This is a genomic window from Vibrio sp. 10N.222.51.C5, assembly GCF_041474575.1.
Taxonomy (GTDB): Bacteria; Pseudomonadota; Gammaproteobacteria; order Enterobacterales; family Vibrionaceae; genus Vibrio; species Vibrio crassostreae_C.
Genome location: NZ_JBFRUJ010000021.1, coordinates 1 through 57671 on the forward strand (window position 1 = coordinate 1; position 57671 = coordinate 57671).

Annotated in this window: 37 protein-coding genes (1 of these 37 running past the window's edge); 20 read left to right on the forward strand and 17 right to left on the reverse strand. The window is 43.8% G+C overall.

What is annotated here, in order from left to right; all coding sequences use genetic code 11:
• Nucleotides 1-20 precede the first annotated feature (20 nt).
• Nucleotides 21-10592 carry a tandem-95 repeat protein gene (locus AB4558_RS07740; protein WP_372158485.1) on the forward strand — a complete coding sequence of 3524 codons (10572 nt, stop codon included), beginning with the start codon at nucleotides 21-23 and terminating at the stop codon, nucleotides 10590-10592.
• A gap of 87 nt (nucleotides 10593-10679) precedes the next feature.
• Here AB4558_RS07740 and AB4558_RS07745 read toward each other — a convergent pair whose 3' ends face one another.
• Both AB4558_RS07745 and AB4558_RS07750 read right to left on the reverse strand, forming a co-directional pair.
• On the reverse strand, nucleotides 10680-11873 hold the full coding sequence (locus AB4558_RS07745; RefSeq protein WP_017059708.1) for a class I SAM-dependent methyltransferase: 1194 nt from the start codon (nucleotides 11871-11873) through the stop codon (nucleotides 10680-10682).
• A 128-nt stretch (nucleotides 11874-12001) separates the two neighbouring features.
• Nucleotides 12002-13405 (reverse strand): methyl-accepting chemotaxis protein, encoded by a 1404-nt coding sequence (locus tag AB4558_RS07750; RefSeq protein ID WP_102319806.1) that lies wholly within the window; start codon nucleotides 13403-13405, stop codon nucleotides 12002-12004.
• Nucleotides 13406-13493: 88 nt separating this feature from the next.
• Here AB4558_RS07750 and yccX point away from each other — a divergent pair, with 88 nt between their 5' ends.
• Nucleotides 13494-13781 carry an acylphosphatase gene (gene yccX, locus AB4558_RS07755; protein ID WP_017059706.1) on the forward strand — a complete coding sequence of 96 codons (288 nt, stop codon included), beginning with the start codon at nucleotides 13494-13496 and terminating at the stop codon, nucleotides 13779-13781.
• 59 nt (nucleotides 13782-13840) lie between these two features.
• Here yccX and AB4558_RS07760 read toward each other — a convergent pair whose 3' ends face one another.
• The 6 genes from AB4558_RS07760 to AB4558_RS07785 all read right to left on the reverse strand — a co-directional run bounded on the left by AB4558_RS07760 (nucleotide 13841) and on the right by AB4558_RS07785 (nucleotide 19470).
• Nucleotides 13841-14170, reverse strand: coding sequence for a TusE/DsrC/DsvC family sulfur relay protein (locus AB4558_RS07760; protein ID WP_017057205.1), 330 nt, complete (start codon nucleotides 14168-14170; stop codon nucleotides 13841-13843).
• A gap of 160 nt (nucleotides 14171-14330) precedes the next feature.
• The gene (locus AB4558_RS07765) at nucleotides 14331-14996 is read right to left on the reverse strand and encodes a Bax inhibitor-1/YccA family protein (protein ID WP_017057206.1); all 666 of its coding nucleotides are present in this window, start codon (nucleotides 14994-14996) and stop codon (nucleotides 14331-14333) included.
• Between the two features lie 282 nt (nucleotides 14997-15278).
• Nucleotides 15279-16043, reverse strand: a complete 765-nt coding sequence (locus AB4558_RS07770) for an amino acid ABC transporter ATP-binding protein (RefSeq protein ID WP_017059704.1) — start codon at nucleotides 16041-16043, stop codon at nucleotides 15279-15281.
• A gap of 22 nt (nucleotides 16044-16065) precedes the next feature.
• Complete coding sequence (locus AB4558_RS07775; RefSeq protein ID WP_017059703.1) at nucleotides 16066-17163, reverse strand: amino acid ABC transporter permease; 1098 nt, start codon at nucleotides 17161-17163, stop codon at nucleotides 16066-16068.
• Nucleotide 17164: 1 nt separating this feature from the next.
• Complete coding sequence (locus tag AB4558_RS07780; RefSeq protein WP_017066316.1) at nucleotides 17165-18370, reverse strand: amino acid ABC transporter permease; 1206 nt, start codon at nucleotides 18368-18370, stop codon at nucleotides 17165-17167.
• Nucleotides 18371-18441: 71 nt separating this feature from the next.
• Nucleotides 18442-19470 (reverse strand): amino acid ABC transporter substrate-binding protein, encoded by a 1029-nt coding sequence (locus AB4558_RS07785; RefSeq protein WP_017059701.1) that lies wholly within the window; start codon nucleotides 19468-19470, stop codon nucleotides 18442-18444.
• A 480-nt stretch (nucleotides 19471-19950) separates the two neighbouring features.
• Here AB4558_RS07785 and AB4558_RS07790 point away from each other — a divergent pair, with 480 nt between their 5' ends.
• On the forward strand, nucleotides 19951-20892 hold the full coding sequence (locus tag AB4558_RS07790; protein ID WP_017059700.1) for a bifunctional precorrin-2 dehydrogenase/sirohydrochlorin ferrochelatase: 942 nt from the start codon (nucleotides 19951-19953) through the stop codon (nucleotides 20890-20892).
• A gap of 185 nt (nucleotides 20893-21077) precedes the next feature.
• On the opposite strand, the gene AB4558_RS07795 is transcribed toward AB4558_RS07790, so the two are convergent.
• Entirely contained in the window at nucleotides 21078-21560 is a 483-nt protein-coding gene (locus AB4558_RS07795; RefSeq protein WP_017063832.1) for a YajQ family cyclic di-GMP-binding protein, read from the reverse strand.
• 12 nt (nucleotides 21561-21572) lie between these two features.
• Nucleotides 21573-22631 carry a 3-deoxy-7-phosphoheptulonate synthase gene (locus AB4558_RS07800; RefSeq protein ID WP_017059698.1) on the reverse strand — a complete coding sequence of 353 codons (1059 nt, stop codon included), beginning with the start codon at nucleotides 22629-22631 and terminating at the stop codon, nucleotides 21573-21575.
• A 207-nt stretch (nucleotides 22632-22838) separates the two neighbouring features.
• Here AB4558_RS07800 and AB4558_RS07805 point away from each other — a divergent pair, with 207 nt between their 5' ends.
• Together AB4558_RS07805 and AB4558_RS07810 are read left to right on the forward strand one after the other, a co-directional pair.
• Nucleotides 22839-23726: a putative PEP-binding protein gene (locus tag AB4558_RS07805; RefSeq protein WP_372158490.1), complete on the forward strand. Its 888-nt coding sequence runs from the start codon at nucleotides 22839-22841 to the stop codon at nucleotides 23724-23726.
• Nucleotides 23727-23902: 176 nt separating this feature from the next.
• On the forward strand, nucleotides 23903-24388 hold the full coding sequence (locus AB4558_RS07810) for a PaaI family thioesterase (RefSeq protein WP_017059696.1): 486 nt from the start codon (nucleotides 23903-23905) through the stop codon (nucleotides 24386-24388).
• A 108-nt stretch (nucleotides 24389-24496) separates the two neighbouring features.
• Here the strand turns inward: AB4558_RS07810 and AB4558_RS07815 are convergent, their stop codons facing one another.
• Nucleotides 24497-25852 (reverse strand): hypothetical protein, encoded by a 1356-nt coding sequence (locus AB4558_RS07815; protein WP_017063834.1) that lies wholly within the window; start codon nucleotides 25850-25852, stop codon nucleotides 24497-24499.
• Nucleotides 25853-25880: 28 nt separating this feature from the next.
• On the opposite strand from AB4558_RS07815, the gene AB4558_RS07820 reads away from it, so the two are divergent.
• The gene (locus AB4558_RS07820) at nucleotides 25881-26789 is read left to right on the forward strand and encodes a S1 RNA-binding domain-containing protein (protein ID WP_017059694.1); all 909 of its coding nucleotides are present in this window, start codon (nucleotides 25881-25883) and stop codon (nucleotides 26787-26789) included.
• 299 nt (nucleotides 26790-27088) lie between these two features.
• On the opposite strand, the gene rsmF is transcribed toward AB4558_RS07820, so the two are convergent.
• The 4 genes from rsmF to AB4558_RS07840 form a co-directional block, all read right to left on the reverse strand.
• On the reverse strand, nucleotides 27089-28510 hold the full coding sequence (gene rsmF, locus AB4558_RS07825; protein WP_372102810.1) for a 16S rRNA (cytosine(1407)-C(5))-methyltransferase RsmF: 1422 nt from the start codon (nucleotides 28508-28510) through the stop codon (nucleotides 27089-27091).
• Nucleotides 28511-28679: 169 nt separating this feature from the next.
• Complete coding sequence (locus tag AB4558_RS07830) at nucleotides 28680-31337, reverse strand: MlaD family protein (RefSeq protein ID WP_108123720.1); 2658 nt, start codon at nucleotides 31335-31337, stop codon at nucleotides 28680-28682.
• Nucleotides 31324-32607, reverse strand: coding sequence for a PqiA/YebS family transporter subunit (locus AB4558_RS07835; protein WP_372158494.1), 1284 nt, complete (start codon nucleotides 32605-32607; stop codon nucleotides 31324-31326). The genes AB4558_RS07830 and AB4558_RS07835 overlap by 14 nt, the downstream gene beginning before the upstream one ends.
• A 54-nt stretch (nucleotides 32608-32661) precedes the next feature.
• The gene (locus tag AB4558_RS07840) at nucleotides 32662-34458 is read right to left on the reverse strand and encodes an ABC transporter ATP-binding protein (protein WP_372158497.1); all 1797 of its coding nucleotides are present in this window, start codon (nucleotides 34456-34458) and stop codon (nucleotides 32662-32664) included.
• An 89-nt stretch (nucleotides 34459-34547) separates the two neighbouring features.
• On the opposite strand from AB4558_RS07840, the gene AB4558_RS07845 reads away from it, so the two are divergent.
• The 14 genes from AB4558_RS07845 (at nucleotide 34548) to rmf (ending at nucleotide 56024) form a co-directional block, all read left to right on the forward strand.
• Nucleotides 34548-35039, forward strand: a complete 492-nt coding sequence (locus tag AB4558_RS07845) for a GAF domain-containing protein (protein WP_017059689.1) — start codon at nucleotides 34548-34550, stop codon at nucleotides 35037-35039.
• A gap of 97 nt (nucleotides 35040-35136) precedes the next feature.
• The gene (proQ, locus tag AB4558_RS07850; RefSeq protein ID WP_017057223.1) at nucleotides 35137-35760 is read left to right on the forward strand and encodes an RNA chaperone ProQ; all 624 of its coding nucleotides are present in this window, start codon (nucleotides 35137-35139) and stop codon (nucleotides 35758-35760) included.
• Between the two features lie 17 nt (nucleotides 35761-35777).
• The gene (gene prc / locus AB4558_RS07855; protein ID WP_017068919.1) at nucleotides 35778-37772 is read left to right on the forward strand and encodes a carboxy terminal-processing peptidase; all 1995 of its coding nucleotides are present in this window, start codon (nucleotides 35778-35780) and stop codon (nucleotides 37770-37772) included.
• Between the two features lie 280 nt (nucleotides 37773-38052).
• Nucleotides 38053-38736, forward strand: a complete 684-nt coding sequence (locus AB4558_RS07860) for a hypothetical protein (protein ID WP_017068918.1) — start codon at nucleotides 38053-38055, stop codon at nucleotides 38734-38736.
• Nucleotides 38737-38954: 218 nt separating this feature from the next.
• Nucleotides 38955-41561 carry an aminopeptidase N gene (pepN, locus tag AB4558_RS07865; protein WP_017071899.1) on the forward strand — a complete coding sequence of 869 codons (2607 nt, stop codon included), beginning with the start codon at nucleotides 38955-38957 and terminating at the stop codon, nucleotides 41559-41561.
• A gap of 189 nt (nucleotides 41562-41750) precedes the next feature.
• Nucleotides 41751-41969, forward strand: coding sequence for a DUF2835 domain-containing protein (locus tag AB4558_RS07870; RefSeq protein ID WP_372158500.1), 219 nt, complete (start codon nucleotides 41751-41753; stop codon nucleotides 41967-41969).
• A gap of 228 nt (nucleotides 41970-42197) precedes the next feature.
• Entirely contained in the window at nucleotides 42198-47039 is a 4842-nt protein-coding gene (locus AB4558_RS07875) for an NAD-glutamate dehydrogenase (protein WP_017063846.1), read from the forward strand.
• Nucleotides 47040-47369: 330 nt separating this feature from the next.
• Complete coding sequence (gene pyrD / locus AB4558_RS07880; RefSeq protein WP_017063847.1) at nucleotides 47370-48380, forward strand: quinone-dependent dihydroorotate dehydrogenase; 1011 nt, start codon at nucleotides 47370-47372, stop codon at nucleotides 48378-48380.
• A 206-nt stretch (nucleotides 48381-48586) separates the two neighbouring features.
• Nucleotides 48587-49135, forward strand: coding sequence for a cell division protein ZapC (locus tag AB4558_RS07885; RefSeq protein WP_017063848.1), 549 nt, complete (start codon nucleotides 48587-48589; stop codon nucleotides 49133-49135).
• 507 nt (nucleotides 49136-49642) lie between these two features.
• Complete coding sequence (gene rlmKL, locus AB4558_RS07890; protein ID WP_372122137.1) at nucleotides 49643-51763, forward strand: bifunctional 23S rRNA (guanine(2069)-N(7))-methyltransferase RlmK/23S rRNA (guanine(2445)-N(2))-methyltransferase RlmL; 2121 nt, start codon at nucleotides 49643-49645, stop codon at nucleotides 51761-51763.
• 25 nt (nucleotides 51764-51788) lie between these two features.
• The gene (locus AB4558_RS07895) at nucleotides 51789-52049 is read left to right on the forward strand and encodes a glutaredoxin family protein (protein ID WP_019823251.1); all 261 of its coding nucleotides are present in this window, start codon (nucleotides 51789-51791) and stop codon (nucleotides 52047-52049) included.
• Nucleotides 52027-53943, forward strand: a complete 1917-nt coding sequence (locus AB4558_RS07900; protein WP_017063849.1) for an ABC transporter ATP-binding protein — start codon at nucleotides 52027-52029, stop codon at nucleotides 53941-53943. The genes AB4558_RS07895 and AB4558_RS07900 overlap by 23 nt, the downstream gene beginning before the upstream one ends.
• Nucleotides 53944-53952: 9 nt before the next feature.
• Complete coding sequence (locus AB4558_RS07905; RefSeq protein WP_372074869.1) at nucleotides 53953-55689, forward strand: DUF3466 family protein; 1737 nt, start codon at nucleotides 53953-53955, stop codon at nucleotides 55687-55689.
• Between the two features lie 161 nt (nucleotides 55690-55850).
• Entirely contained in the window at nucleotides 55851-56024 is a 174-nt protein-coding gene (gene rmf / locus AB4558_RS07910; RefSeq protein ID WP_017059676.1) for a ribosome modulation factor, read from the forward strand.
• A gap of 252 nt (nucleotides 56025-56276) precedes the next feature.
• On the opposite strand, the gene fabA is transcribed toward rmf, so the two are convergent.
• Together fabA and AB4558_RS07920 are read right to left on the reverse strand one after the other, a co-directional pair.
• Nucleotides 56277-56792 carry a bifunctional 3-hydroxydecanoyl-ACP dehydratase/trans-2-decenoyl-ACP isomerase gene (gene fabA, locus AB4558_RS07915; protein ID WP_017059675.1) on the reverse strand — a complete coding sequence of 172 codons (516 nt, stop codon included), beginning with the start codon at nucleotides 56790-56792 and terminating at the stop codon, nucleotides 56277-56279.
• Nucleotides 56793-56862: 70 nt separating this feature from the next.
• Nucleotides 56863-57671, reverse strand: partial view of a Lon protease family protein gene (locus tag AB4558_RS07920; protein WP_017066880.1) — the final stretch only. It continues 844 nt past the right edge of the window; only the last 809 of its 1653 coding nucleotides appear in the window; its start codon lies off the right edge, out of view; the stop codon is at nucleotides 56863-56865.

Genomic DNA, 57671 nt, shown 5'->3' on the forward strand with positions numbered 1-57671 from the left:
CAGCGGGCGTTTCGGCGGAGGTGAACGACTTCGAGCAAGGCACGAACAGTGGCGATTACCAGATGGTGATGACCGACGGTTACGGCTCGACAGCGGAAGCGACGGTGACCCTGAAAGAGAGCAACGTGAACGAGGGCCCAGTAGCGATTGATGACACATATGAAACTCATAGTGAGACGCTGCTCTTCTCTGAGTCCTTTGAAAACATGACAAACACAGGTCGTTGGACAGTAGTAACTGGCGACGAACTGGGTGATTGGGAAGCAACAAATGGTCTAGAGATTCAGCGTGACGGTCTCATAGCTGAAGCGACAGACGGTGACTACCTCGCTGAGCTTGATGCTCATCAAAACACCGCGATCACAACAAGTATTAATACGTCAGACCAAGATAGCGTTCGTGTTGAATTTGATTACAACCCTCGACGAGACGGTAATTCATCTTCTGACATGACGTTTAAAGTCGGTGACACGTTAGTTACTGTTCACGCCGATAGAACTCTATCGGGTGCCGACGGACTTAATGTCCAAATAGGGCAACCTGACGCAAATGGTTGGTATAAGATCACGGCTGAGTTCGAAGTCCAAGGGGACGTTACGGACCTTACATTTGCAGGCGCTGGTGCTTCAGATAGCTACGGTGCGTTGTTAGATAACATTACAGTGACAGGTATTAATCAATCTAAACTTGTTACTGCTGAAGACACGTCTATCACGATTTCTTTTGATGAATTGTTGGCGAATGATACTGACATTGATGGTGATGAGCTCTCAATTGTTGTGGGTTCAATTACCTCCGCGACTAATGGTGAGCTGTTTGTCGACTACACAAACAATACAATTACATTCACACCGGATACCGACTATAACGGTGAGGCAACTTTTAAATATAAAGTGACCGATGGGAACGGTGGGGAAGATGAAGCAGAAGTTACGCTTAATATCACTCCTGTGAACGATGCACCAGTGCTGACAGGCGATCTGTTGGGTGAAGTGGATGAAGAAGGCAGCTATACCATTACGGCTGAGGATCTGGGCTACACGGACGTTGATGATACTGTCACAGGTGTGAACTTCACTGTCGGCAACGCGAGCAACGGCACAATTTTAGTCGGCGGTGTTCCGTCGAACCATTTCACTGTGGCGCAGTTGGCGGCGGGTGAAGTGACGTTCAAACATGACGGCAGCGAAACCAAGTCGGCGTCGTTCGATGTGAATGTTGAAGACGGCAACGAAGATGGTAGCACACCGGTAGACAGCACTTTCAACTTGACGGTGACGCCAGTGAATGATGCGCCGGAGCTGACAGGCGATCTGGCGGCGGAAGTGGACGAGGCAGGCAGCTACACGATCTCGGCAGCTGACTTGGGTTATACAGACGTTGACGATACAGACACAGGCGTGACCTTCACGGTCGGCAACGCGAGCAACGGCACAATCTTAGTGAACGGCGTCGCGTCAAGCAGCTTCACGGTGGCGCAGTTGGCGGCGGGTAAAGTGACGTTTAAACATGACGGCAGCGAAACCACGTCGGCGTCTTTCGATATTAATGTTGAAGACGGCAACGAAGATGGCAGCACACCGGTAGACAGCACGTTCAACTTGACGGTTACGCCAGTGAATGATGCGCCGGAGCTGACAGGCGATCTGTTGGGTGAAATGGATGAAGCAGGCAGCTACACCATCACGGCGGCAGATCTTGGCTACACGGACGTTGACGATACGGACACAGGCGTGAGCTTCACGGTCAGCAACGTGAGTAACGGCACAATCTTAGTGAACGGCGTCGCGTCGAGCAGCTTTACGGTGGCGCAGTTGGCGGCGGGTAAAGTGACGTTTAAACATGACGGCAGCGAAACCACGTCGGCGTCTTTCGATATTAACGTTGAAGACGGCAACGAAGATGGCAGCACACCGGTAGACAGCACGTTCAACTTGACGGTGACGCCAGTCAACGATGCGCCTGTAGCCATCAGTGATTCTTACAAAAACGTTCAAGAAACCATATTGCTCACTGAGTCATTCGAAAATATGGCAAACCCAGCGGGTTGGACGGTTGTTTCTAAAGACCCATCAGAGGTATGGGACTTTACTAATGGTATAGAGATTGAGCGAGACGGCTTAATTGTTGATGCTACCGACGGTGATTTTTACGCAGAGCTAGACCCACATAAAAATACGGTGATGACGACATCAATTGATACGTCGGATCAAGACTCTTTGAGGGTAGAGTTCGATTATAACCCTCGCCAAGACGGCAACTCGTCGTCTGATATGACTTTTACTGTTGGGAATACAACTATTACGCTGCATGCGGATGGAACAGTGACTGCTCCAGAAGGCATTTCTGTAACACTAGATGGTCCGGATAACAAAGGTTGGTATCAAGTAAATGCTGAGTTTGATGTTAGTAGTGATGCTACTTTAATCGCTTTTGCTGGTGCGGGTGAATCTGATTCGCTTGGTGCGTTTATCGATAACATTACAGTTACCGGAATAGATGCACCCAAACTCATAACGGAAGAAGATCAGGCTCTTACTATTAGTGGTAGTGAGCTGTTAGCCAATGATTTCGATGTTGATGGGGATGACATAACCATTTTTTCTGTCAACGCAACCGATGCTACAAACGGTTCTGTTCTGCTGATAGATGGCAATGTCGTGTTTGAACCTAACCAAGACTTCAATGGTGAAGCGACTTTCGAATACACCATTGTTGATACTCATGGTGAAAAAAGCACTACGACAGTGACCGTTAATGTCACACCAGTAAATGATGACCCTATCGCGAACGATGATTCAAGAGCGTTAGGTGATAACCTGATCGTCAATGGTAGCTTTGAAGACTATGAATCGGTATCAAATGCCGGCTGGGGTTCTCGAATCGACCAACTAGATGGTTGGTCCTACGATGCAAGAACTGGTGCTTTAGATTCAGTTCAAGAAGGCTATGCTGTTGATGAAACAGACGGCGATCGTATGATTGATATGGAAGGTAACGGTGACAATGTAACCCTTACCCAACAAATTCAAGGTGTGGAAAGCGGTACCCTATACCAACTGTCTTTTGATACGGCAATGTACGAACGACTGCCGAGTGCTGAGCTTGAGGTTATTTGGAACGGTGAAGTTGTTGCTACGATCACCCCTGAAAGCAACATAATGCAAACTCAGTCATTGGAATTATTAGGTGGTAGTGGCGATGGTTCAAATACCCTTTCATTTAGAGAAGTTGGCACTGAAGGCGACAAGAGTGGGACTTATCTAGATAATATCAAATTTCAAGAAGTGATTAAAAACCTTCAGACACAAGAAGATATAACTCTCGATATTCCTAGTAGCGAGTTACTTTCGAATGATTCTGACGTTGATGGTGATACGTTAATTATTTTAGATAGTTTAGTGATTGATCCAACATACGGTCAGGTTGAGTTAGTTGAACTACAAGATGGTTCTCAAACCGTTCGTTACACTCCTGCGGATGACTTCAATGGTATCGCTACGTTTACTTACACAGTTTCTGACGGTAAAGGTGGTACTGATACCGCAGTGGTTACGATTAATGTCACTCCAGAAAATGATGCTCCAATATTTGTCAAAGATGGAGTGCCGATTGGCGATACTGATCAAATAAGTGTATCGACTAAAGAGGATAACTCTGTATCTGGTAAGGTTACTGCAACCGATATTGACGACACTGACCTGACTTACACGGTGAGCCAACCTACAAACGGTAGTGTTGAGATCGACCCTGAAACCGGCGAGTGGAAGTACACTCCGAACAACGAGTTTGATGGAGATGATTCATTTGTTGTTACCGTGTCAGACGGCAACGGTGGTACAGATACCGTTACAGTTAATGTCGATGTATTACCTGTAGCAGAACTGACTGTGACAGCTGGTCTACCAGTAACTGAAGGTGATGAGGCTTATCTATCATTTGAAATCAACCTAGATGAGCTTGTCTCAGAGAACGTTGGTCTTGTTCTTACACTAGGGTCGGCAGGGGACTCTGCAACTAAAGGTGTCGATTACGAAGACACGATCTACGTTAAAGATGGACAAGATTATAAAGCGCTTTCAGAGCAAGAGCTTGCCGATCTTATTATTGCTAGCGGCTCTGATAGCTTCGAAGTCTTCATCAAGGTTCTTGATGATAAATTGCTAGAGGGTGAAGAAACTGTAACTCTAAAAGCTAGCTCAACTAGCGAGTTTGTTGAAAATGACAAACAGGACTCAGATATAGCTAGCATTGTCGATGAGGCAGACACAAACAAGGATACCGTTACAGTTGGCCTGACTGGTCCCGATTCAGTTATTGAAGGTGATAAGACAAGCCCATTTACGATTACGCTAAGTGAGCAAGTGCCTGAAGATAGTGTGGTTACTCTTCAGTACTCTTACACAAACGCGAGCAATGAAGATATTGTTGAAGTTATAACTGTAAACGTAGACGCAAATACAAATACAGCGACCTTTGAGATTCAAACTGAAGAAGACAACGAATACGAAGTTGGACAAGAGTTTAACGTTAGTGTTGTATCCGTAACCCAAGATGGTACCGATGTATTTGAGAAGCTAGATACGTCTAGTGCTGATAAAAATGTAGCTATTGACGATAGCCATGATAACCCGCCACAAGCTGAAGACTTCTCTATTTCTCTCAATGCAGATGGCTCTTCGCAAGTTATTTTCGATACCGGGATGGGGACTATCGAAGGTGATGGTACAGACCATATTTCTGATAATGAAGATGATAACGATAATGACGCAGATACAAATCTCGGCGTGATCATCACAGAGCTGCCTGATTCAGGAACTCTTTACTATGTCGATGGAAATAACAAGGTTGAAGTGGTAGTTGGGCAGACGTATGCAGATCCTAACAACATCGTTTATGAAGATGACCAAGAATCAACAGGCTTCTTCTTAGGTGTTGATGATACATCCACATTAGATAAAGGCCCTCATAGCACTGCAGAGTTCCATAACTGGGGTGATGAAGTAGATGCGTATACTCGTGAACTGAAATTTGATAATGGTGATGTCGTCACAATTACCTCGGAAGGTCGAAATAACGTTGACGCTAAGCCTTTAGTACAAAACAACAGTCAGCAAGGCCATATGGGTTTCGGTATTGCATCGACTAATCGCGGTATTCACCAAGACGAGGCAATCAACATTGATTTCTCTTCTCGTCCAGCGGACTCAGTAACGGTTGGTCTAAGTGGTTTGGGTGGCTGGTTTGCCCCAAATGCTGATGATAGTGTTCAATCAAGAGCGGAGATTATAGTCACCTTTGATTATGGTAATGGTGTCACAGAAGAACAAACCTTCCTTTATGATGACACCCACAATAATCTAAATGTCACGATTGTCGCTCCTGAAGGTGCTGAGATTGTTTCGGTGGAAGCAAGCACACAAGGACCAGGTAACTGGGAGCTGACTTCTCTTGAAGCTAAGGCGTCAGATTCATTCGAATATAAAGCAGTAGACAGTGATGGTAACGAAAGTGAAGTTAAGACAGTTACTATCGATAAGTCTGGTGACCTGAATGCGAATAACGATCCGCAAGGCTTCGAAGTTAAACTGGGTGAGTTCAGTGAAGACAACGACTCTCCATGGTCAGCCGAAGGCGCTGAGCTAAATGCTAGCTTCAATGGCCAAGATAAAGACTTCGCACACAGCGGCATTAAGATTGGTGTTGCCGGCAAAGTAGGTGGATTGGGCGCACAGATTGAATATGATCGTGCAGAGCAGCAATCTGAGAAGTTTGAAATCAACTTAGATAGCCCTGCGACTCAGTTTACATTTTCAGTATCTAACTTGTTTAAAAACGAAGGTAATGACGGTGATTTCACTGATAACCATGAACAAGGCAGTTGGGTAGCGTACCTCAATGGCGTAGCGGTTGCAGGTGATACGTTTATTGCTGAAGACGGTAACAATAGAGGTACTTACGAAATAACACCGCTTGGTCCTGATGGTACTCCAATCGCGTTTGATACTGTGGTGTTTGAAGCAACTGAGTATTCCAACCAAGCAACGCATGATAATGATGCGTCAGATTACTTCCTAACTGGTTTTAAAGCCTCTAGTGAAGGCGCATATGCAGTGAATCAAGGCGGCATTCTTGAGATTCCAACATCGAAGCTTGCTGGCATTATCGGTTCTGAGCTTCTAAATAACGATATAGACTCAGATGGCGACAATCTACGTATTACCTATGTATACGGTGAAACGGAAGGTAATGCGTATATTAAAGATGGCATCGTATACTTTGATTTAACTGGCGATGACTTCGTCGGTGAAACAACGTTTAAATATCAGATTACTGATGATAATGGCCAAATCGCGAGTGCTGAAGTTAATGTTATCGTAAACCCTCTACAGACTCCTTCTAGTGTTGCGTCTGTAGACCTGCTAGCAGACTCAGTAGTTGAAGGTGATGAACTTGGCTTTAAAGTCACTTTGGATTCAAGTGCACTTGTTGAATCTGCGTTGGACGTTACTTTTGGTAAGAACACGGATGCTGCGAATGATTCGGGTGACGAAAAAGATCTCGACTTGAGTCAGGTTAGTTTTACTAATGGCGTCACCTATGATCAGCAAAGTGGAAAACTGATTGTCCCAGTTGGAGTGAAGGATTTTGCAATCTTGATTCCGACAATTGATGACCGCCTCCATGAAATCGCTGAAACATACACCGTGACTGTTGATGGTGAATCCGCAGTGGGTAGCATTACTGATAACGATGAAGCTCCAATTATCGATACAGTGAGCAACGCGGTTAATCCAAATAATGAACAAGTAATTGAAGGCGATATGGCTGTCTTCACCGTGAACCTAGTTAGCACAAGCAGTCAAGAGACTCGATTCGATTGGTCGTTAAACTCCGGTTCAGCTGAGCTCGGTGATAACAAAGATTTCACCAACAACGTAGAGTTCACTGAGGGCGTGACGCTTGTTAATGGTCAGCTTGTTGTGCCTGCGGGAGTAACGTCGTTTGACATCAAGGTACCAACTAACGATGACGGCATTGATGAGTTAAATGAGAGTTTCACGCTCGAAGTGGGTGGCAAGCAAGGTATTGCAACGATCATCGATAATGATGAAGCACCGCAAGCACAGGACTCACATGTCATTGGCGATGAGGCACAAGCCCAAGGTTCATCGATTACGTTTGAGTGGGCCGATTTCAACGTTTCTGATGCAGATTCTAGTGAATTGTCGATTGTTATCACTAGTGCTCCAGGCGCGGGTGATATGTATCTGTACAACGAATCTACTGATGAATGGGTTCTGTTAAATACTGAAACGATTGGCACAGGAGTATCAGTAAGCCAAGAGCAGGTTGAACAAGGTTTCTTGATATTCAACCCAGTAAGCTATGAATCTAGTACGTCAATGTCTGATGAAGAGAATGTAGTAACTGGTAATAATCAACAAGATTATGCTGAGTTTAACTACCACAGTTCGGACGGCATCAACACCAGCTCTAGCACGACGATGTCGATTGATATTCGCCCTGATACGACGCTTGCCAAGTTAGTAGTAGATACACCAAATGTAGATTTAGATGAAGGTTTTAAGTTAGAGCAATGGGAGAACCTAGACTTTGATTACAACAATGGTAGCGGTGTCGCTCCGGACGTTGTTGAACAAGCTATCGAGTCTGCAGGTGCTGCCAACACTTCAGAAGTCACACAGACGCCAGACTTTGGCACTCAGAACTCTCCAGCTATCGAAAACATTTCGAGCAAACTTACTGGTTTGGTATTCCTAGTTGCTGGTGAGTCATACGTGTTTAGTGGTCATGCAGATGATTCATTTAGACTTGAAGTCGGTGGTGAAACCATGGCCTCTCAAACTTGGGGTGGAGGTGGTACCTATGAGTCTTCAGCCTTTGTACCATCGGCATCAGGTTGGTACACAATTACTGCATTCCACGACAACGAGGCTGGTCCAGGTAATGCCACTATCAGTGTCGCAGTTGGTGGTAATGAACCCGTAGACTTTAACACGGACAACTTCGATATTGTTCCTGATGTAAGTTCGCTTGAGGATAAAGTTAATATCGGGGCACAGGTTGAACATGAATCCTTAGAGGGTGGTTATTACCCAGCGTTCGATATTAATGAAGGGCTGGAAGATACCTTTATCAATGTCTCTAAGATAACTACGCAGCTTGTTGATACCGATGGTTCAGAGACGTTGAGACTCGTCGTGTCCGGTTTGCCTGAAGGTTCAATTGTTAAACTTGGAGATCAGGAGCTTGTTGTTAATGCTGATGGTGAAGTTGATATATCTGCTTGGTTAACATCAAATGGTACTGCCGAAACAGTGCTCGCTGATCTGATGATTCAGGTTGATGAGCCAGGCACTTATAACGTTAAGATTGAAGCGATTTCAGACGAGATTGTCGGAGATACCAGTGAGATTTCGAACGGGGCCTTCGACTTGATTGTTCATCCAGTGTCTGTTGGACCGGATGCTGAGAGTAAGGAAGCCTTTGGACAAGAAGATACTATTTTAGTGCTATCGATTGATGATTTTGGGATTGAGTCTGGCAACGATATAGTGATAACTCATCAACCACTCGATGGAGCGTTGGTGATTAACCTTGGTACTGTTCAAGAGCCAAATTGGCAGCCACTAAACTCGAGTCAGATTACATCGGCTCAATTAATTTCAGGCGTGATCGGCTTTAATCCAGATGCTAACGAATCTGGTTATGACGGCTTTAATGTTGATGGTGTAGGCAATAAATCGAATGACTACGCTGAAATTAAGTTCAAGGCTGTAAACGAGAATGGTACGTCAGAAGAGCATACGCTTACGGTAGATATTACGCCTGTGGCTGATGCCCCATTAGTAGCTGTTTCCATTGGGGATATTACCTTTTCCAACGGTATCGACGTATATCAAGAACTTGTTGGGTTCTCCCAGTTGACTACTACAGAGAAAAACACACTACTTACAGAACTTAAATTAGATGGTTTTGAGGAAGGCAGAGTACTTAACGCGGATATTCATGAGCACTTACATCAAGGCGGATCTAAGGACAAGCTTTATGTTGGTGACCAAAGTCAGGACTCGGACCACTATATAGGTGGTGCGGGCAACGATTGGTTCGTATCAGGCGCTGGAAATGACAAAATTGAAGGTGATGAAACTACCAGTGATATAGGTGTCGATGGGTATGACACTGTAATTTACTCAGGTCCAGTTTCTCAGTACATAATCACAGATCTAGGCGATAATGGTGGAGGTGTCGGCCACTGGCTAGTGCGAGATACGAAGGGGACCGATACACCTAATGATCAATATACTCCTTCTGATGAAAATGGAGACCACTTATATGAAATTGAACGATTGATTTTCTCTGATGCTATCGTTGAACTAAACAACATAGATGGAAGCTATCGTATTGTTCAACAACAGGAAATCCCTGTCGATATAACGGTTTCTTTGCAAGATACGGATGGCAGTGAAATCATTAAAGGTGATTCGGTTACGGTGAGTGGTATTCCGTCAGGGGCGAAACTGTATGTAGATGGAGTACTGCAAACGCCAGTCAATGGTACAAGTAATTACATACTTGCACTTGCTGTTGATGCAGCTGGAGTTGTGGGGACGGTAAGTGCTCAATTAGTATTCCCGGCGGATTATACTGGAAATCGTGATTTTGGTATTACAGTTGAAGCAGTTAGTGAAGAGCAATATGTTACGGGAGCGGACAAATTTGCAAGCTCTACGGCAACTGCAGAAATCGAGGTTCCTGAGCCCGTAACACCAACCACGATTAGTTCTTCTGGAGATGTCACCGACACGATTACCGTAGATGGAGCTGACCTTCAATGGCAGAAGCATCAATTCTCTGCTGGGAATACAGAAAATGAGAGAACATCAACGTTTGATAATACAAACACCGATTACCTTGTTGATGTTGGCAAAGGTGGTGACTACGTTCAACTAGGAGGTGGAAACGACACGGTTTACCTTGGGGGGAGTGAGTCATTAGCCAAGAACCCTAAAGACGGTGCGGCTGAGCGTGATGATTTTGTATCGGAAGGCGATAGTTATAGACCAAGTATGAATAAGAATGACAGCATCGATATTGCTTTCACTGGTGACGGTAACGATACAGTTTACGGACAAGCAGGTATCGACGCTATCGATGGTGGTACTGGTAATGACTACTTAGATGGTGGGAGTGGTGATGACGCACTTAAAGGTGGAGTTGGTCAAGATACGCTGATTGGTGGTCTCGGAAACGATATCCTTATTGGTGGTGATGACGCTGATATATTCAAGTGGGTTGATGGTGATTTAGATGGAAGTACCGATCGAATCTCCGATTTTAGCATCGCGGAAGGAGATAAGGTTGATTTGTCTGACTTATTTGCTGATGCGCCAACTCAACAACAAGTCACTGAGTTGTTAGACAACATCGAGGTTGAAGGAGGCGAAGTTAACTCCGCCATGGTTGTAGAAAAAGGTGGGCAGCAAGTTAAAATTGAATTTGATGGCCTCTCCGCTGCAGACTTGACGAATAGTTTGTCTGACATCCTAGTTATTAAAGACGATTGAGTTTGCTGATACTAATAAAAAACCGAGATTGAAGAATCTCGGTTTTTTATGAACTGTAACGCTGTTTCTTAGACTGGTAATTTGTATTTAAAGAACCTTACAAGCAAAACCTTTCAGGTAGAAACCTTCTGGGTAGGCAGTGTCTGTTAGGTGGTCGGCTGCTTGCTCGAAGCGCTCGACGAACTTAACCGTTCGGCCTGCATCTAATGCTGCATCAGCGATGATTTTTTGGAACAAATCAGTACCCATTAAGCCAGAGCAAGAGTAGGTGAGTAGAGTGCCACCTGGTTTCAGGATTTGCATCGCAAGCATGTTAACGTCTTTGTAGCCATTAGCGCCTGAAGTTAGGTTATTCTTGCTTGAAACAAACTTTGGTGGGTCCATGATCACTACGTCAAACTTAGTGCCTTGATCACGGTACTCACGAAGCAGTTTGAAAACGTCAGCGTTTAGGAATACAGCGCGCTTTTTCGAGATATCAAACTCATTAAGTTCAGCGTTGAATTTAGCGGTATCAAGAGCAAGTTGAGATACATCAGCGTTGATAACACGCTTCGCGTCGCCTTTAAGTGCGTAAAGGCCAAAGCCACCTGTATATGAGAAACAGTTAAGGACATCTTTGCCTTTAACGTACTTCATCGATTCTTTGCGGCTATCACGTTGGTCCATGTAGAAGCCTGTTTTGTGGCCTTCCATAATGTTCACGCTGATTTTAACGCCATTTTCTTCAATCACGATAGATTTTGGTGGCTCTTCACCATGAAGAACGCCGACAACTTGTTCTAGGCCTTCTTTCTTACGAACTGCCACGTCTGAACGCTCGTAGATGTTGCAGTCAGGGAAGCACTCGATTAACGCTTCAACCAATACGCTTTTGTTAAACTCAGCGCCAGCACTTAGCAGTTGGCAAACAAGAAAGTCTTGGTATTTGTCGATTGTGATACCTGGTAAGCCATCAGACTCTGCGGCCGTTAGGCGGTAGCCCGTTAGACCATCACGTTCGATAATGTCTTCTCGTAAAGACTGTGCGTCTTGAATTCGTTTTACGAAGAACGCCTTGTTGATCTCTTCTTTTTCAAATGTCCAAACACGAGCTCGAATTTGAGATTCTGGTGAGTAAGCCGCTTTTGCAAGCCACTGACCATTTTGAGCATATACGTCTACAGTTTCACCTTGTTTTGGTTCGCCTTCGACCTTATCGATACCGCGTGAAAATACCCAAGGGTGTTTGCGGCGTAGTGATTTATCTCGGCCTTTAGCTAGATGAATTGAAGGAGTCATAATTTACTCTGTTTGTTGAATTTGAAGGAGGGGTATTGTCGGGGAAGTGCAGGTGAAAAGCAAATAAGAAAGGGCTGCAGAAGCAGCCCTAGTAATGATTAATCAACACATTGTGGTGGATATCAGTATTAAGCTTTAAGACCTGTCAGCAAACCTTCCATCGTATCGCTTTGTTTACGAAGTTGGTCAACATTGGAATTACTCTTACTGATCATCTCGCAGATACTGTCTGACTGATGACGAATCTCTTCAACACTCTGTGCAATGTTGTCAGCGACTACGCCTTGTTCTTCAGCCGCGGTAGCAATTTGAGTGCTGCTATCTGAAATAGACTGGTTTTTTTCCGCTAATGAACCGATCTCGACGTTCACTTCTGACATCAGTGTTTGGCCTTCGTTAGCATTGTTCACCGTGACTTCCATCAGCTTGGTCAGTGATTGACTGTTACGTTGTAATGATTCAATCATGCTTTGGATTTCAACCGTTGCTTGCTGAGTACGACCGGCAAGGGCACGAACTTCATCGGCAACAACAGCAAATCCACGACCTTGCTCGCCAGCACGTGCGGCTTCGATAGCTGCGTTCAACGCTAACAGGTTAGTCTGTTCAGAAATACCGTTGATGGTTGTGACTACTTCATCGATCTGCGCCGCGTTGGCATCCAGTTCTTCTACTGCTTGTGAAGCGGACTGGATCTCTTGAGATAGGCTAGAGATAGACTCCAGTGTATTTGAAACCTTGACTTGACCGCTCTGAGCAACGCCGCGAGCGTCCATCGTTTGTGAGCTAGACGCATGAGCAAGGGTAGCGACTTCGCGAATGGTAGCTGCCATTTGTTCCGTTGCACTTGCCAAGCTATTCAGGTGTTCCTGTTGGTTACCTGAGATGTCTGAACTTTGTTGTGTTGACTGGTTCAAGTCCGAGCTGATCTGCTGCATGAGAGCGACAGACTCTTGGATTGATAGAACCATGTTTTGCTCACGTTCAGCGACTTTATCGATTGTAATCGCGATTTCACTGAACTCGTCACGAACTAAGAAGTAGTTCATGCGGCAAGTTAAGTCGCCATTCGCAAGCGTGTTCAGAGCTTTGTTCATAGAGAACATCGCGCCGCCAATAAAGGTCATGATGTAGTAAACACCTAGTGCGATAAGCGTTAGGGTTACAGCGATGATAGAAACCTGAGTCGTCGATAGAGCAGACCAAAGGTTTTGGTCATGGTTAGCAACTAGGCTGAACGCTCCATTCATCACTGAAACAGAACCAGCACCGTAGCCTAAAGAGATGGTTTCAGAGCTGCTGACAAGCTGAGCTACTTGATCTTTAGTGAGTTGACCCGCTTCGATAAGCCCTTTCATCAAGAGCATTTCTTCTTGATAAAGGTGAGCAAGTAAAGAGTCCGCGGCACTATCTAAAACGAGAGTTAATATAACCAGGGCGAGAAGAGGCAATAAGAAGAGTAGATAGAACTTTTCTTGGATTTTTAGGTGAATGAGATATTTGTCAATCCAACGAAATGGGATTTCTTTCATAATCGTTATACTCGAAGTAAGTCCACCAATAAGCGGTGAATGAATAGAAACTCGACTATATCATTCATATAATTTATGAGGCAACGTTATGGAAAGTTCACAATATATTTTTGTCGTGTCAGGCGTAGTTCAATGTGTTGGGTTCCGTTACCACACCAGTAGGCAGGCGCAAGCTATGGGTCTCTCAGGTTATGCAAAGAACTTAAATGATGGTCGAGTTGAAGTGTTAGTTGTCGGAGAGAGTCAGCAAATTGAGAAGTTACATGCTTGGCTCTATATTGGCCCTTCGAGCGCAACAGTAGACAACGTTGTGATGCATCAAGTTAAAGATAGTGAGCGCCAAGACGTACGCATAGGGGCGTTTAAAATACTGTAGTTGTAGCACTACAGTATTTTATATTGAACGTAACTTAATGACCTAAAGCGGGTTAGGTTTTACAAGCACTTTGCTGGTTTAGGTAAACCGGCGAGCTTGGTCGCTTGTTTTGCAGGGCCTTTTTTGAATAACTTGAAAAGGTACTTACTATTGCCTTTTTCTGGGCCGTGAGCTTTTTCCATTGCTTTAACGAGCATGCGAACCGCTGGTGAGGTGTTGAACTCTTCGTAAAAGCTCCTTACAAAATGTACGACTTCTAAGTGTGCATCTGTAAGTTCAATCGCCTCGTCTTGAGCAAGAATTTCAATCATGCCTTCTTCCCATTGCGTGTAATCCAATAGGTAGCCTTGAGCGTCGGTTTCGATTTGCTTGCCGTTATATTCAAACATGTTTAATCCAGAATCCAATTAACTATGCGGATAGGGTACATGACCAAGTTTGTCTTTCTCAACAGAAATTGTAGCTATCCAATGAAATATCGTACTTATAGATACAAAAAAGCCCAAGAGGTAGGCTCTTGGGCTAGATATTCTTCAATGATGGGAACGATTAGTCGTCGCTGCCCATGATGCCTAGGATGCTTAGTAGGCTGATGAAGATGTTGTAGATCGATACGTACAAGCTGATCGTTGCAGAGATGTAGTTTGTTTCACCGCCACGAATGATGTTTTGCGTTGTAAGCAAGATAACACCAGTCGAGAACAGGATGAACATACCGCTCATTGCCAATGATAGTAGAGGCATTTGTAGGAAGATGTTTGCAACCATGCCTACAAGTAGTACTACGAAACCAGCTAATAGCATGCCATTAAGGAACGACAGGTCACGCTTAGTTGTTAGTGCGTAAGCTGATGCGCCCATAAACGCCAGTGCTGTACCGCCAAGTGCAGTTAGGATGACATCACCCATGCCTGCGCCAACGTACATGTTTAAGATTGGACCGATGGTGTAGCCTAAGAAACCTGTAAATAGGAATGTGAAGACTAGACCCATGCTGTTGTCACGGTTCTTTTCTGTTAGGAAAAGTAGGCCGTAGAAGCCAACTAGCATGATAATAAGACCCGGGCGAGGAAGGTTCATCGCCATGGATACGCCTGCTACAACAGCAGACCAAAGTAGTGTCATAGACAGTAATGCGTAGGTGTTACGCAACACTTTATTGGTTTGCAGAGCACTTTCTTGAGATGCTGTGCGTGAAAACATAGGGCTGTTCATAATCTTCCTCGTAAGGTGACTTCAATAGTTATTAGTACATTTATGGGGGTGAAAGTTCGAAAAATCAAGTCTCTCATTCCTCTTGTATACGTAAAATAATAATCAAAATAGTCGGTTAAGTGTTTCTGAAGGTGTAACAAAGTATTTCTTAAAGTGCAGTTAAGGTTCGTTGTTCAATTTTAATCGCACTGAATCGCTGTTTATAATCTTGAAAAACTAATTATAACACTGAAAACAAAGAGGCGACCTAAGCCGCCTCTGTAGTTTATGCATCATAACACATTAGTGGTGTAAGATTTGGCTTAAGAAGTTCTGCGTTCTGTCTGATTGTGGGTTTTCAAAGAAATCGACAGGGTTGTTCTCTTCTATGATTTCACCGGCATCCATGAAGATAACGCGATCCGCGACCTCTTTAGCAAAGCCCATCTCGTGCGTTACACAAAGCATCGTCATGCCTTCTTCTGCAAGCTCAACCATTACGTCTAACACCTCACGAACCATTTCGGGATCGAGCGCCGACGTTGGCTCATCAAACAGCATCACTTGAGGGTTCATACACAAAGAGCGAGCGATAGCTACACGCTGCTGTTGACCACCTGAAAGCTGACCTGGGAACTTGTCCGCTTGCTCAGGGATTTTTACGCGCTCTAGGTACTTCATTGCAATCGCTTCGGCTTCTTCTTTTGGCATCTTTTTGACCCAGATTGGAGCCAGAGTACAGTTCTCTAATACCGTCAGATGTGGAAACAGATTGAAGTGTTGGAAACACATGCCGACATCTCTACGCACGGCTTCGATGTTCTTTAGGTCTTCCGTTAATTCATTACCTGAAACGAAGATATGACCTTTTTGGTGCTCTTCTAATCGGTTGATGCAGCGGATCATCGTTGATTTACCAGAGCCTGAAGGGCCACAGATAACGATTTTCTCGCCTTTTTTAACTTCTAAATTGATGTTCTTAAGTACGTGGAATTCACCGTACCACTTGTTCATGTCTTTCAACTCGATCATAAGACCTTGAGAGTTGTTTTCTGTCTGCTGCGTCATAATACGTCCTTGATCTTGTTAATTATCGTTTGTGACCGGTGTGAAGTCTGTTTTCTAGCCATATCGAATATCTCGACATGCCAAAACAAAACACCCAGAACACTAACGCGACAAATACATAACTTTCTGTTGAATACCCAAGCCATTCAGGGTCGGTATTCGCGGCTTGGCCAATTCCTAGTACATCAAACATACCAATAATCAAAACAAGACTGGTATCTTTAAACAAACCAATGAAGGTGTTCACAATTGAAGGAATCGTGATTTTAAGAGCTTGAGGTAGAATGATAAGCCCAGTCTTTTTCCAGTAGCTTAACCCCAGAGCATCAGCTGCTTCGTATTGGCCTTTTGGTATTGCTTGTAGACCACCTCGAATTACTTCGGCCATGTAGGCTGCACTGAATAGAACTACCCCTACAAGTGCTCGAATGAGCTTATCGGTTTCTGTCCCTTCTGATAAAAAGAGTGGCAGCATTACTGAAGCCATGAATAGAACTGTAATGAGCGGTACGCCACGCCAAATTTCGATGTATACGGTACACATACTGCGAATGATCGGCATCTCTGAGCGACGCCCAAGAGCAAGTGCAACACCAATAGGGAGTGACACTACAATACCAACAAGTGCGATGACCAGTGTAACCAATAGGCCGCCCCATTTATGGGTATCAACAACTTCTAACCCAAAGACGCCACCGTATAGCAAGCCGGCAATGATAAATGGGTAGATGTTGACGAAGAACAACCAAATCCACGTACGTTTAGGTGTTTTTTCATAAGCCAGTAAGGCTACAAAAATGGCCAACGTTGCGTAGAAGAGGCGAGGTCGCCACAGTTCAGCTTCTGGGTAGAAGCCATACATGAATTGGTCCCAACGAACGCTGATAAAAACCCAACAAGCGCCTTCGCTAGTACAGGCATCGCGTGTGGTTCCTATCCAGTCGGCACTGATGAATGCCCAATCCGCTATTGCCCATAATAGGGTGAAAGCAAAGTAAGCAAGAATCACAGTGACGACGCTGTTAATAGGTCCATTAAATAGATTTTTTCTTAACCAACCGACTGGCCCAACGGTATTCGCTGGAGGCGGAAGATCAGGTTGAAATTGATGTGTACTCATCTTATCTCTCCACCAACGCTACTTTGCGGTTGTATATGTTCATTAGAGCGGACGTTAATAGGCTCAAGGTTAGGTAGACGCCCATTGTCATCGCGATTACTTCGATAGCTTGTCCAGTTTGGTTAAGTGTTGTTCCTGCAAATACAGAGACAAGATCAGGATAACCAATGGCCATCGCAAGTGATGAGTTTTTGGTCAGGTTTAGATACTGACTGGTTAGTGGTGGGATAATGATTCTTAATGCTTGTGGAATAATGACAAGCTTTAGAGTTCTAGAACGTGGGATGCCTAGAGACATCGCAGCCTCAGTTTGCCCATGGTTTACCGCGTTAATACCTGAACGAACAATCTCAGCAATGAACGCTGCTGTATAGATACTTAAAGCGAGCATCAATGCAGCAAGCTCAGGGATTATCGTAACACCACCCTTGAAGTTAAACCCTTTCAACACAGGGTAATCTGCAGAGATAGGCATGCCCATAACAAAGTAAGTTATCAACGGTAAGCCTAAAATCAACGCAGCTGCAATTCGCAACATCGGTGTTTGTTGGCCGGTCAGTTTCTGTCTGTTCTTAGCCCAGATGTTGATAATAAACGTAGCGATAATACCGACAATCAATGATGCGATGACAATGCTACTGCCTTGCTCAAAGACTGGAGCAGGGAAGTACAACCCGCGTACGTTCAAGAAAATTGCTTCACCTAGACTCATACTTTGACGAGCAGAAGGCAAGGCTTGTAGAACGGCGAAATACCAGAAAAAGATTTGTAATAGCAGAGGGATATTTCGGAATATCTCAATGTAGACAGCTGCAAATCGGCTAACTAGCCAGTTTGAAGAGAGTCTAGCGATACCCATACTAAAGCCCAGCACTGTCGCTAGCATGATGCCGAGTACTGAAACCAAAGCGGTATTGAGAAGACCGATAAAGAATGTACGACCGTATGAGAAGGTCTCGTCGTATTCAATCAGTGTTAAGCCGATACCAAAACCAGCTTCTTGGGAGAGAAAATCAAAACCAGTGGTGATACCACGGGAATCTAAGTTTGTGAGTGCATTATTTACAATCGTGTAAAAGAAAGCACAAAGCGCCCCGACGGCGATAATTTGGAAAATGATGGAGCGAAAAGTGGGGTTGTAAAATAAGTTGGCACTTTTGGGCTGTGGCTTTGCCTGAGCTGGAGAAATAGTTTCATTAGGTTTCATACTACTATAACCTCAAATCCATTTAATAAATAGGGCGGAAAACTCCGCCCTAATTGATGCTTGAAAATTTATTAACGGATTGGTGGAGCGTACATAAAGCCGCCCGCATTCCATAATGCATTTACACCACGAGAGATTTGAAGTGGAGAACCTGTACCAACAGTACGCTCAAAACTCTCACCGTAGTTACCAACTTGCTTAATTACTTGGTAACCCCAGTCGTCGCGAATGCCAAGGCCTTTACCTTTAGGACCGTCTACACCAAGAATACGTTTGATGTTTGGATCTTTTGACTTAAGCATTTCGTCTGCATTTTTAGAAGAGATGCCGTATTCTTCCGCGTTAATCATTGCTGAAAGTGTCCACTTAGCAACGTTAAACCATTGATCATCATCTTGACGAACAACAGGGCCTAGAGGCTCTTTAGAGATGATTTCAGGAAGTACTTCTGCAGATTTAGGATCAGCTAGGTTTAGGCGAAGTGCGTATAGACCAGATTGGTCAGTTGTTAGTACGTCACAACGACCTGCGTCGAAACCTTTCGATGTTTGTGCTGCCGTATCGAATACCACTGGCTTGTAAGACATGCCACTGTTACGGAAGTAATCGGCTAGGTTAAGTTCAGTTGTTGTACCTGATTGAACACATACAGAAGCGCCATCAAGCTCTTGAGCACTTGTTAGGCCAAGTTCTTTCTTAACCATGAAGCCTTGACCATCGTAGTAGTTAACGCCTACGAAGTTCAGACCTAGAGCAGTGTCACGATGTAATGTCCATGTTGTGTTACGAGATAGTACGTCGATTTCGCCAGATTGAAGCGCAGTAAAACGCTCTTTTGCTGTTAGAGGTACATACTTAACTTTAGTCTTGTCACCGAGTACAGCCGCTGCAAGAGCTTGACAATACTCAACATCAATTCCTTCCCATTCACCTTTTGAGTTAGGGTTAGAGAACCCTGGAAGACCGGTACTTACACCACAAGTTAGAAAACCTTGAGATGTGACTTTGTCCAGAGTGCTTTCTGCCGCTGATGCCGATGTTGCCATCATCGCAGTTGATGCAGCTACTACTGAAGCAAGAAGTGTTAGTTTATTTGTCATTTGTATCCTTCCTTGTTAACCAGGTGACACCTGATACTCGTGCTCGTTTGAGTTTCTCTTATGTGTTGCGTTTTCTATGACCTTGTTGTTCAAATTAAACGAGTTGCATTTTGCAAATGAAACTGTGTGCGATTTAAACAACTGTTTATAAGGTTAGGAAAGGATCCGTAGTTTCACAAATGTATAATTTAAAAAGAATTTTGAATGAAATCACAAATCCGAACACAATTAGAATGACCAAATGTTAAGTGAATGTAAATAGTGCAACGGTTCACACTGTTGGTGCAACGAGATTTAGATTTTTATATTGATAATCGACTAGATAAATATTCTGAATAAACATCACAATGATGAAATATTAAACTTAAGAAATGTTGAAATTTGGTCAATAAATATTTTTATTACACTTCGATAGTTATGAATATGCTCCAAATTTGGTAGCATGGCTGAATAGTTATTGAAGTAGTCTCAAGGAAGAACATGCGTTATTTCCCAATGTTTTTGGATGTAGAAAATAAGCCAATCTTAGTGGTTGGTGGGGGTGAGGTTGCTTGCCGTAAAGTCGATAGCTTACTACGAGCGGGAGCGGATGTGACTTTGGTGTCTCCCAAGGTAGCGCCTTACTTAAAGCAGCTTGTGGACGAGAACAAGCTTCACTGGGTTCAAAACTTTTACTCGTCACAGATCATATCGAAAAATTACTTGCAGGTTTGGGCCACAACAGACAACCCAAGCTTGAATCACCAAGTGTATAATGATGCGAAAAAACTGGGCATTTTAGTCAATGTGGTTGACGATCTTCCTTACTGCGACTTCATCACACCTTCGATGATAAATCGCGGCAGAATCCAAATTGCCATCTCTAGTGGCGGGGCATCACCTGTTTTAGTAAGAAATATCAGAGAAAAACTCGAAACGGTATTGCCACAAAACATAGGTTTGATAGCAGACTTCGGTGCATCAAAACGCAATTCAATCAAAGAGTCATTCCCAACCGTCGACGAGCGTCGTAAATTTTGGGAGCGTTTCTTGTCATCCAGCTTTATCGAGCAGGTGAATGACAGAGAGCAGTTAGAGTCTTACTACCAGCAAGCGCTAACCGAAGGCATTGATAGCGAAGGGCAGGTCACTTGGATTGAATTCGAGCAAGATGTCGAGCTGCTGTCTATGAAGGCTTTACGTTTGATGCAGGAGGCAGAGCTCGTACTTTCACCGAGCGATTGTCCATTTGAATTTATCGACCTGTGCCGCCGAGATGCAGAAAGAGAGAGCTACGCCAACAGCGGAGAGCTATCAACAAAGCTTGAGCAAGCAAGAGCAGAGAAATTACGAGTGTGTGTGTTTATTCCACCAGCAAGCGTAGAGTTTAATCTGTTGGTCGGCAAAGATCTAAAATTGTCAGCAGCCCAAGTACTCAGTTGAGGTAATTGCTTCTAGTTGAAATGAGAGCTTTCTGGTTGTTTGAAATCGGCTAGAGGCTCAGAATAAAACTAAAGCTGGACCAGATAAATAAAAAGCCACTTCGAGAAGTGGCTTTTTGCTATTTCAAACACGACATTGTGTTGATGAATGAGCAACCCAAATAGGCGGTCGCTCAAACTCAATAATTAGTCGCGGAAGTTGTCAAACTGGAAAGGTTGACCAAGTTCACCGCCGCGAACTAGAGCCATAACAGCTTGTAGGTCATCACGCTTCTTACCAGTAACACGAACTTTGTCGCCTTGGATAGAAGCTTGAACTTTAACTTTGTTGTCTTTGATTAGCTTAACGATCTTCTTAGCGACATCAGTTTCAATGCCTTGCTTAAAGATAACCGTTTGGTGCCAAGTGCGACCTGTTTGGTCTGCCGCTTTCGCTTCCATCGCGTTAGGATCAACATTACGCTTCGTTAGGTTGCTGCGAAGGATATCGCGCATTTGCTTCAGTTGAAAATCGTCTTGAGCAGTCAATTTTACTGATTCATCTTTGTAATCAAAGCTTGCGTCAACGCCGCGGAAATCGAAACGAGTCGATAGTTCACGGTTTGCGTTGTCTACTGCGTTACGCAGTTCTACTGCTTCTACTTCAGAGATAATGTCAAATGATGGCATTGTGTTGTTTCCTTAAGCTAAGTTTCTATCTTTAATTGCTGTTGCAAGCATGTCTAGCATTGTTGCAGTATCTTCCCAGCTTAGGCATGGGTCAGTAATCGACTTGCCATATTCTAGGTTGTTAATGTCTGTCATTGGCTGGTTGCCTTCAATAATGAAGCTCTCTGCCATAATGCCTGCAATTTGGTTCTTGTTAGATTTAATTTGCTCACAAATGTCTTGTGCAACTTCTAACTGCTTACGGTGTTGCTTCTGACAGTTAGCGTGGCTAAAGTCTACAACCAAACGTTGAGGCAGATCGAATTCAGCCAGTTGCTTACATGCAGTATCTACAGATTCAGCGTCGAAGTTGGGGCCTTTGTCACCACCACGTAGAATAACGTGACCGTATGGGTTGCCAGAAGTACGGTAAACCGTCATGCGGCCGTTCTTATCTGGAGAGTAGAAGTAGTGTGAAGCATGTGCTGCACGAATTGCATCGATAGCAATCTTGATGTTGCCGTTGGTCGCGTTCTTGAAGCCAACAGGGCAAGACAGTGCAGAAGCCATTTCACGGTGAATCTGAGATTCAGTTGTACGAGCGCCAATCGCACCCCAAGTGATAAGGTCTGCAATGTACTGACCTGTGATCATATCAAGGAATTCAGTCGCGGTAGCTAGGCCAAGCTTGTTGATATCTAGCAGAAGCTTACGAGCTTTGTTCAAGCCTGTTTCAAGTGCGTATGAACCATCAAGGTTAGGATCTGTAATCAAACCCTTCCAACCTACAACAGTACGAGGCTTCTCGAAGTAGGTTCTCATTACAACGAACAGTTCATCTTTGTACTGGTCTTGAATTTTGCTTAGGCGCTCAGCGTAATCAAGTGCCGCATCTGTATCGTGAACAGAGCAAGGGCCTACGATAACTAATAGGCGGTTATCACGACCAGTTAGGATATCTTCGATTTGGCGGCGAGAATTTTTAATGCGCTCAGCAACGTCGTCAGTAATAGGGTGTGCATTGCCTAGTTCGGCAGGAGTTGGCATAGGACCCAGAGCTTGGGTTCTCAACTCATCAGTTTTTAATGGCATGTGATAGCTTTTTTATTCTATTGCGAAGTGGTTAAGATAACGGAATTGAACAGAGGAATAAACTCTATTGAGTCAAAGTTATCTCAGTTATTGCTAATATTCTTATTTTTATCAGCAGGCCAGCGTCAAATAAGGGAATTTCACTTGTATTAACAGGCAGCTATCGGTATTTTCGTTTGAACACAACATAAAAATGCTGGAGCAGCAATGACTCAAGAAAATCAAAGCACTTTGCACCCAGAACTCGTCTTAGGTGATGTGCTGCCTTCTTACAACGATAATAATAATTCTAACCACTTATACGTTTCATTATCAGAATTAGTGATGGATCGTGTCTTCTACCACCCAAGTATCGAGAGTCACTTAGATACTTTGACTGATATTGAAAAAACGTCTTTAGAAGCGATCCTTGGCGATAAAACAGTCGATGAGCATTTTGTTTCGTCCTTAGTGATTGCCATTCAAGCTGCCGTTCAGCCAAATCACACTTCTGTTCGTATCGCATTAAGCAGTGCAGACAGCTATGGATTCCGTTCGCTGCTTGGCGGGAACTGTGAAGCAGAAGAGATTAACCCTGCACTAGGTGTTCGTGGCGTTGCTCGTTACGCGACACCAGAATACAGCAAGGCTTTCGCTTTAGAATGTCAGGTTATTAAGGCATTACGTGAGCAGGGCATCAACGTTGAAGTAGTTGTGCCTTACGTTCGTGCGTTAAGCGATGCCGCTAAGATTATTGACCTGCTTGCCGAGCAAGGGCTACCACGCGGCCTTAACGGTTTGAAAGTACTGTTCTCGTGCGATGTGCCGTCTGCAGTGCTACTGAGCGAACGTTTACTGCATTACTTCGATGGTGTAGTGGTAAACGTTGATAGCTTAGCGTCTTTCACTTTAGGCGTAGACAAACACAATGAAGCTCAGCAACACGCTTTTGATCCACAAAATGAGGCGGTCATTACTTTGTTGGATATGATTGTTAAAGCAACCCTGAACGCGAAGAAGCCAGTGCTGCTAGTAACTCAAGGCTTAGTGGATTACCCACGTCTACAAGGTTACATAGCTGATCTTGAAGGCGTAGAAACGGTCGTGACTGCATAAATCGGTTTGTTGTCTTAGTAAGTCAACTGGCTCTATCCGTTTATTTGAAGCGCTAAAGCTTTGAGAATGAAAGAGATATCATTATGCGATGATATCTCTTTTTTGTAACATTTTTTTGACATCTCTATCGCTAATCGATTAACTGGTCTGATGACTGATTTGACTAGGTAATCCGAATGTTGACCCCTCTACAAAAAGCAAATTTCTACTTAAGCATGTTTGGCTTTTTCAAAGTCCCACTTATCTGGTTGTGCCGACCAAAACTACTCGCGTTGGACAACCAACATGTTGAAGTGAAAATCCCGCTTAGAAGGCGTACTAAGAATCACCTTAACAGTATGTACTTTGGCGTTTTGGCTGTAGGTGCGGATGTCGCGGGTGGGTTTCTTGCGATGAGCAAATCTCAGCAGCAAGGTGAAAAGATCTCGTTGGCATTTAAAGAGGTGACGGGTAACTTTTTGAAGCGCCCTGAAGGTGATGTGCATTTCACTTGTAACGACGGTGAGCTGATCAACACTATGCTGGCAGAAACCATGTCGACCGGAGAACGGGTCAATCAACCCGTAACCATTATCGCGACTTGCCCATCTTTACATGGTGACGAGCCGATGGCGGAGTTCACGCTTACGCTTTCAATTAAGAAAGTCCCTTCAAGAAAATAGCGATTAAATAATAGATTTTGGTTTAGAAGTCATGGGTAACGTTGAAGAGATAAAACAACGGTATGTGAATGGTTTCCACATACCGTTATAGAGAACTTTATAACGGCTCTATGACTCTTGAGTGATCTGCTCAATATCAACTATTTTTGAACGGTTCATAACGATCTTCCAACGGTAGTAGGTTGGTTCGTTATCATGGTTGTTCTCTTTAATGATCAGGTTGAGAAGATGACGCTTTTCTACTGATTCGCGGCTCACTTGTCCTTCATTCAAGCGGTAGATCTTGTTTGAGCCTTTATCCATCAACCGTGTCAGCGCTCTGAGGCTGATCGATAACGTTTCACGAGTCTCCTCATAACCACTCATAAAGGTCGATGTCGACATCTCAGTATGAGAGCGGTAATGCAAGATTTGCTCTTCACGTTGTACCACACGCTTTTTACGGATCGACTGAATGCGATCTGCAAGCTTAGAAAAATTTGCGTAGTCCAACCATTCCAGTTTATGGCCTACTGACTTGTTGGTCGTTGGATCATAGTAACGACGCTTCCATTTTGGCTTGCCTTTACGCAGCCAGCGCCAAAGGATGTCTCTCAAGTCATCTTTAAAGATCTCACGCAGTGCGTAAATGAAAGACATTGCCACGATGAAAGAGGCGGTAATCTCACCAAGAAAGTCACGAGCCAAGATCACAGTAGTGGTCACGACAACCATCACCAAACCGGTCGCGATGCCTTTCACGGCACGCTTAACGTTCTTACCCATCGACGTTGTCTTTTCTTTAAGCACGATAGGGTGTTCAATCAAACGACGCAGCAAACGCATCTTGTTACTCAAGCGGGTAACGTCCTCTCGAACTCTTGCTGAGTTGTAGCGGTTCAGTTTACGGTGCGCGGTCTCTTTATCACAAAGCGTTAAGAGTCGTTCTTTAATCGTTGAATACTCACTACCTCGTGGCATGTGTGAAACTAGCGATAGGAACTTTTGCTCGGTATACCAAGATAGGTAGTTATCGATATTAGCGTAGTAGCGCTTGAGATTTTCTTCGTAAGGGATGCTTCGGCGTAGCTTCTTCAAGATATCTAAAGCCAATTCAATGACTTCATCTACTTCATCAGCCGTTACGTCGTCACTATCAGTTTTATTTAAGCTGCTGACTGCTTTATCTAACGCGATAACATATTGGTAGGCAAACAGACTCAAACTGACACGATACTGTGTTGTAGATAAGCGTCCACGTTTTGCCAAGCGACTGTGTACCAAAGGTAAAAGTGTTTTGTCACTATAGTAGGCACGTTTTTGAGTGATTGAGCTGTAGAAAAAGGCACTTTCAGAAAGCACTTCAGGAGTCAGTCCAAGTTCACCGGGAATGAATAGATAAACGTCCATGTCGAGCTTTTTGGTCTTAGCCATGGCATGGTTAATTTTAAGTGTTATCGCATCTTGTTTATCAACGGTGATCAACGATGTCTCCTAGAATGTAAAAATATGAATGAAACTAGCGAAAGCATATCAGAGATCACGTATAATCTCCGCCAAATTTAAAGTAGAGACAACCTTGATGATTAATATTGGTCAAATAAACAACTTAGAAGTAGTAAAACAAGCAGACTTCGGTGTATTCCTTGACGCGAGCGACTATGGAACCGTGTTGCTGCCGAAACGATTTACTCCTGAAGGTGTTGAAATTGGTCAAAAGCTAGATGTTTTCTTATACATAGATTCTGACAACCAGATCGCTGCAACGACTGAAAAACCAATAGCTCAAGTAGGCCAGTTTGGTTTGATGACGGTTGAAGGTGTTAACAGCACTGGTGCATTCATGAGCTGGGGCGTGAAAGGTAAAGACCTTCTTGTTCCTTTCAGCGAGCAGCGTGGCCGTTTAAACGAAGGTCAGTCAATCTTAGTATATGTGTATATCGATAAAGCATCGAGCCGTATCGTTGGTACAACGAAGTTCAACAAATGGTTAGACAACACGCCTGCGACTTATAAGCAAAATGAGCAAGTCGATCTCATTATCGCTGAGCGCAGCCAGTTAGGTTACAAAGCGATCGTGAACGGTGAACACTGGGGTATGATTTTCCCATCTGACATCATCGGTAAGCTGTTCATTGGTAAAACACTAAAAGGCTACATTAAAAACGTTCGTGAAGAAGACGGTAAGATTGATTTGTCTCTTCAGAAGGTTGGTGTGGCTAAGATGGATGACCTAAGCACTAAGGTTCTTGACCTGCTTGAGAAGAAAGGCGGTTACCTGCCTTTGAATGATAAGTCTTCTCCTGAAGTTATTTTCTCTGCATTCAGAACCAGCAAAGGTACGTTCAAGAAGACAATTGGTGGTCTATACAAATCTGGCAAGATCACTATCGACAAAGAAGGTATCAGCTTAGTTAAGTAAGCGGTCCTTTCGGTCAAAAAAAAGCCCAAACCTTCCTGTTTGGGCTTAGGGGAAAGGGCTCCGAAGAGCCTACGCTAATCGTTTTAATCTTTTGACTGTTAGATTGAAGTCTAGTTTAGATTCTCTAAAGTGCGATTTTTCTTTTTGGAAATAGTGACTTGAATTGATATTTATATAATTAGCTGTTGATTTACAAGCGCTCGCACACTGACTTATATGGCCGATAGAATAGAAAAAGCCCAAACAATTAACGTTGTTTGGGCTTTTTGTTTATTAAGGTGTACTCAGTGCGAACGCTTTTAGAAAAGGTTCTTATCGCGCACGAGTTCGCGTGGTAAACCGTTCTTCACTCGGTTGCCAACCCACTTACCAAGGCCGATGATTGCACCATTGTACTTCACTAGTACTTCCCCTTTTCCTGACAAGTTTTCAGGGCGAACATCGCGGCCCATGAACCATTCACGAGCATCTTCAATACTAAGCTCTACAACATTAGCTTCATTACCTGTTGCGAGCGTTGTCGCTACTTGGTGCTGCCAGCGGTAACCTTTTTTATGGGTTTCAGCGATCTTGATTCCCATGCGAGAAAAACGGAACTCACCGATCATCGGCTCTAGCGCTTCTGGGAATAGCCAAACGTCTTTGTCGCGAATCCAAACCTGAGTATCGCTTGGCAATTCGATATCGAGAGTACTCATTAGTTGTTCAGCGACTTCTTGCTGAGTTTTCTTTGATGCTTTTTCAAATGGGAATTTACCCATACGTTTTTTAACTTCTGGTGGAGTAACAGACGCTAATTTACGGATACGTGCAACAAAGAAACCTTCTGAGTCATAAACTTGAGGGAAGATGTGTAGAAAGCCTTCCTCTGTCGTGGTTGCTTTTGCGTTGTCGAATAGTGATTCAAGAGATTCAAATTCAACCGCATCACCAAAGGTTTCTTTTAAGTGATGACACACTTGTTGGTTCTCTTCGGTGCTAAGCGTACACGTTGAGTAAACCAAAACACCATTAGGTTTAAGAGCATGGAATGCACTTTCAATCAGATCTTTTTGCGTGTCGGCAATATCGACCACAGATTGATACGTCCAGTTCTTCATCGCATCGGCGTCTTTACGAATGGTACCTTCGCCAGAACAGGGAGCGTCTAGCAACACTGCATCAAACTGTTCTGGTAACCAACCACCGAAAACTCGACCGTCAAAGTTACTTAGAGCGGCATTACGAACACCACAACGTTCTATGTTAGCGTGAAGGACTTTCACACGGCTTGCTGCGTACTCATTGGCAACCAATACACCGCGATTATTCATTAGCGCAGCGATTTGCGTTGTTTTAGAACCGGGTGCTGCCGCAGTGTCTAACACCGCTTGGTAATCAGCTTCACCTTGGAAAAGTGCCGAAGGTGGCATCATCGAGCTGGCTTCTTGGATGTAGAAAAGACCAGACATGTGTTCTGCCGTATTACCTAGAGGCGCTTCACTTTCATCGGCTGTAATCCAAAAACCTGTTTCACACCAAGGTACAGGTTCCAGTTCCCAGCCTTTCTCTTTTGCTCGTACTAGGAAGTCTTCAACGCTGATTTTCAGTGTGTTGACTCGAATACTTTTACGAAGTGGTTTTTGGCATGAGGCAACAAAAGAAGCCATATCTAGGTGACTAGGCATGATCGCTTCGATGTGCGTCAGGAATTCTTCAGGAATATATACGTTAGCGTGCAAAAGAGTATCTCGAATTATTGCATTAATGCGGGGAGTTTAAAGCAAAATGAGGTCGTCCTAAACCATATTTACGGCAAACAACAAAAATGCAGCCGAATGGCTGCATTTTGATGAAGAATTAATCTTCGTTAAGCTGTATTAATTTGCATGGAGCTTCTGAGGATTCACTCTATGGGCGAGGAATCGCGGTTCTCCATGACTTCCACTCATCTTCTGCTTGAGGGTATAGATAGAAAGATTGATCTTCGCTTGCCACAGGCTGAAGTTCACTTGTCGGTGGCGTTGAGAAGGTAATTCCGCCTCTTAATAAACTGTCTACCGTTCCGGCTTTGATGTTTGCACCCGAGAGACCGATAGAAACATCGACACCCGACACGTTCCAGAACACAGTGTTTGCGCGGATCAGATACGCGTAGTCAGGTTCTATTTGAATCGTAGAGATGATGCGGTCAGCAAACTCGCCGAGTTGAACATCGATAACACTACCGATTTCTAGCTCTCGGAATAGGATAGGTGTGCCTTCAGACACCGAGCCTCGCGTTTCGCTTTGTAGCTGGAATATCTTGCCTTCAGGCTGCACTGGTCCTTTGCTAAGCTTAAATTTCGTACTTCTGTCACCATTGCCCGGATCTACGTTGATGTGCTTAGAGAGAAGCGCAGAGACGTTTTTGATGCCATTAAGGCCGATCTCAGGTTCTGCCAACCAGAAGTGACTGTTCGCCACGGCAATCTTGTCAACGTACTCAGGTAAGATTCGCGCGGTAATTTCAATGCCGCCTTTATTGAAGTTAGGAATCACCAAAGTGACCTCACCTACAGTGACACCTTGGTATTTGATCGCCATACCCTTGCTGACTTCTTGATCACCAGAAGAGGTAATCGTAATCGCGCGGCCAAATTTTCGAGCGGATTTAGAATCTTTGTACAGCTTCCACACATCACCAAGCTTATTGTCTATACCGGGAAGCGAATCAAAAGCAATACCACCTTGAATTAGCGTTTTAACGGGTGCCGCTTTAATACTAATACCCGATAGCGAAGCATCAATCTCAACGCCTGAGCGGTTCCAAAAAACCGTATGCTTATTGAGTAAGTGCGTGTAACGATTTTCGATCGTGACTTTGATTCTTACACCACCATCTGCAAGCTGAAAATCCGAAATGCTACCCACTTGTAGGTTACGGTAGAGCAGTGGGCTGCCTTTAGAAATTGAAGGTAACTCACTAGCAAATAACGAAAGCGTCTTTGAACCTGACTGATTAAACTTAGCGATTTCTGCTAACGATTTGCTTTGGAAAAGCTGGTAGTCAGTTCGAGCTTCAGGTTTACCTTCACTCACAAAGCTGATCGAGCCAGTAAGAAGCTGCTTTGCCGGTGGAACCGTAACACTTAGACCTGATTCGGTCAGCTCTGCGGTCGCACTGCCTGTCACAAAGAAACGGTTGTGGCTTTTGATTAGGTGCGCATATTCGTTATCGATAAGCGCATCCATAAACACTTCGTGCTTGTCAGAGCCAGTGCCAACACCATCAACTAAGCCAACTTGAATGATAGAGCCAACGGCAATGCCTTTGTAGAGCAGTTGTGTACCGACATCCAATCCGAATGAATTGTTCGATGTTAAGCGAATCGCGACTGACTTTTCTTGTTCCTGACTGAACTCGTTTTTACGAATCGCAGTAAATCGACGCGCTTTTTCACCTTCGCCCGGTACCAAGGTTAAAAAGTTACCTGTCACTAAGTTGGCAATGTTTTTCATACCAGTGAGTGACAATTCAGCTTCTTCTAAAACGAATTTACTCCCGCCATTTAAAAAGTCGCTGAATGCCGGTTGGATAGCTGCAGATGCGACCACGTTTTCGCGACCTTCGCTTAAAGATAAATCAGTGATCTGGCCGATTTCAATGCCTCGATACATGATCGGAGCGCCTGTTGCGCTGATCTTGTTGTCATCTGGCACGGCGATCTTGATAGAGATGCCACGACCGGCGGTTTTCAAATCTGGGTAGAGCTTGAACTTGGTGTTCATCTCGACGGGCTGACCTTCTCCGGGAGAGTCAACCGCAATTGAACCGCCAAGCAGCGCGCTTAGGCTTTCTAAGCGCACGTCGACGCCTGAAAATCCAATACTGGCACCTAAGCCACTGACATTCCAAAAACGGCTTTGGTCGGTAATGATATGGCTGTATTCATCTTTAATCGACGCTTGGATCGTAACGGACTTCGCGTTGTCGTTTAACTGGTAGTTGTAAACCTCACCAATTGGAATTTTACGATAAACGATTTGAGAGCCAACAGACACACCGCCCAGATCTTTGGTTGTCAGTGAAATGTTCAAACCTTCAGAAGCGAGTAAATCAGAAGGGGACGATTCTAGGGCTTGGAAAACGGTTTCTGGTTCTTCTTTGGTTTCGCTAGGATGAATAGCAATGTAGTTACCCGAAACAAGCGCGTCTAACCCTGAGATACCAGACAAACTCGCCGTTGGTTTTACGAGCCAGAAACGTGTGCCCTTTGAAAGTAGCTTCTTCGCTTCTGGGTAGATGTCAGCATCGACATAGATGCTCGATAAATCTTTGGACAAGGTGATGTCACGCACCATACCCACCTCTAAGCCTTGGTAACGAATCGTTGTTCGACCTGCGACTAAACCTGCGGCATCTGAGAAGTATATCTGCACACGTTGTCCAGCATCGTGTATCGATTTCATGACCAACCAACCGGCTAAGGCGACGGTTAATATCGGCAGAATCCACAAAGGTGAGATGCCTTTGTTTTTCCTTACTTCTGGTGAATATGACGTTTGTGATTGGTTATCGTTGTTCATTCACTGACTCATCTTTAGAGGTGTAGTTATCCCAAATTAGCCTAGGATCTAAGCTTTCCGCTGCTAGCATCGTGAGAACAACTACGACGCCAAAAGCGACTGCACCATAACCTGGTGTAAAGTTTAAAATTTGTCCGCGGTCGACCAAGGTCATCATGATCGAAATAACGAACAGATCCATTACCGACCATTTCCCCACCCATTTCACGATGAAATAGATGGTCATACGTTGCCTGTGGTAAACGGCGCGCTTCATCTTGATACAGATTAAGATGTACGCGAGGCCCAGTATTTTCGCGACTGGCACGACGATACTGGCAATGAAAATGATCGCAGCGATGCCATACATATCGCTATTAATCAGCGAAGCGACACCGGAAATGATGGTGTCTTCTAGCCTTTGACCGTTGGTAATAAGAATAGAAATCGGAATGACGTTGGCTGGCACAATAGCCACAGATGCGGCAAATAGCAGAGCCCAAGTCTTCTGTATAGAGTAGGGCTTGCGGTGATATAAGTCATGGTGACAACGCACACAAGTATGACCGTCAGGCTGAGATAGGTGACAGTTGTGACAGTGTACGTTCTTACTCTCAGCAAAAGAGTAGTCAGATTCTTTTGCCCAAGCTTCCCAGTAGCGACGCACGCTGATGCGGCTTACCAACAATACACTGAAAAGCTGCAGAAGAATGAGGCCAACCAATCCAGGGCCGACAAAAATATCTGAGTAATCTTGCAGTTTGAAACATGAGACCGCCAAACTTACCAGAAACACATCCAACATCATCCAATGTTTTAATGTCTGGATGATGGCTAACGCATACCTAAATGGTGTAAAAAATTTGAATCGCAATGATAAATGGGTAATGAGTACCGATGTACACACGAGCAACGGAGCGATCGAACTGCAGAACAGGATCAGTAAGCCAAGCAGAGGAAAGCCTTCGCCCATTAAGGTAAAAACACCCGATGGTAACGTCGCGGGTATCATGACGCCAATCAGGCGAATACTGATGAATTCAAAAAAGTGCGATGGGATAAACAGCAATAAGCAGGTAATTGCGATTGCTAGGTTTCCAGAGAGGCTAGGGGTACCGCCTCTATAAAGCTGAGTTCCGCATCTTGGGCAGTAAGCTGATTTCCCTAAAGGGATGTCCATTTTATCTACGGGAAGTTCGCAGCCCTGGCAAAGACGCACTGAGCTGCTGTCGCATTGGTGTTTTGTTGATAAAGGGTTGGTTACGGATGGGGAGGTCACGCGACCTCCCAAGTTGAAACGTAAGTTAGGTTAGCAACCCGACTTAAAGACTCAGAGCCACAAACATCAGGCGTGCGATTGCACACTGCCATAGAGTGTTTGATATAGTCCTTGTTGTTCAACCAATTCACCATGCGTTCCCGTCTGTGTGACTTGCCCATCTTCTAAAACATAGATTAGATCGGCCTGTTTCACCGCTGATAATCGATGAGCCACTATCAAAGTTGTGCGATCTTTCAAAAACTCGCTTAGTGCTTTATGCAGTGCTGACTCTGTTGCTGTATCCAGTGCAGATGTCGCTTCGTCAAGAATAACAAACTTAGGATTACTCAGCACCATGCGGGCGATCGCTAAGCGTTGTCGTTGACCGCCAGACAGTCGAACGCCATTCCTACCAATTTGCGTATCCAAGCCATTACTCAGCTGTTTGATAACATCTTGCATTTGAGAGACTTCAAGCGCCCGCCACAACGACATTTCATCGTATTCAGCACCAAGGGTCAGATTATGCCTTAATGTATCGTTAAAGAGTATAGGTTGTTGTAAAACAACGGCAATTTGACTGCGTATTATGTCAAAGCTGATGTCGTCCGTTGTTTCACCATTAAAGCGTATACAACCAGAGTCGGCTTGATAAACCCCAATTAACAACTGGATCAACGTTGATTTACCACCACCGCTTGCACCCACTAGGGCGACTTTTTTCCCTGCTGGAATGTGTAGTGATAGCCTGTTTAAAACAGTGTTTTCTAATGTGTAAGAGAATGTAACGTCTTCAATGTCGACTGTCACTTCTTGATCTTCAGTAAATGGGTTCACTTTACTGATAGGGCGCTTCTCTTCTTCTAACTGAAGAAGATCGTTGATGCGTTGTAGTGCCGCTTTCGCGCTATACCAAGAGAATTGAATCCCTAGTAGCTCTTGGACCGGGCCTAACATGAACCACAAGTAGCCAAATACCGCGAAAATCTGACCAATGGTTAAGTCACTGAATAACACCATTAGCATAGCGACGGCACGGAAAAGCTCGAAACCTAGTAAGAACAGCAGAAACGAAACACGGCCAGCAGCTTCAGATTGCCAAGCGTATTTGTCTGCATCGATTCTTACTTGGTTTGCTTGAACCTTAAGTTCATCGAGAAAGATACGTTCTTTATTCGCCGCACGCAGTTGGTAAATGCCGTCTAAGGTTTCCACCAAACGGTTTTGAAAGCGCTCGAAAGATTGGTTTTCGTATTTCTTAAGGTGTTTGACCCTGCTGCCTAGTTTACGGGAGAAATAAATTACAACAGGATTGACCAATAAAATGAACAATCCTAAACGCCACTCTAACCACAACAGCACGATCGCTGTCCCGAACACGGTCAGGAAGCTGATGATAAATTTAGAAAGAGTCGAGCCAATGAACTTATCAATGGTCTCTATGTCTGTAATTAGGTGGGCGTTGATACCGCCGCTGCCTTTGGTTTCGTATTGTCTAATACTGATGCGACCAAGCTTATCTATCATCTTGCTGCGCATTTGATAGGTAATTGTTTTGGACACAAGCGTAAACTGACGCCCTTGCAGAATGTTCAACGCTTGGCTAACGGAGCGCATGATAATCACTAACAACAAAGTTAGTGCTATATAGCCAGTCGGTGTTTGTAATGAAGATGGAAGTAGGTGGTTCATCATCTCTAAGCCTGAAGCGGGCTTATCGAGTAATACTTCATCAACCATTAATGGCATGAGCAACGGGATAGGGACACTAATGAGAGTTGCAAATATGGCAATAATGTTAGCAAACAGTAATTTGGACTTGTGTTTTTTTACTTGAGTTATTAACCAAGAACGGCTAATAGTGTCTTCTGAATTGTTCATTGTAATGAGAATAAGTCCTATTTAGTTTGATGGCCGCATTCTACTGCGTTCTCTTGATAATGGAAGTCTCAATTTAATTGGAAGTTAATATGAAAATAGAACATTACCAACGCTTAACCAAACAAGCCGTTGCATTAATTGAATCAGAAACCGATCTAACTGCTAATCTTGCTAATATCAGTTCATTATTATTCATGGAATTGGATGACTTGAATTGGGCGGGTTTCTATTTAATGAAGCAGGATTTAGCTAAGGAAAAAGACGAACTTGTACTGGGCCCTTTCCAAGGTCAACCTGCTTGTGTGCGAATTCCGGTCGGGCGTGGTGTGTGTGGAACTGCGGTTGCGACGAATACAGTTCAGCGCATTCATGATGTTCATGAGTTCGAAGGTCACATCGCTTGTGACGCTGCAAGTAACTCAGAAATCGTTATTCCGTTCTCGATTGGCGGAAAAATCGCGGGCGTTCTTGATATTGATAGCCCAAATGTTGGTCGTTTTTCTCAAATTGACGAGGACGGATTGACATTTTTCATGGCAGAAGTGGAAAAGCTGCTTAATTCGCACGCGAACAAGGCATAAATTATTCTCTTACTGTGGTTTTTCCCAAGCATCTCTCTATAATACGTAAAAATATTTTCTTAATGCTCGCGGAAAACCGCAAAAACCAGGAACCCACATGGAAAACACTGAAAAGTTAAAAAACAGCAAAGAAGTTATCGCATATATTGCTGAATGTTTCCCTAAATGCTTTACTCTAGAAGGTGAAGCGAAGCCACTTAAAATTGGTATTTTTCAAGATCTTGCTGAACGTCTAAATGAAGACGAAAAAGTAAGTAAGACTCAGCTTCGTGCAGCGTTAAGACAGTACACATCATCATGGCGTTACCTGCACGGCGTAAAAGCTGGCGCAGAACGTGTTGACCTAGACGGCAACGCGTGTGGCACACTAGAAGAAGAGCACGTTGAACACGCTAAAGCTACACTTGCTGAAAGCAAAGCGAAAGTTCAGGCTCGTCGTAAAGAACAAGCACAAAAAGCTCGTGAAGAAGGCAAAGCGAAACCTAAGGCGAAGAAAGCTCAACAGCCTCGTCGTCAAGCGCCTAAAGCACCAAAAGTAGAAAAGCCTGTAGAAACACGCGCTTTGAACGCTGACGAATTCATCGCTGGCAAAGAAGTAAATGTGAACATGGGTAAAGGAAACATGGCTGCGACCATTGTTGAAATCAATAAGGAAGATGTGCGTGTTCAGTTAGCAAACGGCCTACAAATGGTTGTTAAAGCGGAGCACTTGCGCGCTTAAAGGAGATACTCCTACGCATGAAATGCCGTTCAAAATTGACACTGATTGCTGCTAGCTTTTGGCTAGCAGCTTCAGCTCAGGCTCTTGAAGCCAAATTAGATCAGGACGATTTACCTCTACTCGCTCCTGAGGTCCAACACGAAACTGCTAGTAAACGTGTTACTTCTCGATTTACTCGTTCTCACTATAAACACTTCAATCTCAACGATGATTTCTCTCAAGCTATCTTTAATCGTTACTTAGAGATGCTGGATTATAATCGTAATATCTTCACTCAAGCTGATATTGACTCTTTCTCTGCGTCATCTAAACAAATTGATGATCAGCTGAAATCGGGCAATAACCAGATTGCATTCGATGTTTATAATCTGTCTATGCAGAAGCGTTTTGAACGTTTTCAATATGCATTGTCTTTGCTAGATACAGAGATTAAGTTTGATACCGATGAAAGTATTGAGCTCAATCGTAGTGAAGCGGAATGGCCAAAAGATATCGCTGAAGTGAATGAGCTTTGGAGAAAACGCGTTAAATATGATGCGTTGAATCTAAAACTTACTGGTAAAGAGTGGCCAGAGATTCAAGAAGTTTTGGAAAAGCGTTACAACAATGCGATGAAGCGTATTACGCAATCGCATAATGAAGATGCTTTCCAGATCTACATGAACGCATTTGCGCGTGAAGTTGATCCTCACACAAGTTACCTTTCTCCAAGAAATGCAGAACAATTCCAATCTGAGATGAACCTATCTCTAGAAGGTATTGGTGCTGTGCTTCAGATGACAGACGACTACACCGTTATTCGCTCTTTAGTTGCTGGTGGCCCTGCGTCAAACAGCAAACAATTGAGTGATGGAGACCGCATTGTTGGTGTTGGTCAAGATGGCGAAGAAATTGTTGATGTTATCGGGTGGCGTTTAGACGATGTAGTACAACTTATTAAAGGCCCTAAAGGGACCAAAGTTAAGCTACAGATCTTGCCAGATGGTAAAGATGCAAAAAGTCACGTTGTCACAATTGTTCGCGATAAGATTCGTTTAGAAGACCGCGCTGTTAAATCAGAAGTGATCGAGAAAGACGGCAAGAAAATTGGTGTATTAGAAGTACCAAGTTTCTACGTTGGCCTTTCTAAAGATACCGATAAACTGATCACCGAGCTTAAAGAGCAAGGTGTTGAAGGTATTATTGTTGACCTCCGAAACAACGGTGGTGGTGCACTGACTGAAGCAACTGAACTCTCTGGTTTGTTTATCAAAGAAGGACCTGTTGTTCAGGTTCGTGATAGCTACGGTCGTGTCAAAGTGAACAGCGATACTGATGGTCAAATCAGTTACCAAGGCCCGTTAACGGTATTGGTGAATCGCTACAGTGCTTCGGCATCTGAGATCTTTGCAGCAGCGATGCAAGATTATGGCCGTGCAATTATCTTGGGTGAAAACTCTTTCGGTAAAGGTACGGTGCAACAGCATCGCTCTTTGAATCATATTTATGATTTGTTCGATAAAGAGTTAGGCTACGTTCAATACACAATCCAAAAATTCTACCGAATCAATGGTGGTAGTACGCAAAACAAGGGTGTAGTACCTGATATTGCTTACCCAACGCCAATAGACCCGGCAGATACTGGTGAAAGTGTTGAAGACAATGCTCTACCTTGGGACAGCATTGATAAAGCGAAGTACTCAGTGTTACAGCGTAACGATGAGCAGATCGCAGCGTTGACGGCTAAACACGAAGCTCGTATCGCAACAGACATGGAATTTGGCTTTATCGCGCAAGATATTGAAAAATATAAGGCAGATAAAGACGACAATGACCTTTCTCTGAATGAAAAGGTTCGTCAACAAGAGAGTGATGATGCGGATGCGCTTCGTCTAGAGCGTATTAACCAACGTCAAAAAGCCGCTAAGTTAGAGGCATTTAAAACGTTGGATGATATTCCAAAAGACTACGAAGCCCCGGATGCTTATCTTGATGAATCAGTTGCTATCATGCTGGATATGATCAAAAAATAGAGCAACCGCCTGTTAAAAGGTGATTGTTTAAAGTTAAAGATACGCAATTAAAAAGCGAGCCTGGGCTCGCTTTTTTTGTGTCTATGATTTGACAGGAATATCTGATTGTAACCGTTTAGGTTGGCGCAAATAACACTCAATATTCAGGGTAATTTAGCTCTGTTTTGTGTTGAATAATGACACTTAAGTTACTTCGCACTTAAAATTTAGTGACTTGGATCATATTTTTTCGCTTTCTAATCATTACGTGCCTAAGCTTAAAGAAAACGAGGGGGCGCGTATGAAATGGATTCTACTATTTTTATCTTGTTTAAGTTTTGTGGCTTTTGGGAGCGAGGTCGCTTCGAGTAACCAACAATCAAAAAGTGATAGTAATCTATCTCATTTTGACCTTCCTTTGCTGCTTGGTGATTGGTATTTGATGAATCCTGATCCTGAGCAAGGCACTGAAAACTTTAGAGCGATCAAGCTCACTCTTGATTCAAACTACTCATTCACTATCGATATCCAAAAGAAAGACTACAGTGTCGATCATTGGGAAGGTTTGTATAACGCCAATGAAGACACGATTATTTTGGGTTTGAATACCTCAGAACCTCAGGTTTACGCGTACAGCAGTAATCACAACATGCTGAATCTTAACGGTGTTATGTTCACCAAGGCCTTGCCAAATGCATTGGCGGGAATCTGGTCCAGTGCCCAACTGTCTGGAAGCGATCTACGTGCGAGTAACATTCAAAAAATGGATTTAGTCCTTCAGCCGGACTTTATATTCATGTTCCGAGTATCAGATGAAGAAGGTGGTGAAGTCATTCGTCGCGGGGTGTATTACACAGAAGGCGATCAACTAGTGTTACTTTATGAGAACGGTGAACACGGCACTCGATATACACTGAACAGTGATGTGTTAACGCTGCAAGGTGAAGAGGGAGATATGTTTGCGGTACTCAATCGCATTCGATAATCGTGAGTTTTAGCAGTAACGGCGTACTCGTTGATAATATTGTGCACAGTTCATTTCTTAGGCGTTCCTGTCTGATTTGATTGATAAAATAGCAAAACATGGAGGCATTTTCTTACAATGCCTCCTTTTTTTAATATTCCCCTTGTTTTATTGGCGCTCAACCTTTAGATATATACAGTTAAAAAATAATTACGTATAACGATCAAAAGGAACCCGTCATGGCACATACACCTCAAGCCAAGTATCGTAAAGATTATCAATCACCATCTCACACGATTTCTGAAATCGATCTTACTTTCGATTTGTACGACTCAGCATCCATTGTTACGGCTGTTTCTAGTGTTAAGCAGGAGAAAGACAGCACGACATTAGTACTTGATGGTGAAGGCTTGAAGTTGGTTTCTGTTTTGGTTGAAGGCAACGAATGGACTCAGTACGAGCAGTCTGAAACTCAACTGACGCTGAATGACCTTCCAAAAGAATTTACTCTAACCATCGTTACTGAAGTTAACCCTGAAGGGAATAGCGCACTTGAAGGCTTGTACAAGTCGGGTGGCGCGTTCTGTACTCAATGTGAAGCTGAAGGTTTCCGCCGTATCACTTACTACATGGATCGCCCAGATGTGTTGGCGAAATTCACTACAACGGTAATTGCAGACAAAGCAGAGAACCCATTCTTATTAAGTAATGGTAACCGTGTAGATGAAGGTGAAGCTGAAAACGGTCGTCATTGGGTGAAGTGGCAAGACCCACATCCAAAACCAGCGTACTTGTTTGCTTTAGTAGCGGGTGACTTTGATGTACTTCGTGACGCATACACTACACAATCGGGTCGTAAAGTTGACCTAGAAATCTTTGTTGATAAAGGCAATCTAGACCGTGCGAGCCACGCGATGGTTTCTTTGATCAACTCAATGAAGTGGGACGAAGAACGTTTCAACTTAGAGTACGACTTAGACATCTACATGATCGTAGCCGTTGATTTCTTCAACATGGGTGCGATGGAAAACAAAGGCTTGAACGTATTCAATTCGAAGTTCGTTCTAGCAAACGACCAAACTGCAACGGATACAGATTACCTAGGTATTGAAGCAGTAATCGGCCATGAATATTTCCATAACTGGACCGGTAACCGAGTGACTTGTCGCGATTGGTTCCAGCTGAGCTTGAAAGAAGGCTTAACCGTATTCCGCGATCAAGAGTTCTCATCTGATCTTGGCTCTCGCGCAGTAAACCGAATCAACAATGTTCGTATTATTCGCGGGCCACAATTCGCTGAAGACGCAAGTCCGATGTCTCACCCAATTCGTCCAGAAAAAGTGATAGAAATGAATAACTTCTATACTTTGACTGTGTACGAAAAGGGCAGTGAAGTGATCCGAATGATCCACACATTGTTGGGTGAAGACGGTTTCCAAAAAGGCATGACGCTTTACTTCGAACGTCACGATGGTACGGCTGCAACATGTGAAGACTTCGTCGCGGCAATGGAAGATGCGTCGGGCATCGACCTATCTCAGTTCCGTTTATGGTACAGCCAATCTGGTACGCCGACGCTGTCTGTTGAAAGTAAGTACGACGCAGAGAAGAAACAGTACACGTTAACAACTCGCCAAGTAACAGCGCCAACTCATGAGCAAACGGAAAAGCAGGCTCTGCATATTCCTCTTGATATCGAGCTGTACACAGCTGCGGGTGAAGTTGTTGAGTTACAATGTAACGGTAAGCCAGTTCATAATGTATTAGATGTGAAAGAAGCAGAGCAAACGTTCGTGTTTGAAAACGTTTCTGAGCAACCGATCCCATCATTACTTCGTGAATTTTCTGCGCCAGTGAAACTGGAGTACAACTATTCAGATGAAGAACTGATCTTCCTAATGGTAAATGCACGCAATGAGTTCTCTCGTTGGGATGCGGGTCAAATGCTATTAGCGAAGTACATCCGCAGTAACGTTGAGAAGGTTCAACAGGGTCAAGCGTTTGAGCTTTCTGATTCTGTTGTTGATGCATTCCGTGGCGTACTGCTGAGTGATTCACTAGAGCCTGCGTTTATTGCAGAAATGCTCTCTCTACCAAGCCACAATGAAGTATCAGGTTGGTATGAGCGTGTTGATATTGATGCGGTCGCATCGGTTCTTAACTCGATGAAAGTTACATTAGCTGCAGAACTTGAAGACGAGTTAGCGGCGGTTTATCACAGCCACGCACTAACAGAATACACGATCGATCACGATTCGATTGGTAAGCGTACTCTACGTAAAGTTTGCTTAAGTTACTTAGCTCATACTGGGCAGGGTAATGACTTGGTTGTTGCGATGTATCAACAAGCGAATAACATGACAGATACGATGGCAGCAATGGGCGCGGCAAACAGTGCACAACTACCATGTCGTGAAACCTTGATGGTGGATTACAGTGACAAGTGGAAACACGATGGTCTTGTTATGGATAAGTGGTTTGCATTGCAAGGTACAAACCCAAGTTCAAACGCACTTGAAGTGATCAAAGCGTCGATGTCGCACCAGGCGTTCAGTTTGAAGAACCCGAACCGTACCCGTAACTTGGTCGGTTCATTCTTAAACATGAACCCGGTTCAATTCCACGACAAGTCTGGTCAAGGCTATGCATTTGCAGGCGAGATCTTACGTGAACTGAACAGCAGCAACCCGCAAGTGGCTTCACGTCTGATTGACCCGCTACTTAAGTTCCGTAAGTACGATGATGAACGCCAAGCTCTGATCAAAAAAGAACTAGAGACGTTAAAGAACATGGACAACCTAGCAAAAGACTTGTTTGAGAAAGTGACGAAAGCACTAGAGGCTTAAGTCAGCGCGCATTCAGGTAACTGTTTGCTACAACGAAAGGTCATCAGTGGTAGAGAATATCTGCCACTGATTTTTTGTTTCTGGTTCATCGAATTTTCGATAAGCTAGAGCAGCTTCAAGTTCAGTTTCACCGTCAGACATCTAAAAGTGCCAAAAAACACTGGCACTGTATATTTATACAGGTATCGTATGAGTCGCTATATTTTCCAACTTAACATCTCATATCAGCAGTTTTTGGCCAGCTATTCTGGTACGGCAAGTAAAGTTCAAGTGATAACAACAACAGGTTTACGCTTACAGTTACCTGCAACTCGATTCAGACCATTTCTTACACAAATAGGGGTTAGAGGGCAGTTTAGGCTGACAACTGACCAAAAAAATAAGTTTATTAAGTTAGAAGCTCTGTAAACCTTGGCATGCCTAGTGAGTTAAAAGGAATCTTAATCACATAATCAAACATTTCACCTCTTACCACCTCCAAAACAATTAACTATTTCTCAATAATGCTTTTACAATAAATGAATGCATTACCTTTGCTTAACTCGTTAGTAGAAAAGCGCTCAACGGCACGTTTCAAACACCAGATTAAGTGATCCCCCTAATAATAAAATATAATTCTAATTGTGGAGTGTGACTATGACCGCACGTGAAACTGTGGTTCCAGTTTTACTTGAAAAAGTTTACAAGCTGATTCAAGACAAACTTGACCTTGCTCATCGACCTCTCGTAACTCAACTTGCTCAACACTTGTTTAGTAACGTTTCTCACGACGATCTAACTCAGAGAAACGAATCCGATTTATATGGTGCTGTAGTTAGCTTATGGCATCACATCAATGAAAAGAAAGCCGACGAAATCTCTGTACGCGTATTCAACCCGACGGTAAGTCGTCAAGGTTGGCAGTCTACTCATACTATCGTTGAGATAGTCGTTCCAGACAGTCCATTCCTTGTTGATTCCGTAAAAATGGCATTGACTCGCCTAGACCTTTCTTCTCACCTTATGCTTCATAACCCAACACAAATCTCTCGCTCAGATAAGGGCAGTGTTGTCGGTGTAAGCAATAACGAAGGTGCATTCCAATCGCTTTTCCATATTGAGGTTGACCGTCTTAGCAGTAAAGCTGAAATGACAGCTCTTAAAACGGAGCTACTGGATATCTTTACCGATACTAGCTTAGTTGTGAACGATTGGTTGAAGATGGTAGAACGACTTGAAGAAGTAACCAATCAAGTAGAAAAGCAGAAAGAGAGCATTCCTGTAGATGGCCAACGTTTTGATGAAACGTTGGCGTTTCTTCGTTGGTTAGGTGAACACAACTTTACATTCATGGGTTATAAGGAATATGACCTAGTTTCAGTTAACGGCGACACTGAACTGCAACCGACCAAGGAGCAAGGTCTTGGTTTGTTTGCGAACTCAGATCGTGTACGTAACGTTAAGCTATCTGAGTTTTCTGATTCGGCACGTCTTGAAGCGAAAAAGCCTTATGTGCTTATCGTAACCAAGGGCAACACGGCTTCACGCATTCACCGCCCAGCTTACAACGATTACATTGGTATTAAGAAGTTCGATAAGAACGGTAAGGTCATTGGTGAGCACCGCTTTACTGGTCTTTACACATCTGCCGTTTATAACCAAACCGTTGAAACGATTCCTCTTGTTCGCGAGAAAGTAGAACGTATTTTGGATGCGAGTGGTTACCGTGAAGGTTCATACTCTTACAAAGCGCTGCACAACATTCTTGAAAACTACCCACGTGATGAACTGCTGCAAGCTCGAGAAGAAGAGCTACTAGAAGTCGGTACGGGCGTAGTACAAATGCAAGATCGCGATCTCCTGCGTTTGTTTGTTCGCAAAGACCCGTTTGGTCGTTTCTTTAGCTGCATGGTTTACGTAACAAAAGATCGTTACAACACTGAGCTTCGTCGCCAAACACAGCGCATCTTGAAACAGTACTTTGGTTGTGAAGAAGAGGTTGAATTTACAACGTACTTCTCTGAAAGCCCGCTAGCAAGAACGCACTATATTGTTCGTGTTGATAACAACAACATGGATGTGGACGTGAAAACAATTGAGCAAAATTTAATGGAAGTATCGTCTACGTGGGATGACCGTCTGTCTGAATCTATCATTGCAAACTTCGGTGAAAGCAAAGGTCTTCCATTGTCGAAAGAGTACATGCGTGCATTCCCACGTTCGTACAAAGAAGACATGATGCCAGGTTCTGCTGTTGCCGACATTGAACGTTTAGAAGCGCTAAGTGAAGACAACAAACTGGGTATGCTTTTCTACCGTCCTCAAGAAGAAGCGGCAGATTCAAAAGCCGTTCGTTTGAAGTTGTTCTACCACAGCGATGAGCCAATTCACCTTTCTGATGTTATGCCAATGCTTGAAAACTTTGGCCTACGCGTTATCGGTGAATCTCCATATGAAGTGCGTAAAACCAACGGTGTGACCTATTGGATCCTTGATTTCTCTATGCTGCACAAGAGCGATAAGACCATTGATCTTCGTGAAGCTCGCGATCTTTTCCAACAAGCCTTTGCGGCAATCTGGGCGGGTGAGTTAGACAGCGATGGTTTCAACCGCTTAGTACTTGGCGCTGGTCTTTCTGGCCGTGAAATCTCAATCTTACGTGCTTATGCTCGTTACATGCGTCAAGTTGGTTTCCCATTCAGCCAACAATACATTGAAGACACATTGTCTCATTACCCAGAATTAGCGAAAGGGCTAGTGAGCCTATTCGGCAAGCGTTTTGACCCGAAACTGAAGGGCAGCGTAAAAGGCCAACAAGATCTTATTAAGAAGATCACTGAACAGTTGGATCATGTAGAAAGCTTGGATGATGATCGTATCATTCGTCGCTACATGGAAATGATCACTGCAACGCTTCGTACTAACTACTACCAAGTAGACGAGAATAAGCAGTCTAAACCTTGGTTGGCTCTGAAAATGAGACCAAGCGAGATTCCAGATATCCCTGCGCCGGTTCCTGCGTTTGAGATCTTCGTTTACGCACCAGACATTGAAGGTGTGCATTTACGTGGCGGTAAAGTAGCACGCGGTGGTTTACGTTGGTCAGACCGTCAAGAGGACTTCCGTACTGAGATTCTAGGCCTAGTTAAAGCGCAACAAGTTAAGAACACGGTTATCGTACCGGTTGGTGCTAAAGGTGGTTTCGTTTGTAAGCGTCAACACATGATGTCTGGCCGAGACGAGATTTTTGCTGAAGGTCAACGTTGTTACAAGCGCTTCATCCGTGCATTGCTAGACGTTTCAGACAACATCATTGAAGGTGAGGTTATCCCACCTAAGAGCGTTGTTCGTCACGATGAAGATGACCCATACTTGGTTGTTGCAGCCGATAAAGGCACCGCGACATTCTCAGATCTAGCGAACTCAGTAGCTGAAGAGTACAACTTCTGGCTAGGTGATGCGTTTGCATCGGGTGGCTCTAACGGTTACGACCACAAAGCCATGGGTATCACGGCGAAAGGTGGCTGGGAATCGGTTAAACGTCACTTCCGCGAAATGGGTATTAACTGTCAAAGCACAGACTTCACTGCCATTGGTGTGGGTGATATGGCGGGTGACGTATTTGGTAACGGTATGCTGCTATCTAAGCACATTCGCTTGCAAGCTGCGTTTAACCACATGCACATCTTCATTGACCCGAACCCAGAATCAGCATCAAGCTGGGTAGAGCGTGACCGTCTGTTTAATCTGCCTCGTTCAAGTTGGGAAGATTACAATAAAGACCTGATTTCTCAAGGTGGTGGCATCTTCTCTCGCCGAGCGAAGTCTATCTCTTTGACACCTGAAATTCAGAAAATGCTGGGTACCAAGAAAGCATCAATGGCACCAAACGACTTGATCAAAGCGATCTTGTCTATGAAAGTTGATCTACTTTGGAACGGCGGTATTGGTACTTACGTTAAGTCTTCTAGTGAGACTCATACCGATGTGGGTGACCGTGCAAATGACGTGCTACGTATCGATGGCCGTGACCTGAAAGCTAAGGTTGTTGGTGAAGGCGGTAACTTGGGTATGACTCAATTGGGTCGTATTGAATACGCTCTAACGGGCGGTCGAGTTAATACTGACTTTGTCGATAACGTTGGTGGTGTAGATTGCTCGGATAACGAAGTTAACATTAAGATCTTCTTGAATGGCTTGGTGTCTAATGGTGATCTTACCGTTAAGCAACGTAACCAAGTTCTTGAATCTATGGAAGATGAAGTAGGTGAAATCGTACTAGACGACGCTTACTGCCAAGCTGAGTCTATCTCTGTTACTGAGCATCAAGGTGTAGGCTTAGTGAAAGAGCAAATCCGCTTTATCCACACAATGGAAAAAGCCGGGTACTTAGACCGTGGTTTGGAATACATCCCAGATGACGAAACGCTGCTAGAACGTGAGAAGCAGGGCCAAGCACTAACAAGACCAGAGCTATCAGTATTGATCGCTTACGGTAAAATGGTTCTAAAAGAAGATCTTGTGAGTGATGACATTGCGAATGATGAGTTCCATGCTCAACAACTGATGCAATACTTCCCAACAGAGTTACGCCGTAACTACTCTCAGCACATGGATAACCATCCACTTCGTGCAGAGATCATTGCGACTGCGCTTGCTAACCAAATGGTTAACGAGATGGGCTGTAACTTCGTGACTCGCTTGCAAGAAGAGACGGGCGCGAACATTGTTGATATTGCGAATGCTTACGCGGCATCACGTGAAATCTACGGCCTGGGTAAGGTATTGAAGAGCATCCGTGAACTGGACAACATCTCAAGTTCTGAAGCTCAATACGAATTGCTTTACCATGTACGTCGTACGCTTCGTCGTCTAGCACGCTGGTTGCTAAGAAACCGTACCGGTAAACAGTCAGTGAATGCATTGATTGAGCTTTACCAAGGTGATGTCGTCGCAATTACTGAGAAGCTGGATGAAAACCTAGTGGCTTCAGAAGTAGAAGAGCATCAAGCAATGGCTCAAGTATGGATTGACCAAGGTGTAAACGCTGAGCTGGCTAATTCAGTGGCTCGTTTGTCTAGCCTGTACTCAGCACTGGATATATCTACAGTGGCTCGTGAAACAGGTAAAACAGTACAGCAAGCGTCTAAGCTTTACTTCAACCTAGGCGACCGTTTGTCACTGCACTGGTTCTTGAAGCAAATCAATGGCCAAGCTATAGACAACAACTGGCAAGCACTGGCGCGTGCAGCATTCAGAGAAGATCTGGATTGGCAGCAACGCCAGTTAACTGGTCAAGTACTTAACTGTGGTTGTGCTTCAGATATCGATGTGATTAAAGCGCTTGATGACTGGATGGAAAGTAACTCTGTTTCTCTACATCGTTGGGAAAGCATCCTAAACGAATTCAAAGTAGGTTCTGTTCATGAGTTTGCTAAGTTCTCAGTAGCATTGCGTGAATTGATGCTGTTGAATCTAAACTGCATGTCAAAAGACTAGTTACTAGATAAGACGAAAAAGTATAAGGGCAGGCCAAAAGGTCTGCCTTTTTCGTTTCGGTAAAGTGGAAACAATAGGCCTAACGACTTTTGAAGAACAAACTTCGACGCAAACGTTGTTTGTTGTTAAGTGACCTGATGGCTGTACTAAGGTTGAGATTAGAAATGGCTTAATAACTTGAAGAAACGATAACGTTTGCTTAATAATGAACCTCATTCGTTAGCAAACTTGATTATCTTACCCTTACAGACAGTAATAGATTGAATAGTTGGGTAAATAAGTAAATAATAGCGCCCCGTTTACACGGGGCTTTTTTCTATCGGAGGCACAATGCTTTACCGTCTAGCCAGAACTGGCTTTTTCCAACTTGATGCCGAAAAGGCACATGATCTTGCAATTCAAAATTTCAAGCGCTTCACAGGCACACCTATTGATCTTTTGTATCGCCAACAATTACCTCACCGACCTGTAGAGTGCATGGGTCTTACTTTTAAAAACCCAGTTGGCCTTGCTGCTGGCCTAGATAAAAACGGCGAATGTATTGATGCATTTGGCGCAATGGGTTTTGGTTTCGTAGAAGTAGGAACAGTGACTCCACGTCCGCAAGCGGGTAACGACAAACCTCGTTTATTCCGTCTTGTTGAAGCTGAAGGTATCATCAACCGCATGGGTTTTAACAACCTAGGCGTCGACAACCTTGTTGAGAATGTTAAGAAGTCGAACTACGATGGCATCTTAGGCATTAACATTGGTAAGAATAAAGACACACCAATTGAAAAGGGCGCTGAAGATTACTTGATCTGTATGGAGAAGGTATATCAATACGCTGGTTACATTGCTGTGAACATCTCTTCACCAAACACTCCAGGACTTCGTTCTCTACAATACGGCGAAGCTCTAGACGATCTATTGTCTGAACTTAAAACGAAACAATCTGAACTGGAAGAGAAGCATGGTAAATATGTTCCTCTTGCTCTTAAGATTGCTCCGGATCTAAGCGACGACGAAATTCGCCAAATTTGTGAATCATTGATCAAAAATAAGATCGATGGTGTGATCGCAACAAATACAACATTGGATCGTTCAATCGTTGAAGGTATGAAACATTGCGATGAAGCGGGTGGCCTAAGTGGACGTCCTGTTCAATCTCGTAGTACTGAAGTAGTTCGTAAACTTCACGAAGAGCTGGGTGACAAACTGCCGATCATTGGAGTAGGTGGTGTTGACTCGTATGTTGCTGCAAAAGAGAAAATGATGGCAGGCGCTAAGCTTGTACAAGTTTACTCTGGTTTCATTTACAAAGGTCCAGGCCTTGTAGGTGACATCGTTAAAAATCTTTAAACGGCAAGACGCTTTTATTTCTGAAAAGCGACAATCTGGCATCGTCTTAATAAAAGAGACACTGTAACTCACTGAGTTGTAGAGAAAAGCGACAAGAAAGAGGAATTCATTTCCTCTTTTTTTTTGCCTATTGCTCAGTAAAATTACTGTAATTGAAGGTAATTTTGCGTTTTACCTAATGGAATGGTTCAACAGTGTGAGACGAAATGATGCTTAAACCTAGCGATACATGGAGTTGGTATTACGATGAGCAGCAATGTTCATTAATGCTAAACCTCGGAGAGGATATGATTTTCAAAACGAATCTGGTCCGCAATAAGCTGGTGGACTGCGCGTTTCGAGATAATGAATTCACCGTTGATGACGCATCTTCATACCAAACCTTCAAAGAACAAATTTCTGGCTTAGAACTGTCTGAGCCTCGTCAAGCTGAATTAGCACTCTATTGTGTGGCAGCAAAGCGTTTCCATAAGCCTGTACAGCCTAAGAGTTGGTTCTTCGACTCACAAGGTACTGGCCATGAATATCCTCAAGAAGGGGATATTGTACAAATGAATAACGAGCATAGCTTAGGGTATTTCATTGTATTAGAAGTGGGAGAGTGTGCGAGCCTATGTGCATTTGTTGACCTAGAAGAGTTCCTGTTAACGCCTTCAAAAGGACTGCGATTTGGAGACTCAATCAAGGTGATGCACGATAGAATGGTAGACGCGAACGCTATCCTTCATCAGACACACATAGCGATGGTAGGTTAACCTCTAATCTAGCACATCATTTCAACCACGCATCGCAGCACACAAACGTATAAACCTTCCTCAGAATCGGCTCATTAGCCGATTTTTTTGTGCCTAAAAAACCTCATCCTGATAAATACATCACGGCTTAACCATTTAAATAGTGAACTTACGACTATTTTTTCACCTTAATTTCTGCCCGTTTTCATCGCCAGAAGAGTAAATCTACCGTCTTTATTCCCTGTTTTTGGTCTTTTGTAGTTAAATTTCATCCATAAATCTCATTTGGTATATACCAGTTTTGAGGTGAATATAAATTCACATTGCTACTTTGGTTAATAAGTGGTCAGAAATGAAGTTGGTTTGATAGGTCTTATGTTCTAAGGGGATGTGGGTGAGCGATCGCTTCAAGACTGTGCATTTGCTAGCCAGTTAGTCGAAAGATTCAATGAAAAGACGTGTTTAGTGTGATGCTCTAGTTACAAATTCAGGTATAATCGAACTCATTTTTATCAATAAAAGAACACTATGAATCAATATCTAGCGGTTACCTCAAACGGCCTTGAGAATTTATTAGTTGAAGAACTAACCCAACTAGGGATTACAAACGCAAAACCTGTTCAAGCAGGTGTTAAATTCAAAGCGACCAATGAGCAAATTTATCGTTGTTGTTTGTGGAGCCGTTTGGCTTCTCGATTTGTACGTGTCCTTTCTGAATTCACTTGTATGGACGACATGGATTTGTACCTATCAACCACTGCGGTTAACTGGGTAAATCAATTCCATAGCTCTAAGCGTTTTGTTGTTGACTTCAATGGTACGAACAACGAAATCCGTAATAGCCAATACGGTGCGATGAAAGTAAAAGATGCCGTTGTTGATTGCTTTGAGAAGAAGTCTTTACCTCGTCCTTCTATTAGCAAAGAGAACCCAGACATTCGTATCCACGTTCGTTTACACCGTGATAAAGCGATTCTTGGTGTTGATATGGTAGGTAGCGGTCTTCACCAACGTGGTTACCGTCCTGAATCAGGTCGAGCACCACTACGTGAAACTCTTGCTGCCGCGATTCTTCTTCGTAGTGGTTGGGACGCAACTAAGCCTTTCCTAGATCCAATGTGTGGTTCAGGTACGTTAGTGATTGAAGCGGCGATGATGGCTGCAAACATGGCTCCAGGTGTTAAACGTCAGAAGTGGTGTTTTGAATCACTAGAAGATTTCGAACCAGAGCTATGGGCTGAAGTGAAAGCTGAAGCGAACGTTCAAGGTCGTCGTGGTGTTAAGAAAGTGGAATGTAAGTTCTATGGCTACGACAATGATGAACGTATGATCAAAACTGCGCGTGACAATGCTCGTCGTGCCGGTGTTGAAGAGTTGATTGAATTCGAAGTAGGCGATGCTGCAAAGCTTAAGCGTCCTACAGAGTTTACTGATGGTGTGATTGTTTCTAACCCGCCTTACGGTGAACGTCTTGGTACCGAGCCGGGTCTTATTGCACTTTACACAGCATTCGGTGCACAGCTCAAAGCTGAATTTGGTGGCTGTAACGCATCTATCTTCTCTAGCTCAGACGAGCTACTAAGCTGCTTACGCATGCGTGCAGACAAACAGTTCAAATTGAATAACGGTGCGTTACCGTGTCACCAAAAGAACTACTCAATTTCAGATCGTCCGATGTCAGAACGTCCAACGGGCGAGCAAGAACAGTTAATTGCTCCTGACTTCGCAAACCGTCTTAAAAAGAACATCGGTAAAATTGGCAAGTGGGCTAAGAAAGAGCAATTAGATTGTTACCGTATCTACGATGCGGACTTACCAGAATACAATGTAGCGATTGATGTATACCCAGGTCATCTTGTGATTCAAGAATACGCAGCGCCTAAAGATGTACCGGAAGAGAAGGCAAAACGTCGCTTAACCGATATCATCCGTGCTTCTATTCAAGTAACAGGCGTAGAAGCAAACAACGTTGTGCTTAAAGTTCGTCAGAAACAGAAAGGCCGTTCTCAATACCAGAAATTGGCTCAAGACTCATCGAACTTAGAAGTGAACGAGTATGGCGTTAAGCTGATTGTTAATCTTCATGATTACCTAGATACCGGGTTGTTCCTAGATCATAAGATCACTCGTCGTCGTATCGGTGAGATGGCCGCAGGTAAGGATTTCCTAAACTTGTTTGCTTATACAGGAAGTGCATCTGTTCATGCTGCTGTGGGTGGTGCTCGTTCTACAACTACTGTTGATATGTCTAATACCTACCTAGAGTGGGCGAAAGAGAACATGGAGCTTAACGGTCGTGTTGGTCGTCAACATCAGTTTGTTCAAGCTGACTGTCTACAATGGCTAGCTAAAGAGCAGGGTTCTTATGATCTGATCTTTATCGATCCACCTACGTTCTCTAACTCAAAGCGTATGGATCAATCTTTCGATGTTCAACGTGATCACATTCAGCTGATGGAAAACCTTAAACGTCTTCTTCGTGAAGAAGGCACGATTGTGTTCTCTAACAACAAGCGTCACTTCAAAATGGACTTGGAAGCTCTAGATGAGTTAGGTCTTAAGGCTCAGAATATCTCAGCGAAGACACTTCCATTGGACTTCTCTCGCAATAAGCACATTCATAACTGCTGGTTGATTACACATAAGTAGTTAAGAGATCGTATAAGGATATAGAGTGCTGACTCTCTACAGTACAGAAGGGTGCCATCTATGTGAGATGGCATTCCAACTCACGGAACAGTTAAACATTAGCCATCACGTCAACGTTGTTGACATTGCATTTGATGATGAGCTCTTTTCCCGTTACGGGGTCACTATTCCGGTGCTCAAATTTGAAAGCTCTGACCTTTCTCAAAGCTCAGAGCTTAACTGGCCATTTGGCTTGTTAGAACTTAATGATTGGTTAAAGAAGAATGGCATTACTTACAATTCATAATGGGCAATTAGCGTTTGGCGATCACCCGTTATTAGATCGTGCGGACTTCGCACTGCAAGAAAACGAACGTGTGTGTTTAGTAGGGCGCAATGGCGCTGGTAAGTCTACGTTGATGAAAATCCTGTCTGGGAACATCATCATGGACGACGGCAAGATGCAAATCACACAAGATGTGGTTGTGTCGCGCCTTGAGCAAGATCCACCGCGCAATGAGCAAGGTACCGTTTATGATTACGTTGCTGGTGGCCTAGCTGAAATCGGTGAACAGCTGAAGATCTATCATGATCTTCTGGATCTCATCGGTACTGACCCTAGTGAAAAGAACCTAAATCGTCTTACTCGTGTTCAAGAGCAATTGGATCATGCGAATGCATGGCGCTTTGAAGATCGCGTAAGCAACGTATTGGCGGCGCTTAAGCTAACTGCAGAAACCAAACTGACGGATTTGTCTGGTGGTTGGCAACGTAAAGCAGCACTTGCTCGTGCGCTTGTATGTGACCCTGACGTGCTTCTACTTGACGAACCGACTAACCACTTAGATGTTGCGACCATTGAATGGTTAGAGGGTTTCCTGAAAGACTTCCGCGGTTCAATCATCTTTATCTCGCATGACCGTGCGTTCATTAAATCGATGGCAACACGTATTGTCGATCTTGATCGCGGTAAATTGAGCTCTTTCCCGGGTGATTACGAAAACTATCTTGTTGAGAAAGAAGAAGCGCTTCGTGTAGAAGAAATGCAAAACGCTGAATTTGATAAGAAGCTTGCTCAAGAGGAAGTTTGGATTCGTCAGGGCATCAAAGCTCGTCGTACTCGTAACGAAGGCCGTGTTCGTGCGCTTAAGAAGCTACGTGAAGAACGTTTGAACCGTCGTGAAGTGCAGGGCAAAGCGATTATCCAAATCGACGATGGCCAGCGTTCAGGCAAGATTGTATTTGAAGCTGAGAATCTTAACTTTGGCTTTGAAGGCAAAGAAATTGTTAAGGACTTCAGCTTCAACATCATGCGTGGCGATCGTATCGCTCTGATTGGTCCTAACGGTTGTGGTAAGAGTACGGTACTTAAGCTGCTTCTTGACCAGCTTAAGCCTGATTCAGGTCGTTTGCATTGTGGTACTAAGCTTGAAGTCGCTTACTTTGACCAATACCGCGAAATTCTAGATCCTGAGAAGTCTGTAATCGATAACTTAGCGGATGGTAAGCAAGAAGTCACTGTAGGTGGCCGTGAGCGTCATGCACTAAGCTACTTACAAGATTTCTTATTCTCTCCAAAACGTGCTCGTACTCCTGTTAAAGCACTATCTGGTGGTGAGAAAAACCGTCTGTTACTAGCTCGTATCTTCCTTAAGTCGAACAACTTATTGATTCTCGATGAGCCAACCAACGATCTAGATATCGAAACTTTGGAACTTTTAGAAGATTTGCTTGCCAACTATCAGGGTACGCTTCTTTTAGTGAGCCACGATCGTCAGTTTGTTGATAACACGGTTATGACAAGTTGGATCTTTGAAGGTAATGGTGTTATTGAAGAATTTGTTGGTGGTTACCACGATGCTCAGCAGCAAAGAAAACAAGCATTAGAGTACCGACAGGTTGAAAAGCCATCAAAGCCTGAGAAAGTAGTTGAGGAAACTCCCAAAACTGCGCCAGTTAAGGCTAAACCTAAGAAGTTATCGTATAAGCTACAACGAGAACTAGAAGCGCTACCAATGCGTTTGGAAGAATTGGAAACTCAAATTGAAACTCTTCAGGAAGAAGTCAACGATCCAAGCTTCTTTTCAAAATCTGTAGAGCAGACACAACCAGTATTAGATAAGCTATCTGCAGCAGAGCAGGAGCTTGAAGTTGCTTTTGAGCGCTGGGAAGAGCTCGAGGCACTACAACAGGAAAGTTAAGAAGTAATAATGACTTGTACTAAATTTAAATTAACTACAGTTGCAGCATTAGTTTTAGCTGCAACTAATGCCAATGCTGCGCTTTACAAGGTCGTTGAAGTCACTCCTTCAATTACAGGTGCCTCTGAAATCTATGGTGTGGCGATTCAACCTGGTGTTGCGACAGACGGAACGAATGAGCTTGCGTTAGGTTGCTTCGATTCAGCTGCAACCAACTGTACCGATAGTGCATTTAAACTTGCTGGTGAGACTCGCGATACGCTTGAAGCGGTAAGTTATCGTGAAGAAGTACCATTCGCAATGGATGCACCATTTCAGTACATTCAAGAGCGTGATGATTTCGAAAACTATTGTTATCGAGAGCTGAGATATTCTACATGTGAAAGCTGGGCTCAAAATCGTTGGAATGATACTTGGAATAAGGAAAGAAACGACCTTACTCATGTCAATGCGAAAGCCTTTGTTGAAGGTGGCGAAACCTTTGATAGCCGCAATACGGTAATTAACTCGCTTTATATAAACGATGCCGATGAAGTTGAGCCTTTGGGGGTTAAATCTGAAGGTGGTATTCGTAATAACGCGATGTTCACAACTACACCAAATGGGCCAACAGGCACTTCGGAAACTCGTGCATGGCACGCTATCAAAGCAAGTAACGACAAAGTTTACAATGTAGGTAGTGTATCTACGGAAGGAGCTAAAACGGATACGTCAGATACAACGTTTAGTTCAAAGGCGGCTATTTGGGATGGCACAATAACGAAAGAGATCGACTGGATTAGATCTGGTAACGCTCAACAGGGCGATTATTTTGCCCAAGGCAGTATGCGTTCAATTGTTGAATCGGACTCTCTTTTTTATGGTGTAGGCTATAATACTGCTGATGGAAACGGCGATCTACAAGATATGAATGCAAGTGTCTTTGTGAGTACTTCACTCGATCTCGCTACGGCAACGTGGACAACTACACAAATTAGCGGTGCAGAGGTTAAGTCTGGTTCATCTAACGATGATGCTAGATACAGTAACTCAGTAGCAACCGATATTAACGACAACTTGTTTGCAGTTGGATATTCAAAACGTAACGGTTATGTTCCTGAAAATGGAAGTGCCGGTAATAAGCCTTTTATTGTAACGGATGCTAAAAACCCAACAGCAACGTATTTGTCTGGCGGTATCTTCTTCAGTGGCTCAAGCGGTGAAGCTAAAGCGGTAAATAATTACAATGAACTTGTTGGCCAGATCGATGCGGAAACGACGCGTGAAGTCGATGGCAGCGAAAGAAGACACAGAGGCTTTATTTACCCTTACGATCTCCCGTCTTCAACTGATGAACGCCGTGTTGATATTTTTGGTGGTAAAGCATGGTGGTTAGATGACTTAACAAATGATGGTGATGCGTCTAGTCACAATAACCAATTTAGAATCATTGATGCGACGGATATCAATGATGCTGGCGTGATTTCAGCAACGGCTATCAAATGTACAGTCGACGGTAATGATAAGCCTTATGACACAACATCACACAACTCATACTGTGGTGGTGCCTCATCTAACGCAGTCGAAAAGGTTGTAGCTGTTAAGCTTATCCCAATCAAGGGAGCAAGGTATGACACTGGCTCTGACATTGATAGCGTAGTAACTCGTAGCACCGACACCGAGAAAGTTGAGCGCCAAGGTGGTAGCCTAGGTTGGTTAACTTTGACTGTGCTTGGTCTATTAGGGTTCCGCAGAAAATTTAAATAATTTTATCTCCTGAGCCCGAGTTCACAATTCTGAACTCGGGCTTTTTTTCGCCTTGAGAAAAGTGAAAATTTGACCGATTCTTAAAGTTGGAGTCACAAAAACTCCGTAAAGTTGTAATCATTGTATGTTAGTAAATGGAACACCCGTATGAGGACTGCACTATGAAGAGACAAAAGCGTGATCGACTAGAACGAGCACAATCTCAAGGCTACAAGGCTGGTTTAAATGGACGGTCGCAAGAAGCTTGCCCATATAGCCAAATGGATTCTAGGTCTTATTGGTTAGGTGGATGGCGTGACGCCAAAGATGACAAGCAATCAGGTCTCTATAAGTAGATAGGGCGTAAAGAATTCAAGGTCAGGGCTCCATTGTCTGTTGATTACAACGGCCGGAGCCTTGTTAGTTTCAGACGAGTGATAAGCTCCCCAGAGCTATAAAGTATTATAGTTTCGCTATCATAAGCGTATCGCTGGTGGATTTATCCTGTTTCAAGCTTAATACGGGATACTTTAATGCACTATAACTAAATTTATTGGAACGAAAATAAAGCAGCCATGGGCTGCTTTACTAAAAATCTAACTATTAGATTAGAATGCTGACGTATCTTGGAAAAGGCCAACTTTCAAATCTTTAGCAACGTAGATCTCTTTACCATCAACAAGTACGCGACCATCCGCAAGGCCCATAACTAGACGACGGTTAACAACACGCTTCATGTGGATCTCGTAAGTTACTTTTTTCGCTGTAGGCAGAATTTGACCAGTGAATTTCACTTCGCCAACCCCTAGAGCACGACCTTTACCTTCGCCGCCAACCCAACCAAGGTAGAAACCAACCAGCTGCCACATTGCGTCAAGGCCTAGACAACCAGGCATTACAGGGTCACCTGGGAAGTGACAATCGAAGAACCATAGGTCAGGAGTAATATCCAGCTCAGCAAGAACTAAACCTTTACCGTAATCACCTTCAGTTTCAGACATCTTAGTGATGCGATCCATCATTAGCATGTTCGGTGCTGGTAGTTGAGGGCCTTGTGGCCATAGTTCGCCTTGGCTTGATGCTAGAAGCTCTTCGCGAGTGTAAGAATCACGTTTGTTTTGCATTATCAATTACTCCGATTTTTGATAGGTGCATATTAGTGAACAGGTGTACGCTAAACAAGTCCGATCAGTACTAGACAAACCAGTTTTTAATGCGTCCAACGATTCCAATAGGGTGCTCATGTCTTTCAAAGTTTTCAATACGTTCCGCGATTTTACTCAGAACGCTTTCTTGTTCATCGTCTCTAAATGGTTTGTTCATAATGAGAGGAATTGCTTCGTCTACATTAGACACAGACCAAATATGGAATTCTTCATTCTTAATGCTTTCAATAAGGTCAGGCTTTAGTGCAAGATGCCTTAAGTTCGATCTTGGAAGGATCACACCTTGTTCGCCTGTTAAGCCGTTGTGCTTACACACATGGTAGAAGCCTTCGATTTTCTCGTTTAGCCCGCCAACAGCTTGCACACGTCCAAATTGGTCAACTGCACCTGTAACCGCAATTTGTTGATTGATAGGGTATTCAGACAAAGCACTAACCAGAGAACACAACTCCGCAAGAGAAGCACTATCGCCATCTACTTCGCAGTAAGACTGCTCAAATACTACGGAAGCTGCGTATGGTAATGGATCTTCAAGGTTTAGTGCGCTGCTCACAAATGCTTGCATGATCATCATGCCTTTAGCATGAAGATTACCACCCAGCTCGGCTTTGCGCTCAACATCGGCAATATCACCATCACCAAAGTGAATAACACAGGAAATTCGTGCAGGTTCACCATACGATATTGGGTGTCCCGGTACATCGATGACCGTCAATCCATTAACTTGACCAACTTGTTCACCTTCAGTTTCGATAATGACTTGGCCATCACGAATATCATCAAGGGCGCGTTCTGGTAGATAAGATTCACGGTTGTATTTGTGCTGTTGAGCTTGCT

Excerpts from the sequence above, each read along its gene's own strand:
- AB4558_RS07745 (WP_017059708.1), bottom strand. The coding sequence starts at position 11,873 with ATGACTCCTTCAATTCATCTAGCTAAAGGCCGAGATAAATCACTACGC.
- AB4558_RS07750 (WP_102319806.1), bottom strand. The coding sequence starts at position 13,405 with ATGAAAGAAATCCCATTTCGTTGGATTGACAAATATCTCATTCACCTA.
- yccX (WP_017059706.1), top strand. The coding sequence starts at position 13,494 with ATGGAAAGTTCACAATATATTTTTGTCGTGTCAGGCGTAGTTCAATGT.
- AB4558_RS07760 (WP_017057205.1), bottom strand. The coding sequence starts at position 14,170 with ATGTTTGAATATAACGGCAAGCAAATCGAAACCGACGCTCAAGGCTAC.
- AB4558_RS07765 (WP_017057206.1), bottom strand. The coding sequence starts at position 14,996 with ATGAACAGCCCTATGTTTTCACGCACAGCATCTCAAGAAAGTGCTCTG.
- AB4558_RS07770 (WP_017059704.1), bottom strand. The coding sequence starts at position 16,043 with ATGACGCAGCAGACAGAAAACAACTCTCAAGGTCTTATGATCGAGTTG.
- AB4558_RS07775 (WP_017059703.1), bottom strand. The coding sequence starts at position 17,163 with ATGAGTACACATCAATTTCAACCTGATCTTCCGCCTCCAGCGAATACC.
- AB4558_RS07780 (WP_017066316.1), bottom strand. The coding sequence starts at position 18,370 with ATGAAACCTAATGAAACTATTTCTCCAGCTCAGGCAAAGCCACAGCCC.
- AB4558_RS07785 (WP_017059701.1), bottom strand. The coding sequence starts at position 19,470 with ATGACAAATAAACTAACACTTCTTGCTTCAGTAGTAGCTGCATCAACT.
- AB4558_RS07790 (WP_017059700.1), top strand. The coding sequence starts at position 19,951 with ATGCGTTATTTCCCAATGTTTTTGGATGTAGAAAATAAGCCAATCTTA.
- AB4558_RS07795 (WP_017063832.1), bottom strand. The coding sequence starts at position 21,560 with ATGCCATCATTTGACATTATCTCTGAAGTAGAAGCAGTAGAACTGCGT.
- AB4558_RS07800 (WP_017059698.1), bottom strand. The coding sequence starts at position 22,631 with ATGCCATTAAAAACTGATGAGTTGAGAACCCAAGCTCTGGGTCCTATG.
- AB4558_RS07805 (WP_372158490.1), top strand. The coding sequence starts at position 22,839 with ATGACTCAAGAAAATCAAAGCACTTTGCACCCAGAACTCGTCTTAGGT.
- AB4558_RS07810 (WP_017059696.1), top strand. The coding sequence starts at position 23,903 with ATGTTGACCCCTCTACAAAAAGCAAATTTCTACTTAAGCATGTTTGGC.
- AB4558_RS07820 (WP_017059694.1), top strand. The coding sequence starts at position 25,881 with ATGAAACTAGCGAAAGCATATCAGAGATCACGTATAATCTCCGCCAAA.
- AB4558_RS07830 (WP_108123720.1), bottom strand. The coding sequence starts at position 31,337 with ATGAACAACGATAACCAATCACAAACGTCATATTCACCAGAAGTAAGG.
- AB4558_RS07840 (WP_372158497.1), bottom strand. The coding sequence starts at position 34,458 with ATGAACAATTCAGAAGACACTATTAGCCGTTCTTGGTTAATAACTCAA.
- AB4558_RS07845 (WP_017059689.1), top strand. The coding sequence starts at position 34,548 with ATGAAAATAGAACATTACCAACGCTTAACCAAACAAGCCGTTGCATTA.
- proQ (WP_017057223.1), top strand. The coding sequence starts at position 35,137 with ATGGAAAACACTGAAAAGTTAAAAAACAGCAAAGAAGTTATCGCATAT.
- prc (WP_017068919.1), top strand. The coding sequence starts at position 35,778 with ATGAAATGCCGTTCAAAATTGACACTGATTGCTGCTAGCTTTTGGCTA.
- AB4558_RS07860 (WP_017068918.1), top strand. The coding sequence starts at position 38,053 with ATGAAATGGATTCTACTATTTTTATCTTGTTTAAGTTTTGTGGCTTTT.
- pepN (WP_017071899.1), top strand. The coding sequence starts at position 38,955 with ATGGCACATACACCTCAAGCCAAGTATCGTAAAGATTATCAATCACCA.
- AB4558_RS07870 (WP_372158500.1), top strand. The coding sequence starts at position 41,751 with ATGAGTCGCTATATTTTCCAACTTAACATCTCATATCAGCAGTTTTTG.
- AB4558_RS07875 (WP_017063846.1), top strand. The coding sequence starts at position 42,198 with ATGACCGCACGTGAAACTGTGGTTCCAGTTTTACTTGAAAAAGTTTAC.
- pyrD (WP_017063847.1), top strand. The coding sequence starts at position 47,370 with ATGCTTTACCGTCTAGCCAGAACTGGCTTTTTCCAACTTGATGCCGAA.
- AB4558_RS07885 (WP_017063848.1), top strand. The coding sequence starts at position 48,587 with ATGATGCTTAAACCTAGCGATACATGGAGTTGGTATTACGATGAGCAG.
- rlmKL (WP_372122137.1), top strand. The coding sequence starts at position 49,643 with ATGAATCAATATCTAGCGGTTACCTCAAACGGCCTTGAGAATTTATTA.
- AB4558_RS07900 (WP_017063849.1), top strand. The coding sequence starts at position 52,027 with ATGGCATTACTTACAATTCATAATGGGCAATTAGCGTTTGGCGATCAC.
- AB4558_RS07905 (WP_372074869.1), top strand. The coding sequence starts at position 53,953 with ATGACTTGTACTAAATTTAAATTAACTACAGTTGCAGCATTAGTTTTA.
- rmf (WP_017059676.1), top strand. The coding sequence starts at position 55,851 with ATGAAGAGACAAAAGCGTGATCGACTAGAACGAGCACAATCTCAAGGC.
- fabA (WP_017059675.1), bottom strand. The coding sequence starts at position 56,792 with ATGCAAAACAAACGTGATTCTTACACTCGCGAAGAGCTTCTAGCATCA.